The organism is Streptomyces sp. NRRL S-37 (assembly GCF_000721605.1).
Lineage (GTDB): Bacteria > Actinomycetota > Actinomycetes > Streptomycetales > Streptomycetaceae > Streptomyces.
This window is the reverse complement of the sequence record NZ_JOIZ01000007.1, coordinates 113,010-168,053: the sequence shown is the minus strand read 5'-3', so window position 1 is coordinate 168,053 and position 55,044 is coordinate 113,010. Positions and strand designations below refer to the sequence as shown.

Annotated in this window: 55 protein-coding genes, 4 tRNA genes, 1 pseudogene and 1 riboswitch (1 of these 61 cut by a window edge); of the genes and pseudogenes, 22 read left to right on the top strand and 38 right to left on the bottom strand. The window is 71.7% G+C overall.

From position 1 onward, the window contains the following. Positions 1 to 376: 376 nt before the first annotated feature. From rplL to IH50_RS0113590, 8 genes are all read right to left on the bottom strand, one after another. A complete protein-coding gene (rplL, locus tag IH50_RS0113625) occupies positions 377 to 763 on the bottom strand; it encodes a 50S ribosomal protein L7/L12 (RefSeq protein ID WP_030860898.1) in 387 nt (128 codons plus the stop codon). Positions 764 to 886: 123 nt separating this feature from the next. Then, positions 887 to 1,417, bottom strand: coding sequence for a 50S ribosomal protein L10 (gene rplJ, locus IH50_RS0113620; RefSeq protein ID WP_030860896.1), 531 nt, complete (start codon positions 1,415 to 1,417; stop codon positions 887 to 889). A gap of 513 nt (positions 1,418 to 1,930) precedes the next feature. Further along, positions 1,931 to 2,875: a hypothetical protein gene (locus IH50_RS0113615; RefSeq protein WP_030860894.1), complete on the bottom strand. Its 945-nt coding sequence runs from the start codon at positions 2,873 to 2,875 to the stop codon at positions 1,931 to 1,933. A gap of 165 nt (positions 2,876 to 3,040) precedes the next feature. Next, positions 3,041 to 3,766 (bottom strand): 50S ribosomal protein L1, encoded by a 726-nt coding sequence (rplA, locus tag IH50_RS0113610; protein ID WP_030860891.1) that lies wholly within the window; start codon positions 3,764 to 3,766, stop codon positions 3,041 to 3,043. Between the two features lie 83 nt (positions 3,767 to 3,849). Continuing rightward, positions 3,850 to 4,284 (bottom strand): 50S ribosomal protein L11, encoded by a 435-nt coding sequence (rplK, locus tag IH50_RS0113605; RefSeq protein ID WP_030860889.1) that lies wholly within the window; start codon positions 4,282 to 4,284, stop codon positions 3,850 to 3,852. 177 nt (positions 4,285 to 4,461) lie between these two features. Next, positions 4,462 to 5,298 (bottom strand): transcription termination/antitermination protein NusG, encoded by an 837-nt coding sequence (gene nusG / locus IH50_RS0113600; RefSeq protein ID WP_030860887.1) that lies wholly within the window; start codon positions 5,296 to 5,298, stop codon positions 4,462 to 4,464. Positions 5,299 to 5,378: 80 nt separating this feature from the next. After that, complete coding sequence (gene secE, locus IH50_RS0113595; RefSeq protein ID WP_030823461.1) at positions 5,379 to 5,663, bottom strand: preprotein translocase subunit SecE; 285 nt, start codon at positions 5,661 to 5,663, stop codon at positions 5,379 to 5,381. A 109-nt stretch (positions 5,664 to 5,772) separates the two neighbouring features. Then, a tRNA-Trp gene (locus IH50_RS0113590) sits at positions 5,773 to 5,845 on the bottom strand. Positions 5,846 to 6,118: 273 nt separating this feature from the next. Here IH50_RS0113590 and IH50_RS0113585 point away from each other — a divergent pair. Beyond that, positions 6,119 to 7,345 (top strand): pyridoxal phosphate-dependent aminotransferase, encoded by a 1,227-nt coding sequence (locus IH50_RS0113585; RefSeq protein WP_030860885.1) that lies wholly within the window; start codon positions 6,119 to 6,121, stop codon positions 7,343 to 7,345. Between the two features lie 224 nt (positions 7,346 to 7,569). Continuing rightward, positions 7,570 to 8,544: an adenosine deaminase gene (locus IH50_RS0113580; protein WP_234328149.1), complete on the top strand. Its 975-nt coding sequence runs from the start codon at positions 7,570 to 7,572 to the stop codon at positions 8,542 to 8,544. Between the two features lie 184 nt (positions 8,545 to 8,728). Here IH50_RS0113580 and IH50_RS0113575 read toward each other — a convergent pair whose 3' ends face one another. From IH50_RS0113575 to IH50_RS0113550, 6 genes are all read right to left on the bottom strand, one after another. Continuing rightward, entirely contained in the window at positions 8,729 to 9,784 is a 1,056-nt protein-coding gene (locus IH50_RS0113575) for a UDP-N-acetylmuramate dehydrogenase (protein ID WP_030860881.1), read from the bottom strand. Positions 9,785 to 9,843: 59 nt separating this feature from the next. Further along, entirely contained in the window at positions 9,844 to 10,272 is a 429-nt protein-coding gene (locus IH50_RS0113570) for a MaoC family dehydratase (protein ID WP_030860879.1), read from the bottom strand. An 8-nt stretch (positions 10,273 to 10,280) separates the two neighbouring features. Beyond that, on the bottom strand, positions 10,281 to 10,733 hold the full coding sequence (locus IH50_RS0113565) for a MaoC family dehydratase N-terminal domain-containing protein (RefSeq protein WP_030860878.1): 453 nt from the start codon (positions 10,731 to 10,733) through the stop codon (positions 10,281 to 10,283). 119 nt (positions 10,734 to 10,852) lie between these two features. Beyond that, a complete protein-coding gene (rpmG, locus tag IH50_RS0113560; protein WP_003948671.1) occupies positions 10,853 to 11,017 on the bottom strand; it encodes a 50S ribosomal protein L33 in 165 nt (54 codons plus the stop codon). An 89-nt stretch (positions 11,018 to 11,106) separates the two neighbouring features. Then, positions 11,107 to 11,179: transfer RNA gene (locus IH50_RS0113555), tRNA-Met, on the bottom strand. 46 nt (positions 11,180 to 11,225) lie between these two features. Beyond that, positions 11,226 to 11,298 (bottom strand) — tRNA-Thr (locus IH50_RS0113550). A 199-nt stretch (positions 11,299 to 11,497) separates the two neighbouring features. Between IH50_RS0113550 and IH50_RS0113545 the strand changes: the two genes are divergently transcribed. After that, complete coding sequence (locus IH50_RS0113545; RefSeq protein WP_030860876.1) at positions 11,498 to 12,838, top strand: amidohydrolase family protein; 1,341 nt, start codon at positions 11,498 to 11,500, stop codon at positions 12,836 to 12,838. A 63-nt stretch (positions 12,839 to 12,901) separates the two neighbouring features. After that, positions 12,902 to 13,558, top strand: a complete 657-nt coding sequence (locus IH50_RS0113540) for an NAD(P)H-binding protein (protein ID WP_030860875.1) — start codon at positions 12,902 to 12,904, stop codon at positions 13,556 to 13,558. On the opposite strand, the gene IH50_RS0113535 is transcribed toward IH50_RS0113540, so the two are convergent. Both IH50_RS0113535 and IH50_RS0113530 read right to left on the bottom strand, forming a co-directional pair. Continuing rightward, positions 13,555 to 13,767, bottom strand: coding sequence for a hypothetical protein (locus IH50_RS0113535; RefSeq protein WP_030860872.1), 213 nt, complete (start codon positions 13,765 to 13,767; stop codon positions 13,555 to 13,557). The two genes, IH50_RS0113540 and IH50_RS0113535, sit on opposite strands and share 4 nt — an antisense overlap. Before the next feature lie 109 nt (positions 13,768 to 13,876). Then, a tRNA-Tyr gene (locus IH50_RS0113530) sits at positions 13,877 to 13,958 on the bottom strand. Between the two features lie 236 nt (positions 13,959 to 14,194). Here IH50_RS0113530 and IH50_RS0113525 point away from each other — a divergent pair. Next, on the top strand, positions 14,195 to 14,683 hold the full coding sequence (locus tag IH50_RS0113525) for a YajQ family cyclic di-GMP-binding protein (RefSeq protein ID WP_030860870.1): 489 nt from the start codon (positions 14,195 to 14,197) through the stop codon (positions 14,681 to 14,683). Positions 14,684 to 14,812: 129 nt separating this feature from the next. Here IH50_RS0113525 and IH50_RS0113520 read toward each other — a convergent pair whose 3' ends face one another. Next, entirely contained in the window at positions 14,813 to 15,079 is a 267-nt protein-coding gene (locus tag IH50_RS0113520; RefSeq protein ID WP_030860868.1) for a GlsB/YeaQ/YmgE family stress response membrane protein, read from the bottom strand. Positions 15,080 to 15,172: 93 nt separating this feature from the next. Between IH50_RS0113520 and IH50_RS0113515 the strand changes: the two genes are divergently transcribed. Then, complete coding sequence (locus tag IH50_RS0113515; RefSeq protein ID WP_030860866.1) at positions 15,173 to 16,429, top strand: APC family permease; 1,257 nt, start codon at positions 15,173 to 15,175, stop codon at positions 16,427 to 16,429. 226 nt (positions 16,430 to 16,655) lie between these two features. On the opposite strand, the gene IH50_RS0113510 is transcribed toward IH50_RS0113515, so the two are convergent. From IH50_RS0113510 to IH50_RS0113450, 13 genes are all read right to left on the bottom strand, one after another. Continuing rightward, positions 16,656 to 17,228 carry an SMI1/KNR4 family protein gene (locus tag IH50_RS0113510; RefSeq protein ID WP_030860863.1) on the bottom strand — a complete coding sequence of 191 codons (573 nt, stop codon included), beginning with the start codon at positions 17,226 to 17,228 and terminating at the stop codon, positions 16,656 to 16,658. 107 nt (positions 17,229 to 17,335) lie between these two features. Continuing rightward, positions 17,336 to 17,731: a YccF domain-containing protein gene (locus IH50_RS0113505; RefSeq protein WP_030860861.1), complete on the bottom strand. Its 396-nt coding sequence runs from the start codon at positions 17,729 to 17,731 to the stop codon at positions 17,336 to 17,338. After that, positions 17,728 to 18,591 (bottom strand): zinc metalloprotease HtpX, encoded by an 864-nt coding sequence (gene htpX / locus IH50_RS0113500; protein ID WP_030860859.1) that lies wholly within the window; start codon positions 18,589 to 18,591, stop codon positions 17,728 to 17,730. The genes IH50_RS0113505 and htpX overlap by 4 nt, the downstream gene beginning before the upstream one ends. 232 nt (positions 18,592 to 18,823) lie before the next feature. Then, positions 18,824 to 20,323 carry an NADH-quinone oxidoreductase subunit N gene (locus IH50_RS0113495; protein ID WP_030860858.1) on the bottom strand — a complete coding sequence of 500 codons (1,500 nt, stop codon included), beginning with the start codon at positions 20,321 to 20,323 and terminating at the stop codon, positions 18,824 to 18,826. Then, a complete protein-coding gene (locus IH50_RS0113490) occupies positions 20,320 to 21,894 on the bottom strand; it encodes a complex I subunit 4 family protein (protein ID WP_030860855.1) in 1,575 nt (524 codons plus the stop codon). Before IH50_RS0113490 ends, IH50_RS0113495 begins: the two co-directional genes overlap by 4 nt. Before the next feature lie 6 nt (positions 21,895 to 21,900). Beyond that, on the bottom strand, positions 21,901 to 23,898 hold the full coding sequence (locus IH50_RS0113485) for an NADH-quinone oxidoreductase subunit L (RefSeq protein WP_030860853.1): 1,998 nt from the start codon (positions 23,896 to 23,898) through the stop codon (positions 21,901 to 21,903). Continuing rightward, positions 23,895 to 24,302, bottom strand: a complete 408-nt coding sequence (gene nuoK, locus IH50_RS0113480; protein ID WP_030860852.1) for an NADH-quinone oxidoreductase subunit NuoK — start codon at positions 24,300 to 24,302, stop codon at positions 23,895 to 23,897. The genes IH50_RS0113485 and nuoK overlap by 4 nt, the downstream gene beginning before the upstream one ends. Further along, positions 24,302 to 24,985: an NADH-quinone oxidoreductase subunit J gene (locus tag IH50_RS0113475; RefSeq protein ID WP_030860851.1), complete on the bottom strand. Its 684-nt coding sequence runs from the start codon at positions 24,983 to 24,985 to the stop codon at positions 24,302 to 24,304. The genes nuoK and IH50_RS0113475 overlap by 1 nt, the downstream gene beginning before the upstream one ends. Continuing rightward, complete coding sequence (locus tag IH50_RS0113470) at positions 24,982 to 25,533, bottom strand: NuoI/complex I 23 kDa subunit family protein (RefSeq protein ID WP_030860850.1); 552 nt, start codon at positions 25,531 to 25,533, stop codon at positions 24,982 to 24,984. The genes IH50_RS0113475 and IH50_RS0113470 overlap by 4 nt, the downstream gene beginning before the upstream one ends. A gap of 2 nt (positions 25,534 to 25,535) precedes the next feature. Next, complete coding sequence (locus tag IH50_RS0113465) at positions 25,536 to 26,504, bottom strand: complex I subunit 1/NuoH family protein (RefSeq protein WP_030860849.1); 969 nt, start codon at positions 26,502 to 26,504, stop codon at positions 25,536 to 25,538. Continuing rightward, a complete protein-coding gene (locus IH50_RS0113460) occupies positions 26,501 to 27,895 on the bottom strand; it encodes an NADH-quinone oxidoreductase subunit C (protein WP_030860848.1) in 1,395 nt (464 codons plus the stop codon). The genes IH50_RS0113465 and IH50_RS0113460 overlap by 4 nt, the downstream gene beginning before the upstream one ends. Then, positions 27,892 to 28,509 carry an NADH-quinone oxidoreductase subunit B gene (locus tag IH50_RS0113455; RefSeq protein WP_030860846.1) on the bottom strand — a complete coding sequence of 206 codons (618 nt, stop codon included), beginning with the start codon at positions 28,507 to 28,509 and terminating at the stop codon, positions 27,892 to 27,894. The genes IH50_RS0113460 and IH50_RS0113455 overlap by 4 nt, the downstream gene beginning before the upstream one ends. Continuing rightward, positions 28,500 to 28,892: an NADH-quinone oxidoreductase subunit A gene (locus tag IH50_RS0113450; protein WP_030860845.1), complete on the bottom strand. Its 393-nt coding sequence runs from the start codon at positions 28,890 to 28,892 to the stop codon at positions 28,500 to 28,502. The genes IH50_RS0113455 and IH50_RS0113450 overlap by 10 nt, the downstream gene beginning before the upstream one ends. A 232-nt stretch (positions 28,893 to 29,124) precedes the next feature. Between IH50_RS0113450 and IH50_RS0113445 the strand changes: the two genes are divergently transcribed. From IH50_RS0113445 to IH50_RS0113425, 5 genes are all read left to right on the top strand, one after another. Beyond that, on the top strand, positions 29,125 to 30,396 hold the full coding sequence (locus tag IH50_RS0113445; protein WP_030860843.1) for a sensor histidine kinase: 1,272 nt from the start codon (positions 29,125 to 29,127) through the stop codon (positions 30,394 to 30,396). Positions 30,397 to 30,506: 110 nt separating this feature from the next. Next, on the top strand, positions 30,507 to 31,871 hold the full coding sequence (locus IH50_RS0113440) for a sensor histidine kinase (protein WP_030860841.1): 1,365 nt from the start codon (positions 30,507 to 30,509) through the stop codon (positions 31,869 to 31,871). Positions 31,872 to 32,120: 249 nt separating this feature from the next. Beyond that, positions 32,121 to 32,780, top strand: a complete 660-nt coding sequence (locus IH50_RS0113435) for a response regulator transcription factor (RefSeq protein WP_324617139.1) — start codon at positions 32,121 to 32,123, stop codon at positions 32,778 to 32,780. Between the two features lie 133 nt (positions 32,781 to 32,913). Continuing rightward, positions 32,914 to 34,842, top strand: a complete 1,929-nt coding sequence (locus IH50_RS0113430; protein ID WP_030860837.1) for a 2-oxoacid:acceptor oxidoreductase subunit alpha — start codon at positions 32,914 to 32,916, stop codon at positions 34,840 to 34,842. After that, a complete protein-coding gene (locus tag IH50_RS0113425; RefSeq protein ID WP_030860836.1) occupies positions 34,835 to 35,893 on the top strand; it encodes a 2-oxoacid:ferredoxin oxidoreductase subunit beta in 1,059 nt (352 codons plus the stop codon). The genes IH50_RS0113430 and IH50_RS0113425 overlap by 8 nt, the downstream gene beginning before the upstream one ends. 36 nt (positions 35,894 to 35,929) lie before the next feature. Here the strand turns inward: IH50_RS0113425 and IH50_RS0113420 are convergent, their stop codons facing one another. After that, the gene (locus tag IH50_RS0113420) at positions 35,930 to 36,310 is read right to left on the bottom strand and encodes a winged helix-turn-helix transcriptional regulator (RefSeq protein WP_030860835.1); all 381 of its coding nucleotides are present in this window, start codon (positions 36,308 to 36,310) and stop codon (positions 35,930 to 35,932) included. A 99-nt stretch (positions 36,311 to 36,409) separates the two neighbouring features. Here IH50_RS0113420 and IH50_RS0113415 point away from each other — a divergent pair, with 99 nt between their 5' ends. The 3 genes and pseudogenes from IH50_RS0113415 to IH50_RS41605 form a co-directional block, all read left to right on the top strand. Beyond that, positions 36,410 to 37,264 (top strand): NAD(P)H-binding protein, encoded by an 855-nt coding sequence (locus IH50_RS0113415; protein WP_030860834.1) that lies wholly within the window; start codon positions 36,410 to 36,412, stop codon positions 37,262 to 37,264. 188 nt (positions 37,265 to 37,452) lie between these two features. Further along, positions 37,453 to 38,466 carry an EamA family transporter RarD gene (gene rarD, locus IH50_RS0113410; protein ID WP_234328148.1) on the top strand — a complete coding sequence of 338 codons (1,014 nt, stop codon included), beginning with the start codon at positions 37,453 to 37,455 and terminating at the stop codon, positions 38,464 to 38,466. A 395-nt stretch (positions 38,467 to 38,861) separates the two neighbouring features. Beyond that, positions 38,862 to 38,996: pseudogene (locus IH50_RS41605) on the top strand (VOC family protein); the annotation flags it as partial. A gap of 46 nt (positions 38,997 to 39,042) precedes the next feature. Here the strand turns inward: IH50_RS41605 and IH50_RS0113400 are convergent. Then, positions 39,043 to 40,251, bottom strand: coding sequence for a hypothetical protein (locus IH50_RS0113400; protein WP_030860832.1), 1,209 nt, complete (start codon positions 40,249 to 40,251; stop codon positions 39,043 to 39,045). 159 nt (positions 40,252 to 40,410) lie between these two features. On the opposite strand from IH50_RS0113400, the gene IH50_RS0113395 reads away from it, so the two are divergent. The 3 genes from IH50_RS0113395 (at position 40,411) to IH50_RS0113385 (ending at position 42,969) form a co-directional block, all read left to right on the top strand. Further along, the gene (locus tag IH50_RS0113395; RefSeq protein WP_037872349.1) at positions 40,411 to 40,905 is read left to right on the top strand and encodes a DUF6668 family protein; all 495 of its coding nucleotides are present in this window, start codon (positions 40,411 to 40,413) and stop codon (positions 40,903 to 40,905) included. 99 nt (positions 40,906 to 41,004) lie between these two features. After that, positions 41,005 to 42,270 (top strand): amidase family protein, encoded by a 1,266-nt coding sequence (locus IH50_RS0113390; RefSeq protein ID WP_051767291.1) that lies wholly within the window; start codon positions 41,005 to 41,007, stop codon positions 42,268 to 42,270. A gap of 114 nt (positions 42,271 to 42,384) precedes the next feature. Further along, positions 42,385 to 42,969, top strand: coding sequence for a flavodoxin family protein (locus tag IH50_RS0113385; RefSeq protein WP_030860829.1), 585 nt, complete (start codon positions 42,385 to 42,387; stop codon positions 42,967 to 42,969). 2 nt (positions 42,970 to 42,971) lie between these two features. On the opposite strand, the gene IH50_RS0113380 is transcribed toward IH50_RS0113385, so the two are convergent. From IH50_RS0113380 to IH50_RS0113360, 5 genes are all read right to left on the bottom strand, one after another. Further along, positions 42,972 to 43,562 (bottom strand): hypothetical protein, encoded by a 591-nt coding sequence (locus tag IH50_RS0113380; RefSeq protein ID WP_030860828.1) that lies wholly within the window; start codon positions 43,560 to 43,562, stop codon positions 42,972 to 42,974. A gap of 45 nt (positions 43,563 to 43,607) precedes the next feature. Continuing rightward, positions 43,608 to 44,480, bottom strand: coding sequence for an ABC transporter permease (locus tag IH50_RS0113375; RefSeq protein ID WP_030860827.1), 873 nt, complete (start codon positions 44,478 to 44,480; stop codon positions 43,608 to 43,610). Continuing rightward, entirely contained in the window at positions 44,467 to 45,429 is a 963-nt protein-coding gene (locus IH50_RS0113370; RefSeq protein ID WP_030860826.1) for an ABC transporter ATP-binding protein, read from the bottom strand. The genes IH50_RS0113375 and IH50_RS0113370 overlap by 14 nt, the downstream gene beginning before the upstream one ends. A 40-nt stretch (positions 45,430 to 45,469) precedes the next feature. Continuing rightward, a complete protein-coding gene (locus IH50_RS0113365; protein ID WP_030860825.1) occupies positions 45,470 to 46,705 on the bottom strand; it encodes a LolA family protein in 1,236 nt (411 codons plus the stop codon). A 242-nt stretch (positions 46,706 to 46,947) separates the two neighbouring features. Beyond that, entirely contained in the window at positions 46,948 to 47,958 is a 1,011-nt protein-coding gene (locus tag IH50_RS0113360) for a polyprenyl synthetase family protein (protein ID WP_030860822.1), read from the bottom strand. A 561-nt stretch (positions 47,959 to 48,519) separates the two neighbouring features. Continuing rightward, a riboswitch (cyclic di-AMP (ydaO/yuaA leader) is annotated at positions 48,520 to 48,687 on the top strand. A gap of 5 nt (positions 48,688 to 48,692) precedes the next feature. Between IH50_RS0113360 and IH50_RS0113355 the strand changes: the two genes are divergently transcribed. Beyond that, a complete protein-coding gene (locus tag IH50_RS0113355) occupies positions 48,693 to 49,175 on the top strand; it encodes a transglycosylase SLT domain-containing protein (protein WP_030860821.1) in 483 nt (160 codons plus the stop codon). Here the strand turns inward: IH50_RS0113355 and IH50_RS0113350 are convergent. Next, complete coding sequence (locus IH50_RS0113350) at positions 49,139 to 50,011, bottom strand: HAD family hydrolase (RefSeq protein ID WP_030860819.1); 873 nt, start codon at positions 50,009 to 50,011, stop codon at positions 49,139 to 49,141. The two genes, IH50_RS0113355 and IH50_RS0113350, sit on opposite strands and share 37 nt — an antisense overlap. Positions 50,012 to 50,233: 222 nt before the next feature. Here IH50_RS0113350 and IH50_RS0113345 point away from each other — a divergent pair, with 222 nt between their 5' ends. From IH50_RS0113345 to IH50_RS0113330, 4 genes are all read left to right on the top strand, one after another. Beyond that, the gene (locus IH50_RS0113345) at positions 50,234 to 51,304 is read left to right on the top strand and encodes a GNAT family N-acetyltransferase (protein ID WP_030860817.1); all 1,071 of its coding nucleotides are present in this window, start codon (positions 50,234 to 50,236) and stop codon (positions 51,302 to 51,304) included. A 32-nt stretch (positions 51,305 to 51,336) separates the two neighbouring features. After that, positions 51,337 to 52,662 carry a glycosyltransferase gene (locus IH50_RS0113340; RefSeq protein ID WP_030860814.1) on the top strand — a complete coding sequence of 442 codons (1,326 nt, stop codon included), beginning with the start codon at positions 51,337 to 51,339 and terminating at the stop codon, positions 52,660 to 52,662. Continuing rightward, entirely contained in the window at positions 52,659 to 53,456 is a 798-nt protein-coding gene (locus IH50_RS0113335; RefSeq protein WP_030860812.1) for a polysaccharide deacetylase family protein, read from the top strand. The genes IH50_RS0113340 and IH50_RS0113335 overlap by 4 nt, the downstream gene beginning before the upstream one ends. 139 nt (positions 53,457 to 53,595) lie before the next feature. Then, on the top strand, positions 53,596 to 55,044 hold the 5' portion of the coding sequence (locus IH50_RS0113330; protein ID WP_234328147.1) for a hypothetical protein. Its footprint extends 471 nt past the window's final position; 1,449 of the gene's 1,920 nt are visible here — the first part of the coding sequence; it begins with the start codon at positions 53,596 to 53,598; its stop codon lies off the right edge, out of view.

The window sequence follows — 55,044 nt, the reverse complement described above, 5'->3', positions numbered from 1 at the left end:
GGAACCGGTGGAGGCCCTCGTTCTTCTCAACTCCTGCGACAAGGCGCTGCCCTCAACGCACGTTCATACTGCCCTCTTTGCCGCCGATCCATGCCTCGGATCCGGATCCTTGTGGCGACGCGTCCTGAGAATTGCGCGCTGCGTGCGGTTCGTCAAGGCCCCCCTTGCCGGAACCGCCCGCCACCAGGCAGATCTTCGAGGTCCCCGGAGGCACAACGAAGATCACCTTACTCCCCGCCGTCACAGGTGCAAGGCAGCCGCCGCCGGACCCCTCATACGCCGAGGAGCGACCACCCGGATGGATGATCGCTCCTCAGCGCTTGAGCGTTACACGTCCCTGGGGACGCGCAGGGGACCCGTGGGGCCCCCGGAGGTGTTACTTGACCTCGACGGAGGCGCCGGCGCCCTTGAGGGACTCGGCGGCCTTCTCGGCGGCGTCCTTGGCGACCTTCTCGAGGACGGGCTTCGGGGCGCCGTCCACGAGGTCCTTGGCCTCCTTCAGACCCAGGGAGGTCAGCTCACGCACGACCTTGATGACCTGGATCTTCTTGTCGCCGGCGGCGGTGAGGATGACGTCGAACTCGTCCTTCTCCTCAGCGGCCTCGACCGGGGCGCCCGGGGCACCCGGGGCGGCGACGGCGGCGACCGCGGCGGCGGCGGTGACGTCGAACTTCTCCTCGAAGGCCTTCACGAACTCGGAGAGCTCGATGAGGGTCATCTCCTCGAACTGGGCGAGCAGGTCTTCCTGGCTGAGCTTCGCCATGATGGCGGTCCTTCCACTAAATCGGCAGGTGCCGGATGTACGGGGTGAGGCGGGCGTACGTCGGGCCCGCATCGACCCTCATCTCACGCGGTGCGTGCGACGAGGATCGGGAAGCGAGCCGAATTACTCGGCACCGCCCTGCTCGTCCTGCTTGGCACGGAGCGCGTCCACGGTGCGGACGAGCTTCGAGGGGAGCGCCTGGAAGAGCTGAGCAGTCTGCGTCTGCTTGCCCTTGAAAGCGCCCGCCAGCTTGGCGAGCAGAACCTCGCGGGACTCGAGGTCCGCAAGCTTCTTGATCTCGTCGGCGGACAGCGCCTTGCCGTCAAGGACACCGCCCTTGATGACGAGATTCGGGTTGTCCTTGGCGAAGTCACGAAGACCCTTCGCCGACTCCACCGGGTCACCGGTGACGAAGGCGACCGCCGTCGGGCCAGCGAAGAGCTGGTCGTCGAGCGTGATCCCGGCCTCGTTGGCCGCAATCTTGGTCAGCGTGTTCTTCACCACGGCGTACTGGGCGTTCTCACCGAGCGAACGACGCAGCGTCTTGAGCTGCGCCACGGTGAGACCGCGGTACTCGGTCAGCACGGCGGCGTTGGAGCTGCGGAACTTGTCCGTCAGCTCGGCAACCGCGGCAGCCTTGTCGGGCCTCGCCATAGAGCCTCGGCCTCCTTCCGGGTGATTCGGACCGCGCGGACCCGAAGGAGGACTGGGGAAAACGAAACGCCCCGGCGCAGGCGCACGGGGCGTAGCTCGACCGGTCACTCGCGTCCTCGCGGCAGCGAGCTCCGGGAACTCTTCCACTGACACCTGCGCGGGTCGTCCGCAGTTCAGCGGATCCTTCGGCCACCATGAACTCTGACGAGCACACGGCAACGACCAGCGGTCTTTGGCTTCTGTGGAAGAGTACGCGAACGGATCGCCGTCAAGCAAATCGACCGATCAGGGGCATCAGGACCCTGAGGTCTCCGGGACCCTCAGGATCCCTGGGGCCCTTGGAGCCCCAGAGGGCCCGGAGGCCCGGAGAGCCGAGGGATCGGGGCCGGGGGCCCGGAAACCCGGGGACCCGGAGCCGGGAGCCGGGAGACCCGGGGGCCGGGAAGCCCGGAAACCCGGGGACCCGGAGCCGGGAGACCAGGGGGCCCGGGGGCCCGGAGGGCCTCAGAGTCTTCAGGCGTCGAGACCGGCCTCGGAGCCCGCGCCCAGCTCCCCCAGCATCTCCATGAGGTCGAGGGTGTCCTCCGCCGCCGGCGCCTCGACCTCGGCCTTGGCGCCGTAGTCGGAGTAGTTCGCCGTCATGCTGATCGTGCCCTGGGGCATCTTCATGCCGACGACCATCTTGACCGGGTAGTTGTCCTCGTTGAGCCAGAACTCGGTGTCGTAGCCCTTCAGCCCCGACTTCTCGACGTTGGCGGTCAACTCCTCGCGCTCCTTCTCGGAGAGCAGGTCGAAGGACTCGTTGGTCTCGATCATCTCGTCGAAGCTCAGCGTGCCCTTGTAGTGCTGCGTCTGGACGCCGTCGACCTTCTCCGGTCCGACGTGCTTCAGGTTCGGCGACTCCAGCAGCAGGGCGAGCTGCTTCGCCGGGTCCTGGTTCATGTTCTCCAGGCCGTTGGTCATCTGCTTCTGGAGCTCGGCGTCGCCGGCCGCCTCGGCGATGGCGGCGAAGTCCATCTTCATCCAGCGCTTGCCGTCCATCTCGGCGGCCTGCTTCGCGCCCATGTCCACGTACATGACGTTGTCGAGCATGATCATGCGGACCTGCTCGGGGGCCTCCGGACCGCCCGCCGCGAGTGCGGGACCCTTCATGGTGACGTCCATCACGGCCGGGTCCCAGCCCTGCACACCGGAGATCTCCATGGTGCCGCCGCCGCCCACCGCGGCCGGCATCGTCATGGTCATCCGGACCTTGGAGGACTTGGCCTCCGAGGTGTTCCTGAAGGCCGCCTGGAGGACCTCCGTCATCTCGTTCTGCGTCTGGACCTCGGTCTTCGCCGAGTCGGCGGCCTTCTCCTTCGCCCCGCCCCCGTCACCGTCCTGACAGCCCGCGACGCCCACGACGACGGCCACGGCCGTCAGACAGACACCCGCGCGCTTCCATGCGGACATGCCCATGAATCCCACCCCTGGTTGTTTCGCTGTGTCACACCTGTGAAGTCAGAAAAAGGTAACCCACGCCACTGACACTGTCGTACGAAAAAACCCGTCCCCACGCCTCGGACGAGACGCGGGGACGGGTTCTACGCGGTGTGCACGGGCCGGTCAGCCGGCCCGCCCGGCTCAGACGGCGGCCGGGTCCTCCTCGACGAGGAGGTTGCGGGTGCGGTTCGGGTCGAGCGGAATGCCGGGGCCCATCGTGGTGGTGATGGCGGCCTTCTTGATGTAGCGACCCTTGGCGGCGGACGGCTTCAGACGGAGGATCTCCTCCAGCGCCGCACCGTAGTTCTCCACCAGCTTGGCGTCGTCGAACGACGTCTTGCCGATGATGAAGTGCAGGTTCGAGTGCTTGTCGACGCGGAACTCGATCTTGCCGCCCTTGATGTCGTTGACGGCCTTGGTGACGTCCGGGGTCACGGTGCCGGTCTTCGGGTTCGGCATCAGGCCACGGGGACCGAGCACGCGGCCGAGGCGGCCGACCTTGCCCATGAGGTCCGGGGTGGCGACGACGGCGTCGAAGTCCAGACGGCCCTTCGACACCTCGTCGATCAGCTCGTCGGCGCCGACGATGTCGGCGCCCGCGGCACGCGCGGCCTCGGCACGGTCACCGGTCGCGAAGACCAGGACCCGGGCGGTCTTACCGGTGCCGTGCGGGAGGTTCACGGTGCCACGGACCATCTGGTCGGCCTTGCGCGGGTCGACACCCAGACGGAAGGCGACCTCGACGGTGCCGTCGAACTTGGTCGTGGACGTCTCCTTGGCGAGACGGACGGCCTCGAGCGGGGCGTACAGCTTCTCCCGGTCGATCTTGGCGTCCGCAGCGCGGAGAGACTTGCTGCGCTTGCTCACTGAAAGCTCCTGTGCGTTGTCTAGGAGTCGTGGTCCGGGCCGAGCAGGCCCTTCCACTACTGCTTGGCTTACGGGGGTGGAGGTCAGCCCTCGACCGTGATGCCCATGGAACGGGCGGTGCCGGCGATGATCTTCGACGCGGCGTCCAGGTCGTTGGCGTTGAGGTCGGGCATCTTGGTCGTGGCGATCTCACGGACCTGGGCGGCGGTGATCTTCGCGACCTTGGTCTTGTGCGGCTCGCCGGAGCCCTTCTCCACACCCGCGGCCTTGAGGATCATCTTCGCGGCCGGCGGGGTCTTGGTGACGAAGGTGAAGGAACGGTCCTCGTAGACCGTGATCTCCACCGGGATGACCCAGCCGCGCTGCGACTCGGTCGCGGCGTTGTAGGCCTTGCAGAACTCCATGATGTTCACGCCGTGCTGACCCAGCGCGGGGCCGACCGGCGGGGCCGGGTTCGCGGCACCGGCCTGGATCTGGAGCTTGATGAGCCCCGTGACCTTCTTCTTCTTGGGAGGCATGACTCTCCGGGTCCTTTCGGTTCGGGTCCTGCCCGCGCCATGGGACAACCCGGACGCAGGCATACCGCACAACGATAACGGGTATAGATGCGCGGCTGAAAACCGAGCAGGTCAGGCGGACGCTCGCACGCCCGCCTGACCTGTTCGGAAGCTGTGTGCCAGAAGGACTGTCCTGGACTAGTTCTTCTGGATCTGGTCGAAGGAAAGCTCGACCGGCGTCTCCCGGCCGAAGATCTCCACCAGGCCCTTGACCTTCTTGGAGTCGGGGTTGATCTCGTTGATGGTCGCCTGCAGCGTGGCGAACGGGCCGTCGGTGACGGTGACCGAGTCGCCGACCTCGAAGTCCAGCACCTGGACCTCGACCTTGCGCTGCGGGGCCGGCTTGCCCTCGGCCTCGGCGGCCTCGCGGGCGGCCTTCTCCTCGGCCTCCGGGGCGAGCATCTTGACGATCTCGTCCAGCGTCAGCGGGTACGGGTCGTAGGCGTTGCCCACGAAGCCGGTGACACCGGGGGTGTTGCGGACGACGCCCCAGGACTCGTTCGTCAGGTCCATACGGACCAGGACGTAGCCCGGGAGCTTGTTCTGCTTGATCGTCTTGCGGTCGCCGTTCTTGATCTGGACGACCTCTTCCTGCGGCACCTCGGCCTGGAAGATGTAGTCCTCGACGTTCAGCGAGACGGCGCGCTGCTCCAGGTTGGTCTTCACCCGGTTCTCGTAACCCGCGTACGTGTGGATGACGTACCACTCGCCGGGCAGCGTCCGCAGTTCGTCGCGGAGCTTCTCGACCGGGTCGCGGTCGTCCTCGGGCTCTTCGGCCTCCTCGGCCGCTTCCTCGGCCTCGGTGGTCTCGTCCGCCTCGTCGCTCTCGTCCGCGGTGGTGTCGGCAGCCTCGGCCTCGTCGAAGGCCTCGGTGTCCTCGACGTCCGCGCCCTCGACGGCGGCGAGCGCGTCCTCGGCGGACTCGGCCCCTTCGCCGTAAGGCTCAACGGCGTCGTTCACGTTCGGGTCAGACACGGTGGCTGCTTCTTCCTGGATACAAGGGGTGGAACATGCGAAAAGGAGCGCCGGATACCTCGGCGCTCTTCGCTCTCGGCTCAGCCGAAGACGTACTTGGCGGCGTGGCTGAGACCATAGTCGATCAGGGTGACCAGACCGATCATCACGACGACGAAGACGATCACGGCGGTCGTGTACGACGTCAGCTGGTTGCGGGTCGGCCAGACGACCTTGCGGAGCTCCGCGATGATCTGGCGGTAGAAGAGCGCGAGACGCTTCAGCGGACCCTTCTTGGCCCGCTTGCCGCCCTTGCGGGTCTTCTTGGAGTCCGGCGCCTCGTCCTGGGCATCAGGCATGTCGATGGAGCCCACGGCGTCCGTCACTCGTCCTCACCTGATTCCGGGTCGTGGCCGTGCCGCGCCCGGTCAGAGCCCGCACGGCGGTGCATTGCTGTACGTACATGCGCACACATCCTGGCGAAGGTGTGTGTAGCAGGGCCGGAGGGACTTGAACCCCCAACCGCTGGTTTTGGAGACCAGTGCTCTACCAATTGAGCTACGACCCTTTGTGTGTCCCCCAACGTACCGCATCCGACCGGATGCTTGGTGTGCACCGGCTGAGCGCGGGCCGCTGAAGGCCAACGAGGTGAGAGTGTACGTGTTCCTGGGCCGGGCGTCGAACAGAAAGTACCCGGCAGGCACCGCTCCGGCCGAAGATCGTCCCACCCGTGGCCGGCCGGCGGCGTCGATCCGGACTGGTGTTCAGGGGTTTGCCCGGTGTTGTTCAGTACGTGAAACCCCCGTGCCGCGTGGGTTTCCGGTCTGGAACGATGGGCTCCATGAGCGCTGCAACCCCTCCCACCGAGCGCCGGGTCTCCGCCCGAGTCGGCGCGATCTCCGAGTCCGCCACCCTCGCCGTGGACGCCAAGGCCAAGGCCCTCAAGGCCGCCGGGCGACCGGTGATCGGCTTCGGCGCCGGTGAGCCCGACTTCCCGACGCCGGACTACATCGTCGAGGCCGCGATCGAGGCCTGCAAGAACCCGAAGTACCACCGGTACACGCCGGCCGGCGGTCTGCCGGAGCTGAAGGCCGCGATCGCCGCCAAGACGCTGCGCGACTCCGGCTACGAGGTCGACCCGTCGCAGATCCTGGTCACCAACGGCGGCAAGCAGGCCATCTACGAGGCCTTCGCCGCGATCCTCGACCCGGGCGACGAGGTCATCGTCCCGGCGCCGTACTGGACGACGTACCCGGAGTCGATCCGGCTGGCCGGCGGTGTCCCGGTCGAGGTGGTCGCCGACGAGACGACCGGCTACCGGGTGAGCGTGGAGCAGCTGGAGGCGGCCCGCACCGAGAAGACGAAGGTCGTCCTCTTCGTCTCCCCGTCCAACCCGACCGGCGCGGTCTACAGCGAGGCCGAGACCGAGGCGATCGGCCGCTGGGCCGTCGAGCACGGCCTGTGGGTGCTGACGGACGAGATCTACGAGCACCTGGTCTACGGCGACGCCTCGTCGGTGTCGCTGCCCGCGCTCCTGCCCGAGCTGCGCGACAAGTGCATCGTGGTCAACGGCGTGGCGAAGACCTACGCGATGACCGGCTGGCGCGTGGGCTGGGTCATCGGCCCGAAGGACGTGGTGAAGGCCGCGACCAACCTGCAGTCGCACGCCACGTCGAACGTGTCCAACGTCGCCCAGGCGGCCGCACTCGCCGCCGTCTCCGGTGACCTGGACGCCGTCGCGACGATGCGCGAGGCCTTCGACCGGCGCCGGAAGACCATCGTCCGGATGCTCGACGAGATCGACGGCGTGGTCTGCCCGGAGCCCGAGGGCGCGTTCTACGCCTACCCCTCGGTGAAGGCGCTGATCGGCAAGGAGATCCGGGGCAAGCGGCCGCAGAGCTCGGTCGAGCTGGCGGCGCTCATCCTGGAGGAGGCCGAGGTCGCGGTGGTGCCGGGTGAGGCGTTCGGCACGCCGGGCTACCTGCGGCTGTCGTACGCGCTGGGCGACGAGGACCTCGTCGAGGGCGTGAGCCGGATCCAGAAGCTGCTGGCGGAGGCACGCGACTGACGTCGTCCTTCCGCCGCAGGGGCGCCCGGGTCTCCTCCCGGGCGCCCTTGCTTTGTTTGTGCGAGCAAGACCACGAAAGGGGAAAGTGCTACCGGGACGGCGGAGACGTGCGGCAGGATCAGCGAATGCTGAGCTCTTCAGGGGGGTACCCCCCGAACCCCCCGCGTGTACGTGATCTCTCTGAACTGCCGAAAGCCCATCTGCACCTGCACTTCACCGGGTCCATGCGGCCCACCACCCTGCTGGAACTGGCCGACAAGTACGGTGTGCGCCTGCCCGAGGCGCTCACCGACGCGCTGAACAGCGGGGAATCGCCGAAACTGCGGGCCACGGACGAGCGCGGCTGGTTCCGCTTCCAGCGGCTGTACGACGCGGCGCGCTCGTGCCTGAGGGAACCCGAGGACATCCAGCGGCTGGTGCGGGAGGCGGCGGAGGAGGACGTACGGGACGGCTCCGGCTGGCTGGAGATCCAGGTCGACCCGACGTCGTACGCGCCCCGGCTGGGCGGGCTGATCCCGGCGCTGGAGATCATCCTCGACGCGGTGGACTCGGCGTCCCGCGACACCGGGCTCGGCATGCGGGTGCTGGTGGCCGCCAACCGTATGAAGCACCCCCTGGACGCCCGCACGCTGGCCCGGCTGGCCGTGCGCTACGCCGACCGGGGGATCGTCGGCTTCGGGCTCTCCAACGACGAGCGGCGCGGGATGGCCCGCGACTTCGACCGGGCGTTCGCGATCGCGCGCGAGGGCGGGCTGTTGTCGGCCCCGCACGGCGGCGAGCTGACGGGCCCCGCGTCGGTGCGGGACTGCCTGGACGACCTGGAGGCGCACCGGATCGGGCACGGCGTGCGGGCGGCCGAGGACCCGCGGCTGCTGAAGCGCCTCGCGGACCGGGGCGTCACCTGCGAGGTGTGCCCGGCGTCGAACGTCGCCCTCGGCGTGTACGACAAGCTGGAGGACGTACCGCTGCGCACGCTGTTCGAGGCGGGGGTGCCGATGGCGCTGGGCGCGGACGACCCGCTGCTGTTCGGCTCCCGGCTGGCGGCACAGTACGAGATCGCCCGCCGGCACCACGGCTTCACCGACGCGGAGCTGGCCGAGCTGGCCCGGCAGTCCGTACGGGGGTCGGCGGCGCCTCAGGACGTCAAGGAGAAGCTGCTGTCGGGTGTCGACGCCTGGCTGGCCGCCCCGGCCGCCTGAAGTGGGCCAGGGGCGGGTACGCCCGGAAGCCGATGTCCAGCTCCGTCCCCCGCCCCCGGGACAGGGGCAGCAGCGTGGTGAGCGAGGCGCTGAGCACGTCGTACCCTTGGCCGCCCCCCTTACCGAGCGGGCCGTGGCCGGGCGCGGCAACGGAATTGCGCGGCCCCGGCGCGGTCCGTGCCGCTCAGAGTTCGGCGCCGACCATGACCGGCTCGTTCACCAGGGTGATACCGAACGCGTCCCGGACGCCCGCCACGACCTCGCGGGCCAAGGCCAGCAGGTCCTCCGTGGTGGCGTCGCCGCGGTTGGTGAGCGCGAGGGTGTGTTTGGTGGAGATGCGGGCCGGACCGCTGCCGTACCCCTTGGTGAAGCCGGCCTTGTCGATCAGCCAGGCCGCGGAGGTCTTGGTCCGTCCCTCGCCGGCGGGATAGGCGGGCGGCTCGACGCCTTCCCCCAACCGCTCCCGTACGCGCGTACGGAATGCGGCGAACGTCTCGTCGTCGAGGATCGGGTTGGTGAAGAAGGAGCCGGCCGACCAGGTGTCGTGGTCCTCGGGGTCCAGCACCATGCCCTTGCCCGCGCGAAGCTTCAGCACCGTGTCGCGGGCGGTGGCCAGCGGGACCCGCTCGCCGGGCGCCACGCCGAGCACGCGGGCCGTCTCCGCGTACTTGACCGGGCCGGACAGTCCGCCGGCGTCCTCCAGTCGGAAGCGCACGCGCAGGACGACGTAGCGCTCGGGGTCGGCCTTGAAGCGGCTGTGGCGGTAGGAGAAGGCGCACTCCTCGTTGCCGAGGGTGACGGTCTCGCGGGTGCGGCGGTCGTAGGCGACGACCTCGGTGAGGGTGGAGGAGACCTCCTGGCCGTACGCCCCGACGTTCTGGATCGGGGTGGCGCCCGCCGAGCCGGGGATGCCGGCCAGGCACTCGAGGCCGGCGAGACCCGCCTCCACGGTGCGGGCGACGGCGTCGGTCCACACCTCCCCGGCGGCCAGCTCCAGGTGCGTGCCGTCCAGGGCGAAGCCCTTGGTCGCGACGACGAGGGCGGTGCCGTCGAAGCCCTTGTCGCCGATGACCAGGTTGGAGCCGCCGCCGACGACCAGCAGCGGCGTACCGCTGTCGTCGGCCTCGCGGACGGCGGCGATCACCTCGTCGTCGGTCGTCGCGGTGACCAGCCGGGTCGCGGGGCCGCCCAGCCGGAAGGTGGTCAGCGGGGCCAGGGGGGCGTCGTGGAGTTCCTGCACGGGCCCAAGACTACGAGACGGCACCGACAGGCCCCGGTCCCCGCCGTGTCCGGCCCGGCTCAGCCCAGCCGGACGACCGCCCGTGACATGCCCAGCACCTTCTGTCCGGCGCTGGTCGCGGTGAGGTCCACGCGGACCGTGTGGTCGTCGAGCTTGGCGGCGACCTTGCCGCTGACCTCGATGACGGCGCCCTGGTCGTCATTGGGGACGACGACCGGACGGGTGAAGCGGACGCCGTACTCGACGACCGCGCCCGGGTCGCCCGTCCAGTCGGTCACCACGCGGATCGCCTCGGCCATGGTGAACATGCCGTGTGCGATGACGTCGGGGAGGCCGACCTCCTTGGCGAACTTCTCGTTCCAGTGGATGGGGTTGAAGTCGCCGGAGGCGCCCGCGTACTGGACGAGGGTGGCCCGGGTCACGGGGAACGTCTGCGCGGGCAGCTCGGTGCCGACCTCGACGTCGGCGTAGGAGATCTTCGCCGTCATGGTGTTGCTCACGCCTCCTCGGCCGCGCGGGCCACCAGCTTGGTCCAGGCGGTCACGACGTGTTCGCCGTCCTGGTCGTGCACCTCGCCCCGGATGTCCAGTATGTCGTTGCCGGCCATCGACTTGACCGCCTCGATGGTCGAGGTGACCGTGAGCCGGTCACCGGCGCGCACGGGACGGACGTAGGCGAACCTCTGGTCGCCGTGCACCACCCGGCTGTAGTCGAGGCCGAGCCGCGGGTCGGCGACGACCTGTCCGGCGGCTTTGAAGGTGATCGAGAACACGAAGGTGGGCGGGGCGATCACATCGGGGTGGCCGAGCGCCTTGGCGGCCTCCACGTCCGTGTACGCCGGGTTGGTGTCCCCCACCGCCTCGGCGAACTCGCGGATCTTCTCCCGGCCCACCTCGTAGGGCTCGGTGGGCGGGTAGCTCCGCCCCACGAAGGACTGGTCGAGCGCCATGCGCGCGGCACCTCCTGTGTCTGACTGTGTCCGACCGGTCCTGACCGTGGCCGGCCGACGGGAAAACGACACGAGGCCGCCCCCCTGACTGGGGGGACGGCCTCGTGTACGAGCCTGTTTTATCGCGTTTCGCGGTGCGCGGTGTGCGCGTTGCAACGCGGGCAGTGCTTCTTCATCTCAAGACGGTCCGGGTTGTTACGCCGGTTCTTCTTGGTGATGTAGTTCCGCTCCTTGCACTCCACGCAGGCCAGCGTGATCTTCGGGCGGACGTCGGTGGCAGCCACGTGAGTGCTCCTTGACGAACGGATTGACTGTATTTACGCAATGAAGAGTAGCCGATCGAAGGACCGACCCCGCAATCGGCTACTGTCTGTAGCGGTGACCGGACTTGAACCGGTGACACAGCGATTATGAGCCGCTTGCTCTACCGACTGAGCTACACCGCTGTGATGCGATCGGACCCCGCCTTTCGGCGGGAACCTCACACACCAGAGCCCCAAAACGGAATCGAACCGTTGACCTTCTCCTTACCATGGAGACGCTCTGCCGACTGAGCTATTGGGGCGAGCGATGAAGACATTACACGGTCCGCCGCCGTTCGCCCAAATCCGTTTCGGCCCCCTCCCCCGGGGCGGACCACACCGGTACGACTATTGGGCTCCTCCCGGCGGGGAACGGGCCCCCGGCCTAGGCTCGGACTCACTCTGCGTGATCTTGCCTGCGTGACCTCGTCCTCCGCGCGCAGCCCGAGCCCCTGGAACGCGATGCCCGACAGCCGGCCGCAGCCACCGTCCCGTCCGCCCTCGTCCTCGGGTCCGGCTCCGGGGCCGGCCGCGGTCGATCCGGCCCCGCTGCTGCTGTGCGGCGCGCGTCTCGCCGACGGCCGGACCGTGGACGTACGGCTGGGCGGCGGGCGCATCGAGGCGGTCGGTACGGCCGGCAGCCTGGCGGCGGACGGCACGCGCGCGTGCGGCACGCGGATCGACCTCACCGGCTATCTGCTCCTGCCGGCCCCCGCGGAGCCTCACGCCCACGCGGACACCGCCCTGTCCGCCGACGCCCGCGGCCCCGTCCCGTACGACCCGCGGGACGTCCAGGGCCGCGCGACGGAGGCGGCACTGCTCCAGCTCGGGCACGGCGCGACGGCGCTGCGGGCGCATGTGCGCGTGGGCGACGTGGCCGGGCTCGGCGCGCTGACCGCCGTACTGCGGGCGGAGCGCTCGCTGCGCGGGCTGGCCGAACTGACGACGGTGGCGGTGCCTCGGGTACTGACCGGGGTCGCCGGGGCGGACGGGCTCGCGGCGCTGCGGGACGCGGTGAAGATGGGCGCGTCCGTGGTGGGCGGCTGCCCCGATCTCGACCCCGACCCCACGGGGTACGTGGAGGCGGTCCTGGAGGTCGCCGCCGAGCACGGCTGCCCCGTCGACCTGCACACGGACGCCGCCGACCCCGCCCATATGGCCCGGTTCGCGGCCATGGCGGGCGGGCTGCGGCCGGGGGTCGCCCTCGGCCCGTGCGGCGGTCTCGCCCGGCTGCCCGCCGAGCCGGCCGCGCGGACCGCGGACCGGCTGGCGGCGGCCGGGGTGACGGTGGTGTGCCTGCCGCAGGGCGGCTGCGGCGCCGTGGACCGCCGGGGCACGGCGCCGGTACGGCTGCTGCGGTCGGCGGGGGTACGGGTCGCCGCCGGGAGCGGTGCCCTGCGGGACGTGTCGAACCCGGTGGGCCGCGGTGACCCGCTGGAGGCGGCGTACCTGCTGGCCTCCCGCCACGGGCTGTCCGCCGAGGACGCCTACGCCGCGGTGAGCGCGTCGGCGCGGGCGGCCCTGGGGCTGCCCGAGGTGCGCGTGGAGGCGGGTTTCCCGGCCGAGCTGCTGGCGGTCCGCGGGGACGGGCTCCCGGGGGCGCTGTCGCTGGGGTACAGCCGCATCGTGGTGCACAGAGGGCGGGTGGTGGCGCGGACGAGCGCGGTGCGGGAGTACTGCGGCCCGGCGGCGTCCTCGGCGGCGGCGTCGGCTTTCTCGGACTCGTCGGACTCATCGGACTCGTCGGTTTCGTCGGCGGAGGGGGAACCGGGGCTTCCCCGGCAGGGCCGGGGCACCGCGTAGAACCGGGCGGGTCCCTGGGGCGTCGCGCGGCGGATGGGGTGGCCCCGGCGTACGGTCGGAGACATGCGCATTGTCATCGCTGGTGGTCATGGTCAGATCGCGCTGCGGCTGGAGCGGCTGCTCGTCGCACGCGGGGACGAGGCGGCGGGCATCATCCGTAAACCCGAACAGGCCGACGAGCTGCGGCGCCTGGGCGCCGAACCGGTCGTGCTCGACCTGGAGTCGGCGACGGTGGAGGAGGTCGCCGAACGGCTGGAGGGGGCGGACGCGGCGGTGTTCGCGGCGGGCGCCGGGCCGGGCAGCGGTGTGGGCCGCAAGGAGACGGTGGACAAGGCGGCGGCGGTCCTCTTCGCCGACGCGGCCGTCCGCGCGGGTGTACGGCGTTTCGTGATCGTGTCGTCCATGGGCGCGGACCCCGCCCACGAGGGCGACGAGGTCTTCGACGTGTACCTGCGCGCCAAGGGCGAGGCGGACGCGTACGTACGCGGTCTGGACGCCCTGGACTGGACGGTCCTGCGGCCGGGCCGGCTCACCGACGACGCCGGGACCGGCCTGGTCCGCCTGGAGGCCCGCACGGGTCGCGGCCCGGTCCCGCGCGACGACGTGGCCGCCGTGCTGGCGGAGCTGGTGGACACTCCCGCGACGGCCGGTCTGACCCTGGAGCTGATCAGCGGCCCCGCGCCGGTGTCGGTGGCCGTGAAGTCGGTGGCCGGCAACTAGAAGAGGGGCATCTGCCCCGGGAACTCCGGCACCACGTGACCGTCCAGCGAGGGCTGCTCGGCACCGAGCGGGGCGTGCCTGCGCGAGCCGGGGCACGAGGTCAGTTCCCCGCTCCCCCGGGCGCCGGGCGGATCGTGCCGCGCGTACCGCCCGGCGACGACGGCGATCTCACGACGGCACTCGGGGCAGGCACGGCGACGGGACGACATGGGGCCAGTGTGCCCCGGCGCCTCCTCCCGCGAACAGCACGCGCCCACGGACACGAAGAGACCCCCTCCGGACTGCGTTCCCGCAGTCCGGAGGGGGCCTTCCCCAGTGTGGCGGCGCCAGGATTCGAACCTGGGAAGGCTGAGCCGGCAGATTTACAGTCTGCTCCCTTTGGCCGCTCGGGCACACCGCCTGGGTCGCTGCCGTCGAACCGCTTTTCGGCGGTTCTCCCTGGCAACGACGTAAACAATACCCGATGGACAGGGGTGCTTCGCCACCCGATTGATCGCCACCCGGAGGCCGGGGGGTGACTAGGCTGGTCCGGATGCGGCCAGGGACCGATGCCGGGCTCGGGGAGCCGCTTCACGTACGCCGGTACGCACCCGGTGCGCAGCCCGGTACGCACCCCGATACAAGGAGCCACAGGACATGGCCGACTCCAGTTTCGACATCGTCTCGAAGGTCGAGCGGCAGGAGGTCGACAACGCCCTCAACCAGACCGCCAAGGAGATCTCGCAGCGCTACGACTTCAAGGGCGTGGGGGCCTCGATCTCGTGGTCCGGGGAGAAGATCCTCATGGAGGCGAACTCCGAGGACCGGGTGAAGGCCGTCCTCGACGTCTTCCAGTCCAAGCTGATCAAGCGGGGCATCTCCCTGAAGGCCCTGGACGCGGGTGAGCCCCAGCTCTCGGGCAAGGAATACAAGATCTTCGCGTCGATCGAGGAGGGCATCTCCCAGGAGAACGCGAAGAAGGTCGCGAAGATCATCCGCGATGAGGGCCCGAAGGGCGTGAAGGCCCAGGTGCAGGGCGACGAGCTGCGGGTCAGCTCCAAGAGCCGCGACGACCTGCAGACCGTCATCGCGCTGCTCAAGGGCAAGGACTTCGACTTCGCCCTGCAGTTCGTGAACTACCGGTAGGTCCGGTCGGCCGGGCCGGGGCCGGTGGCGTTCACGCGCCGCACGGGCACGAGGAAGGGCGGGCACCCGCGCGGTGACCGCCCTTCTCGCCTGCCGGCCGCGGTTCGGGGCGTGGTGCGCGGTGCCCGGTCAGTTCCGTGAGTGGCCGAACAGGATGCGGTAGGCGATCAGGAGGACCAGGGAGCCGCCGATCGCGGCGGCCCAGGTGGTGCCGTCGTAGAAGTCCTTGGTGATCGGGTGGTCGAGCCAACGCGCCGATACCCAGCCGCCGATGAAGGCGCCGGCGACGCCGATCAGCGTCGTGCCGATGAGGCCGCCCGGGTCACGGCCGGGCAGCAGGAACTTCGCTATGGCTCCGGCCAGCAGCCCCAGGATGATCCAGCTGATGATCGTCATGCTGTACACCTGCCCCTTTCCCGCTGTTCTCGCACCTTGGAAGACGCCGCGCGTATACATGCCGGTTGCATGTGATCAGTAGGGTGCGGCCTCATGACAGACACGTCCGGTCCCGCGCTGCGGCGCACACTCGGTGTCGGCGATGCCGTGGTCATCGGTCTGGGCTCGATGGTGGGAGCCGGGATCTTCGCCGCCCTGGCGCCCGCCGCGCACGCGGCCGGTTCCGGGCTGCTCCTCGGGCTGGCGGTCGCCGCCGTGGTCGCCTACTGCAACGCCACGTCGTCGGCGCGCCTCGCCGCCCTCTACCCGGCCTCGGGCGGCACGTACGTGTACGGGCGCGAGCGGCTCGGGGACTTCTGGGGCTACCTGGCGGGCTGGGCGTTCGTGGTCGGGAAGACGGCCTCCTGCGCGGCGATGGCCCTCACCGTGGGCGCGTACGTCTGGCCGGGGCAGGCGCACGCCGTGGCGGTGGCCGCCGTGGTGGCGCTGACCGCGGTGAACTACGGCGGTGTCCAGAAGTCCGCGTGGCTGACGCGGGCGATCGTGGGTGTGGTCCTGGCTGTCCTCGCTTCCGTGGTGGTGGTGTGCCTGACGTCGGGGGAAGCCGAAGCCGGGCGGCTGGACATCAAGGTCTCCGACGGTGCCGGCGGGGTGCTGCAGGCGGCCGGTCTGCTGTTCTTCGCCTTCGCCGGGTACGCCCGTATCGCGACCCTCGGTGAGGAGGTCCGGGACCCGGCGCGCACCATCCCCCGGGCGATCCCGCTGGCCCTGGGTATCGCGCTGGCCGTGTACGCGGCCGTCGCTGTGGCCGTCCTCTCGGTTCTGGGGCCGAAGGGGCTGGGCGACGCCACCGCGCCGCTCGCCGACGCGGTGCGGGCCGCCGGTGTTCCCGGGCTGGTGCCGGTGGTGCGGGTGGGAGCGGCGGTGGCCGCGCTGGGCTCACTGCTCGCCCTGATCCTGGGGATCTCACGGACGACACTGGCCATGGCCCGGGACCGGCATCTGCCGGGTGCCCTCGCCGCCGTGCACCCTCGCTTCCAGGTGCCGCACCGGGCGGAGCTGGCCGTGGGCGCGGTGGTCGCCGTCCTGGCCGCCACGGTGGATGTGCGGGGTGCGATCGGGTTCTCCTCCTTCGGTGTGCTGACGTACTACGCGGTGGCCAACGCGTCGGCCTGGACACTCGGTCCACGGCCGGCGGCGCGGGTGGTGCCGGCCGTGGGGCTCGCCGGGTGCCTGGTGCTGGCGTTCTCGCTGCCGTGGGTTTCGGTGGCCGGCGGTGCGGGGGTGCTGGTGGCGGGGATGGCGGCCTACGGAGTGCGGCGGGAGGCCGGGGTGGGCGGCAGCCGGTAGCCGGTGGCCGTGGCGGGTAGCGGGCAACCAGCGGCCGGGGCGAGTGGCCGGTGGCCGTGGCGGGCAACCAGCGGCCGGGGCGAGTGGCCGGTGGCCGTGGCGGGTTCCGGGTGCGAGGTGGGTCGTGTTCGCAGGTGCGGCGGGTTTCCCGGGTGTGCCTGGCCCTTTCGGGCCTTGGGGTCCGGGATGTTTTCCAGGGTGCCGCGGCGGTCTTCGCGAATCCCGGTCAGGACGTCGGCGCCGGCGTCGGCGTCCCGCGGCCCGCGGAGCCGGTCCAGGGGGTCAGGTCCGTCCCCTCGTTCTCCTCCTCGTACCAGCCCGTGCCCCGGACCCAGGAGCTGAGCCAGTCCGCGAGGCCGGGCGCGTCGAGGAACCAGGCGTGGTCGGGGTCGCCCGGGTTGGGTTCGAAGAGGAGGACGGTGGCCCGGGGCGAGCGGCAGTCCACACAGGCGTACATGCCGCAGCCCCAGTGGGATATGGGCAACACTCCCTCGGGCCAGGGCCAGTCGGGGTCCTCGCGGCCGCTCTCGCGATGGGCGAGGTACTGGGCCACGGCGGCGGGTTCACCGGAGGGCGCGCTGTCCAGCAGGGGCAGCAGTCCGTACTCGGGGCCGAATCCGCCGTCCGCTATCCGCAGATAGAGCTCGGCGAGCAGCGGGGGCAGGGTGAAGCCCAGTGTGGCCTCGGCGCGTGCCAGGGTGGCCGCTTCGATGGGCTCGGGGAGGGAAGGCCAGCCCCATGGGCGGGTGTTGCGGGCCTTGTCCGCCACCTGTGTCAGCAACTGCTCGTGCTCGGTCATGTGTTCATGATGTGGTCCGCCACTGACATCCGCTCGGGCCTGTGGACAACCTCCGGCCTGTGGACGACGCCCGGGTCATGACGCGACCGACGAGAGCGCCTCCCGTCTCACCCGCGCTGTGTGAACGACCGGTCCGTCCGCACGATCTCGCGGCCCAGCGGGAACAGTGAGACCGGGATCAGCTTGAAGTTGGCGATGCCGAGCGGGATTCCGATGATCGTCACGCACAGGGCGATGCCGGTGAGGATGTGGCCGAGCGCCAGCCACCAGCCCGCCAGGATCAGCCACACCACGTTGACGAGGAAGGACGGGGCTCCCGCGTCCCGGCGTTCGACCGTCGTGTACCCGAAGGGCCACAGGGCGTAGACACCGATGCGGAAGGCCGCGACGCCGAAGGGGATGCCGATGACGGTGACGCACAGCAGCAGGCCCGCCAGCAGGTAGCCGAGGAACAGCCAGAAGCCGCTGAGGACGAGCCATATGAGATTCAGGATGGTCTTCACTGGTGGTGACCTGCCATCTTCTCGAGCCGGGCGATGCGTTCCGCCATCGGCGGATGGGTGGAGAACATTTTCGAGAGCCCCTGGCCCGGGCGGAACGGGTTGGCGATCATCATGTGGCTGGCCGTCTCGATGCGGGGCTCGGGGGGCAGGGGGAGTTGTCTGGTGCCGTGTTCCAGTTTGCGCAGGGCGCCGGCGAGGGCGAGGGGATCGCCGGTGAGCTGGGCGCCGGAGGCGTCGGCCTCGTACTCCCGGGAGCGGCTGATGGCCAGCTGGATGAGGGATGCGGCGAGCGGGCCGAGGATCATGATCAGCAGCATGCCGAGGAGGCCGGGGCCGTCGTCGTCGTCCGAGCGGCCGATCGGGATCAGCCAGGCGAAGTTGACCAGGAACATGATCACGGAGGCGAGGGCTCCGGCGACCGAGGAGATCAGGATGTCACGGTTGTAGACGTGGCTGAGCTCGTGGCCGATGACGCCGCGCAGCTCCCGCTCGTCGAGCAGGCGCAGGATGCCTTCGGTGCAGCACACGGCCGCGTTGCGCGGGTTGCGGCCGGTGGCGAAGGCGTTGGGGGCCTCGGTCGGGGAGATGTACAGGCGCGGCATGGGCTGGCGGGCCTGGGTGGAGAGGTCGCGGACCATGCGGTACAGCCCCGGGGCCTCGAACTCGCTCACCGGGCGGGCGCGCATCGCGCGCAGGGCCAGCTTGTCGCTGTTCCAGTACGCGTACGCGTTGGTGCCCAGCGCGATCAGGACGGCGACGACGAGCCCCGTGCGGCCGAAGAAGCCGCCGATGACGATGATGAGTGCGGACAGTCCCCCGAGGAGGACCGCTGTCCTGAGCCCGTTGTGCCGGCGGTGCACGGTGCGCCCTCCAAGTCGTGCGGCAGGGGGACCCTTGCTTGCTGATCTTCCTTCTGACCTGCGCTGCCCACTGGTCTCGCGGTGTCACGTCCAGTGGACCCTCCCGTACCGGTCAACGCCAGGCGAAGGGCACTAGTTCCCTTGTGCGCGCGGTGGCGCGTGTCAACCGTCCGGGTGACGGCGGTCCGGAGCGTGCCGGGTGGCACGCGCGCGTGCCCGAAGGGGCGGTTCCTCAGAAGAGTCCGGTGCCGGTGAAGCGCAGGACCAGCTGGGGTGCGCCGGACAGGGCGACGCCAAGGACGCCGGTCAGGGCGAGGGCGGCGGTGAGGGGGACGGGGAGCCGGTGCTCGACCGGTTCGCCCTCGGGGGCGCGGAACAGCAGGGCCGTCCACTGGAGGTAGTAGACCAGCGCGATGACGACGTTGACGGCCATGACGACGGCGAGCCAGCCCAGTCCGGCGTCGACGGCCGCGGAGAACACGGTGACCTTGGCGAAGAGGCCGATGATGCCCGGCGGGAGTCCGGCGAGGCAGAGCAGGAAGAAGGCCAGGAGGAGCGCGGTGAGGGGGTTGGAGGCGTGGAGGCCGCGGTAGTCGGCGACGCGGTTGAAGCGGTGCGCGCGGCCGACGAGGGCGGCCACGGCGAACGCGCCCAGGTTCACGGCGCCGTACATGAGGGCGTAGGCGACGGTGGAGCCGATCGACTTCTCGGGGTCGCCGGAGTACGCGGCGGCGGCGATCGGCACCAGGAGGTAGCCGGCCTGGCCGACGGACGACCAGGCGAGGAGGCGTACCGCGCTGTACGCGCGCGTGGCCTGCTGTCTGAGGGCGCCCACGTTGCCGACGGTCATGGTGAGGGCGGCCAGCGCGGCGAGGGCCGGGCCCCAGACGTCGGCGTACGAGGGGAGGGCGACGACGGTGACGAGGATCAGGCCGGAGAAGCCGACCGCTTTGCCGATGACCGACAGGTAGGCGGCGATCGGCAGGGGGGCGCCCACATAGGTGTCGGGGACCCAGAAGTGGAAGGGGACGGCGGCGGTCTTGAAGGCGAAGCCGACGAGGGTGAGGACGACGCCAGCCTGGGTGAGGGTGTGGAGCTGTCCGTCGACATCCTGGACGCGTTCGGCGACCAGGGTGAGGTGGAGGGTCCCGGTGGCGGCGTAGACGAAGCTGATGCCCAGCAGGCTGACGGCGGTGGCGGTGACGGAGGACAGGAAGAACTTCAGGGCCGCTTCGGAGGACTTCCGGTCGCCGTGCCTGAGGCCGACCAGGGCGAAGGCGGGCAGGGAGGCGACCTCCAGGGCGACGACGAGGGTCGCGAGGTCGCGGGAGGCGGGCAGGAGGGCGGCGCCGGCCGCGGAGGAGAGGAACAGGAACCAGTACTCGCCCTCGGGGAGCCGTTTGCCCTCGTCCTTCAGGGCGGTGACGGACAGGAGGGCGGTCAGGAGGGCGCCACCGAGGACCAGGAACTGGATGACGAGGGTGAAACGGTCCGCGGTGTAGCTGCACACGCCTTCGTCGCCGACCAGGCAGAAGGTGCCGCGGTCGGCGTCGAGGAGGGGCAGCAGCATGAGGGTGGCGGCGGCGAGTCCGGCCACCGAGAGCCAGCCGAGGAGCGGTTTCCGCCTCTCGTCGGCGAACAGGTCGGCGACGAGGACGACGAGTCCGACGACCGCCGTGATGGTGGGCGGCGCGATGGCCAGCCAGTCGACGGACTGGACGAGGGAGCTCATCGGGTGCCTCCTGCGAGGAGCTGCTGCACGGCCGGGTCGGTCAGGCCGAGGAGGGCCCCCGGCCAGAGGCCGGCGACGACGGTGAGGACGACGAGTGGGGTCCAGGCCGCGAACTCGTAGGAGCGCACGTCGGTGAGTTCCGGGGCGTCCTGGGGCGCGGCGCCCATGCAGACCCTGCGGACCACGACCAGCAGGTACGCGGCCGTCAGCAGGGTGCCGAAGGCGCCGATGGCCATGAAGGTGAGGAAGGCGGGGCGGCTGAGGCCTTCGGCGGGGTCGAAGGCGCCGAAGAGGGCGAGCATCTCGCCCCAGAATCCGGCGAGGCCGGGCAGGCCGAGGGAGGCGACGGCGGCGAAGGCGAGCAGGCCGCCGAGGCGCGGGGCCTTGCCGTAGAGGGCGGCGCCGGTCTCCTGCGCGAGGGTGTCGAGGTCGGTGCTGCCGGTGCGGTCCTTGAGGGCGCCGACCAGGAAGAAGAGCAGGCCGGTGATGAGGCCGTGGGCGATGTTGGCGAACAGGGCGCCGTTGACGCCGGTCGGGGTCATGGTCGCGATGCCGAGGAGGACGAAGCCCATGTGGCCGACGGAGGAGTAGGCGATGAGGCGTTTGAGGTCGCCCTTCGCGCCCCGTTTGGCGAGGGCCAGGCAGGCGAGGGATCCGTAGATGACGCCGACGACGGCGAACGCGGCGAGGTACGGCGCGAAGGTGCGGAAGCCGTCCGGCGCGGCGGGCAGCAGGATCCGCACGAACCCGTACGTGCCCATCTTCAGCAGGACACCGGCCAGCAGGACCGAGCCGACGGTCGGCGCGGCGGTGTGGGCGTCGGGCAGCCAGCTGTGCAGCGGCCACATCGGGGTCTTCACCGCGAGCCCGATCCCGATCGCCAGTACGGCGATGACCTGCACGGATGTGGTCAGGGACCGGCCGTTGTCAGTGGCGAGTGCCACCATGTCGAAGGTGCCCGCCTTGATTCCGATCAGGAGCAGGCCGAGCAGCATGACCACGGAGCCGAGCAGCGTGTAGAGGATGAACCTCCAGGCGGCCTCGGCCCGGCCCTCGCCGCCCCAGCGGGCGATGAGGAAGTACATCGGGATGAGGACCGTCTCGAAGGCGAGGAAGAAGAGGATCAGGTCGAGGACGGCGAAGGTCGCGAGGGTGCCGGACTCGAGGACGAGCAGCAGGGCGACGAAGGCCTTCGGGGACGGGCCCGTGGGCGGCTTGAAGTACGCGTGGAGCGCGCAGAGGAAGGTCAGCAGCGCGGTCAGGACCAGAAGGGGGAGGGAGATGCCGTCGGTGCCGAGGTGGATGCGCACGTCCAGTGCGGGAATCCAGCTGATGTCGGTCGTGGCCTGCATCCTCGACGGATGGTCGTGGTCGAAGCCGAGCGCGAGGACGATCGCCGCGATGAGGATCGCGCCGGTGACGGTCACGCCGTGACGGAGCACCGCCTGGTCGGGTGACTTCCCCTTCAGTCCGGGCGGGGCCGGCAGAAGGGCGGCGGCGGCGCCGAGGAGCGGGCCGGCGACGAGGAACGCCAGAAGGAACTGCATCACGGACTCGTTGATATCGATCACGCCTGCTCACGCTCCCGTGGCGACGAGGACGGCGGCGACCGCGAGGACGACGGTGCCGGCGAGCAACGCGCTCACATAGGTCTGCAGATTGCCCGTCTGGGCCCGTCGCACGGCGGCGCCGAGCCAGCGGGGCAGCGTGCCCGCGCCGCGTACGTAGGTCTCGACGACCTCGCGGTCGAGGAACCGGACGAGGCTCGCGCCGGCCCGGACCGGGCGGACGAAGAGGGTCGTGTACACGGCGTCCAGGTGGAAGCCGGCGGCCGCGTGGCGGTGCAGCGGGCCGAGCAGCAGCCGTCCGGGGTCCGACGGGTCGGGCGCGTACGCGATGTCTCCGTAGGCCGGTTCGTGGGTGGCGATGGCCTCCGCCTCGACCCGTCCGGCGTCGCCCTCGGGGTGGGCGGCCACGGCGCCGAGGGGGACGCGGGCGGCGGCGTGCGCGGTGGTGTGCCGCCAGGTGGCGTAGGTGATGATGCCGCCGCCCAGCGCCACGCCCGTGCCGAGCACGGAGGTGGTGAGCGTCGGGGCCAGGTCGTGGCCGTCGAACCAGTCGGGCAGTACGCGGAAGGCGAACCCGCCGAGCGCGAGGGACGGTACGGCGAGCACCCACAGCACCGTGGTCATCGTCAGCGGCTGCCTGCCGTGGTCGGGCGCCTCGGTTCCGTACCCGCGGAAGGCCAGCAGCCACAGCCGCATCGCGTACGCGGCGGTGAGCAGGGCGGTGACGAGGCCGGCGAGGAGGACGATCCAGCCCGCCGCGGCGGGGGCGTGCTCGGTGTGACCGGTGACGACGTGTTCGGCGGCTCCGAGGACGGCCTCCTTGGAGAAGAAGCCGCTGAACGGCGGGATCGCGGCGAGGGCGAGGAGCGCCACGGTCATCGTCCAGTAGGCGTCGGGGACCCGGTCACGCAGGTGGCCCATGCGGGACATGGCGGCCAGTGAGTTGGTGCCGGCGGCGTGGATGATCACGCCGGCCGCGAGGAACAGCAGCGCCTTGAAGGCGCCGTGGGACAGGAGGTGGAAGACGGCGGCGCCGCGGTCGGCGACGGCGAGGGCGCCGGTCATGTAGCCGAGCTGGCCGATGGTCGAGTAGGCGAGGACGCGTTTGATGTCGTCCTGGGCGAGCGCGGCGAGCGCCGAGCCGGCCATGGTCACGGCGGCCATGACGGCGAGGACGGTCATCGCGGCCTGTGAGGCCTCGAAGAGCGGGAGGAGACGGGCGATGAAGTAGACGCCGGCGGCGACCATGGTCGCGGCGTGGATCAGCGCGGAGACGGGGGTCGGGCCCGCCATCGCGTCGGGGAGCCAGGTGTGCAGCGGGAACTGCGCCGACTTGCCGGCCACGCCCGCCAGGAGCAGCAGGGCGATCAGCGTGGGGTGTTCGATGCCGCCGTCCGCGACGGCGCCGAGGACGCGGGTGATGCGGAAGGACCCGGCTTCGGTGGCGACGGCGAACAGGCCGATGAGGAAGGGGATGTCGCCGAGCTTGGTGACCAGGAAGGCCTTGAGGGAGGCGGCGCGTGCCTCGGGGGTCTCCCAGTAGTGGCCGACGAGGAAGTAGGAGCAGATGCCCATGACTTCCCAGCCGACCAGCAGGACCATCAGGTCGCCGGAGTAGACGACCAGGAGCATCGCGGAGGTGAACAGGGAGACGAGAGCGGCGTAGGAGGGGTAGCGCGGGTCGTCGCGCAGGTAGCCCGTGGAGTAGATCTGCACGCAGCCGGCGACGACGGTGACCAGGACGGCGGTCAGTGCGGCGAAGCCGTCGATGTGCAGGGCGAGTTCGATCGGGACCGAGCCGGTGGGGGTGAGTTCGGTCGCGGCGTCGACGGCCTGGCCTCCGCCCTGTCGCCAGGCGACCGTGGCGGCCAGGGCGAGGGAGGCGAGCGTCGGCAGGACGGCGAGCGGGCGGACGAAGCCGGGGGCGGTGCGGCCCAGGAGCAGCCCGGCGAGCGCGCCGAGGAACGGAAGGAGGGGGACGAGGACGGCGAGGGTGGTCGTGGTCACGCGGTGGCCTCAGCCTTCTCGCCGGCCGCCCGGGGTGCGGGGGCTTCGCGGCCGGTGGTGTCGCTGTCGGGGCCGTCGGGCTCGTGGCCCTCGGCGGTGTCGCGGAGTTTGTCGATGTCCGAGGTGCCGCGGTTGCGGTACACGGCGAGGACGATCGCCAGGCCGATGCCGATCTCGGCGGCGGCGATGGCGATGGTGAACAGGGTGAGGGCCTGGCCGGAGTGCAGGGTGTCCTCGGCGGTCCGGCTGAGCCAGACGTCGAAGGCGACCAGGTTCAGGTTGACGGCGTTGAGCATCAGCTCGACCGACATCAGGACGAGGATCGCGTTGCGGCGGGCGAGGACGCCGTACAGGCCGGTGCAGAACAGGAGGGCGGACAGGACGGCGGGATAGGCGAGGTGCATCAGCGGGTCCCTTCCGTGTCACGCCGGGTGTCCGTCGCCCGCCCGGACGCGCTCGGGCCGGACGCACTCGGACCGGTGGCCGTCGCCCGCCCGGCCGCGGCGTCGGCCTTCGCCTTGCGGGACAGGACGATCGCGCCGACGAGGGCGGCGAGGAGGAGGACGGAGAGGGCCTCGAAGGGAAGGACCCAGTGCTGGAAGAGGCTCGCGCCGGTGACGTCCGTGGAGCCGGCGGGGGCGCCGTCCAGGTCGATCCACGTGGTCCGGAAGGCGTCCGCGACCACCCACACCAGGGCGGCCGCGGCGGCGACGGCCACGGCGAGGGCGACCCAGCGGTTTCCGGAGTCGGCGTCCGGTGAGCGGCCGATGGGGGCCCTGGTGAGCATCAGCCCGAACAGGAGGAGGACGACGACGGAGCCGACGTAGATGAGGACCTGCACCCAGGCGATGAACTCGGCGGTGAGCAGGAGGTATTCGACGGCGAGGCCCCCGAGGGCCACCACCAGCCACAGGGCGGCGTGCACCAGCTGCCGGGTGGTGACGGTGACGACGGCGGCCCCGAAGGTGACCAGGCCGACGAGGAGGAAGGCGATCTCCACGCCGGTCGGGGAGAGGAAGCCGTGCGCCTCGGCGGCGGTGGTCGTCGTGGCGTGCGCGGCCGTTCCTGCGGCTGCGGCGAGGGTCACGACTCCTCCTCCTGCGGTTCGGCCTGGGCGGCGGCGAGCTTGTCGGCGGCCTTGCGGGCGGCGGCGAGTTCCTTCGGTTCCTCGGCTCCGGGGTCGAGGGCGGGCGGGGCCGGGACGGTCCACATCCACTCACGGAGCTTGTCCCGCTCGTGGGTGAGGTCGCGGATGTCGGTCTCGGCGTACTCGAACTCCGGGGACCAGAACAGGGCGTCGAAGGGGCAGACCTCGATGCAGATACCGCAGTACATGCACAGGGAGAAGTCGATGGCGAAGCGGTCGAGGACGTTGCGGCTGCGTTCGCGGCCGCCGGGCGTCGCCGCCGGGACCGTCTCCTTGTGGGAGTCGATGTAGATACACCAGTCCGGGCACTCGCGGGCGCACAGCATGCAGACCGTGCAGTTCTCCTCGAACAGGCCGATCACACCGCGGGTGCGGGGCGGGAGGTCGGGCTGGGTGTCCGGGTACGGGGCGGTGACGGACTTCCTCGTCATCGTCCGCAGGGTGACGGCCAGGCCCTTGGCCAGGCCGGAGCCGGGGAGGGGAGCCATGGTTACCGGATCACCACCTTCACGATGCCGGTGAGGGCGATCTGGGCGAGGGAGAGGGGGACGAGGAGGGTCCAGGAGAGCTTCTGAAGCTGGTCCTCACGCAGTCGGGGATAGGTGACGCGGAGCCAGATGACGACGAAGGCGAGGACCGCGGTCTTCAGCAGGGTCCAGACCCAGCCGAGTCCGTCGGCACCCCAGGGGCCGTGCCAGCCGCCCAGGAACAGGACGGTGGTCAGGCCGCACAGGACGACGATCCCGGCGTACTCGGCGAGGAGGAACAGGGCGAAGCGCAGGCCGGTGTACTCGGTGTACGCGCCGAAGATGATCTCCGAGTCGGCGACCGGCATGTCGAAGGGCGGGCGCTGGAGTTCGGCGAGGCCGGCGACGAAGAAGACGAGCGCGCCGGTGATCTGCCAGGGCAGCCACCACCACTCGAACGCGTCGAGGATGCCGGTGAGGGAGACGGTGCCGGCCGCCATCGCCACCGAGGCGGCGGTGAGCAGCATCGGGAGTTCGTACGCGAGGAGCTGGGCGGCGGTGCGCAGGCCGCCGAGGAGGGAGAACTTGTTGGCGGAGGCCCAGCCGGCCATGAGTGAGCCGAGGACGCCGACGCCCATGACGGCGAGGACGAAGAACACGCCCGCGTCGATCACCTGCCCGACCGCGCCCTCGCCCGGGCCGATCGGGACGGCGAGCAGGACGAGGAGGTACGGCAGGAGGGCGACGGCGGGGGCGAGCTGGAAGATACGCCGGTCCGCGCCGGCCGGGACCACGTCCTCCTTCTGCGCGAACTTCACGCCGTCGGCGATGAGCTGGGCCCAGCCGTGGAAGCCGCCGGCGTACATCGGGCCGAGGCGGCCCTGCATGTGGGCCATCACCTTGTGCTCGGTCTGTCCCACGATCAGGGGGAAGGTGAGGAAGACGACGAACACGACCAGGAGTCGCAGGGCGACGTCGGGCACGTCGTTCACCGCGGGCCTCCTGAGGGGTCTTCGGGGGTGGGGGTCTCGGGGTCGTCCTCGGTCTCCGCGCGGGGCTCGGAGTCACCTTCGGTCTCCGCGCGGGGCTCGGGGGCCGCGTCGGCATCGGCGTCGGGCCCGGTACCGGCTTCGGGCTCCGAGCCGGTGTCCGGAGCCGCGTTCCCCCGGGGCTCGCGGGCCGGACCGGCGTCGGGTTCCGTCTCCGGCTCGGGTTCCGCCTCCGGCTCGGGTTGGGCGAAGGCAGGCTGGGCGTGGTGCCAGGGGGCGTCCGGGCTGCGGGGAGCGGCAGGAGGCCTTCGGTCCCGGCGGTCCTCGGTGGACGCGGGGGCGGCGGACGCGTCGCCCGTTGTCGTGGGCTCGTCGGACGGTTCCGGGGCCTTCGAGGCGGCGCGCTGACTCGCGGACCCCTCGGACGCGGTGCGCGCCCGGCGGGGGCCGCCGGCCGCGGGAGAGCCGGAACGCTGCGACGCCGACCCTTCGCTCGCGCTCCGCGCACGTCGTGCGGGGGCGGCGGTCGGAACGGCCGGCCCGGGCTGCGCCTCCGCGGCCTGGCTCACGGAACCCTCCGCCGCCGTGCGGGTGCGGCGGGGCTGGGCGGAAGACCCGGCGGCCGACTGGCTCGCCGAACCCTCCGCGGCCGTACGGGTGCGGCGCGGCCGGGTCGTGGGCTGGGCGGGTGCCTCCGGGGCTGCCGGCTGGCTCGCGGAGCCCTCCGCCGCCGTACGGGTGCGGAGGGGGCGGTCTCCTGCCGCTCGTGCCGCGCCTGCCGCCGTTCTGCCCGTGCCTCGGGCCGGGCGGGCCGGGGCCGGGGGGAGCTGGCCCTTGAGGGGGCCCCATTCGTTGGGGTCGGGGACGCCGGGGGGAAGCATCTGGCGGCGCTTGGGGCCACCGTGCTCCGACTCCCCGGGTTCCTTGGCGCCGGGCCATGCCTTGGCGACCCGGGCCGCGAGGACGAAGTCCTTGCGCAGCGGGTGGCCCTCGAAACCGTCCGGCAGGAGCAGGTGGTCCAGGCCCGGGTGGCCCGTGAAGTCGACGCCGAACATCTCGTGCGTCTCGCGTTCGTGCCATGCGGCACCCGCGTAGACGTCCACGGCGGAGGGCAGTGTGGGGGCCTCGTGCGGCACCGTGGTGCGCAGCAGCAGGCGCCGTACCGGGGCCAGGGCGGCGACGTGTGCCATGACACGGAACCCGGTGCCGGGTTCGTCGACCGCGCTCAGCCAGTCGAAGAAGGTGCAGCCGACCCGGTCGCGCGCGGTTTCCAGCGCGGTGATCCAGGAGGCGGGCGGTACGTCGACGGTCAGGACGCCGTACGACTCCTCCGCCGTGGCCTCCGTGCCGAACAGTTCCTCGGCGCCGGCGGGGAGCCAGCCGGCCGCGGTCATCGGCCCTCCCCCTCACCGGACGGCGCCGGCGGCCGGACCAGCCCGCTCCGCAGCGCCGCCGCCGAGGGCCGCCCCGCGCCGGAGGCGGACCCGTACCGCTCCCCCAGCGACTCCCGTGCGATCTTCTCCTGGAGTTTCAGGATCCCCTGGAGCAGCGCCTCGGGCCGGGGCGGGCAGCCGGGGACGTAGACGTCGACCGGAATGATCTGGTCCACGCCCTTGGTGACGGAGTAGGAGTCCCAGTACGGGCCGCCGCAGTTGCTGCACGCGCCGAAGGAGATGACGTACTTGGGCTCGGGCATCTGCTCGTACAGGCGCTTCACCGCGGGCGCCATCTTGTCCGTGACCGTGCCGGAGACGACCATCAGGTCGGCCTGGCGCGGCCCCGGCGCGAAGGGGATGACGCCGAGGCGGATGAAGTCGTGGCGGGCCATCGACGCGGCGATGAACTCGATCGCACAGCAGGCGAGGCCGAAGTTGAAGACCCACAGCGAGTAGCGGCGGCCCCAGTTGAGGACCACCTTCATCGGCTCGGGTGCCAGCCGGGCGAGCGCGCCGAGCCGCTTCGGTTCCGGAAGCAGGACGGGCTCGGGGGCGGCAGGGTTCACGTCCATGTCAGGACGCCCTTCTTGTATGCGTACAGCAGTCCCACGGCGAGAAAGCCGAGGAAGATGAACATCTCCACGAGGGTGGTCGCGCCGTAGCCGTCGGCGGCGAAGACGGTCGCCCAGGGGAAGAGGAAGATCGAGTCGACGGCGAAGATCACATAGAGGAAGGCGTAGACGTAGTAGCGGACCTGGGTGTGGGCCCAGCCCTCGCCGACGGGGTCGACGCCGCACTCGTACGTCAGCAGCTTCTCCGGCGTCGGCACCACCGGCCGCAGCAGGCGTCCCGCCCCGAAGGCGACGGCGACGAACAGCAGGCCGACGACGGCGAGCAGTCCGACGACCGAGTAGGACTGGAAGTAGTCCGCCGCGACGACGGTCGTTTCCCGCACGTCCGCCCCTCACTCCCTTGATCGGCGCCCTGGCCCATGCCTGTGCCGTGCCCGTGATCCGTGCCGGTGAACGTCACGGTCCGACGATCTGTACGCACGGGAGTCTAGGCCCTGATAAATGCACCGTAAGCAGCCCGTCACCGCTCGGCATGCGGGGGGTGGGGTTTTCCTCAGTGTGTTCTGGCGGTCCACCTCATGGCGCGGACCCCCGGCTCCGGGCACGCTTGTGCCCATGACCGAACCATTCCCGAATCCGGGCACGTCCGTGACGGCGCCCCCGGAGCCGGCCGGGCGCGGCGACCGCCCGCCACCGGCCCGTTTCGCGTACGACACGCACACCTGGAAGGAGATCGCCCACCTCCTGGCGAACCTGCCGGTGTCGCTGGTCGGCTTCGTCTACACGGTGACCATGGTGTTCACCGGTGTCGGGCTGACCGTCACGGTGATCGGGTTCCCGCTGCTCGCGCTCGGGCTGATGGGCTCCCGGCTGCTGGGCAGGATGGAGCGGGCGCGGGCCAGGAAGCTGCTCGGGGTGCGGGTGGAGGAGCCGAGCCGGCTGCCGGTGCGCGGTCCCGACGGGGTCTGGCCGCGGCTGTGGATGGCGGTCAAGGACCCGGTGGGCTGGCGCACCGTTCTGTACGAGCTCATACGGCTGCCGTGGGGCGTCCTCACCTTCACCGTCACGCTGACCGGTCTGTTCGTGCTGTGGCCGGTGCTGCCGTTCGTCGTGCGGGGCCTGGCCAATGCCGACCGGGCGATGGTGCGCGGTCTGCTGTCGCCCTCCGACGAGCTGGAGCGGCGCATCGCCGAGCTGGAGTCGGACCGCGGGGTCGTGGTGGACACGGCGGCGGCGGACCTGCGGCGCATCGAGCGCGATCTGCACGACGGGGCGCAGGCCCGGCTGGTCAATCTGGCGATGGGGCTGGGCCTGGCCAAGGAGAAGCTGCTGGAGGATCCCGACGCCGCGGCGTCGATGGTCGACGAGGCGCACGGCGAGGTGAAGCTGGCGTTGCAGGAGCTGAGGGATCTCGCCCGGGGCATCCATCCCGCGGTCCTGACCGACCGGGGTCTGGACGCCGCGCTGTCCTCGGTCGCCTCGCGCTGCACGGTGCCGGTGAGGGTGACGGTGGATCTGGACGAGCGGCCGGCCGCCGCCATCGAGGGCATCGCCTACTTCACCGTCTCGGAGCTGCTGCAGAACGTCAGCAAGCACAGCCGGGCCCGGTCCGCCACGGTGGACGTGTGGCGGTCGGAGGGCCGGCTGCTCATACAGGTGGGGGACGACGGGCGCGGGGGCGCGAGCCTGGACGGCGGGACGGGCATGCGGGGTCTCGCCGACCGGCTGGGCGCGGTGGACGGTCTGTTCGTCGTGGAGTCGCCGGAGGGCGGTCCGACGACGGTGACGGCCGAGCTGCCGTGGCGGGACCGTTCCGGCGCCCTGGCCGAGGGCCCGGGCAGGACCAGGAGGGCGTCCATGGAGGCGTCCGTCCGCGGCCGGAGGTAGGGAAAACCCCCCGTCCAAGACTGCGACGGACTCCATGGTCCGCCGACCTGCGGCGAAGCAGTCTGGAGGTACGACAGCACAGTCGCCGGACGAGGAGAAGGACGACGCCGATGAGCACGGAGTACGGACAGGGCTACGGGCTCCCCACGGAGTCCGGGTACCCCGGACACGCCGAGGGCCGGCGGTACCGGCTGCCGGCCGCGCTGCGCGCGCCGGTCGAGGGACGTACCTGGCGCGAGCTGGGATATGTGCTGCTGAGCCTGCCGATCAGCGTTCTGCTGTTCACCTACGCGATCACGATGGTGTCGCTGGGGGCGGGCCTGCTGGTGACGTTCCTCGGTGTCCCGGTGCTGGCGGCGGCGCTCGCCGGCTGCCGCGGGTTCGGGGCGGTGGAGCGGGCTCGGGCGCGGGGGCTGCTGGGTCTGGAGGTGGCCGAGCCGGAGCCGCTGCGGATGAAGCGGCAGGGGTTCATGGCGTGGATCGGGGCCGTGCTCAAGAGCGGCGTCTCCTGGCGGGCCCTGCTGTACGCGGTGCTGCAACTGCCGTGGGCGGTGTTCTCCTTCGTCGTCACCGTGACGCTCTGGTCGGTGGGGTGGACTCTGGTGACGTATCCGCTCTGGTTCTGGGTCCTGCCGGCGTACGGCGCTCAGCCCGGCATACAGCTGTACGGCGACGAGCACCACCAGATCTATCTGGACAACCCCTTCGAGATCACGGTGACCGCGGGAGTGGGCCTGCTGTTCACCCTCGCCACGCCGTGGATCGTGCGGGCGCTGACGACCGTGGACCGGGTGATGGTGCACGGGCTGCTCGGGCCGTCGCGGCTGGCCACGCGGGTGGTGGAGCTGGAGTCGGACCGCGGGGTCGTGGTGGACACGGCGGCGGCGGACCTGCGGCGCATCGAACGGGACCTGCACGACGGGGCGCAGGCCCGGCTGGTGGCTCTGGCCATGGATCTGGGGCTGGCGAAGGAGAAGCTGCGGGAGGATCCGCAGGTCGCGGCACGGATGGTGGACGAGGCGCACGGTGAGGTGAAGACGGCGCTGCAGGAGTTGCGGGACCTGGCCCGCGGCATCCACCCCGCGGTCCTGACCGACCGGGGGCTGGACGCCGCGCTGTCCTCGGTCGCCTCGCGGTGCACGGTGCCGGTGCGGGTGGAGGTGGACCTGACGGAGCGGCCCGCGCCGGCCATCGAGGGCATCGCCTACTTCACCGTCTCGGAGCTGCTGCAGAACATCAGCAAGCACTCGCGGGCGACCTGGGCGGCCGTGGAGGTGTGGCGGACGGAGAACCGGCTGATGCTCCAGGTCGTGGACAACGGCGTGGGCGGCGCCGACGTGTCCGAGGGTTCCGGACTGGCCGGGCTGGCGGAGCGGCTGGACGCGGTGGACGGGATCCTGGTGGTGGACTCCCCCGCGGGCGGCCCGACGCGGGTGACCGCCGAACTGCCGTGGCGGGCGGAGCGGGCACGATGAGAACGGGCTGAGACCGGGCTGAGACCGGCGGGCCGGCTCCGCAGGCGGAACTGGCGGGACCGGCGGAACCGGCGGGTGGGCGCGAGCCGCAGGCTCGTACCCACCCGCCTCGACGGCACCCCCGATCACGCGATCGCGTTGCCCTGCCCCATCCCCCATCGGATGCTGGAATGCTGGACCTGACGACCGGGCCGCCACGAGGGCGGGCCCGGATCAGGGGCATGGGGGCCGAGGAACGTGGAGGACAGGGTGCGGGTGGTCATCGCCGAGGATTCGGTGTTGCTGCGGGAGGGCCTGACCCGGCTGCTGACCGACCGTGGGCACGAGGTCGTGGCCGGTGTCGGTGACGGTGACGCGTTGATCAAGACCATCGCCGAGCTGGACGGGGAGAACCAGCTTCCGGACGTCGTGGTGGCCGATGTGCGGATGCCGCCGACGCACACGGACGAGGGGGTGCGGGCCGCGGTGCAGCTGCGCAAGACGCATCCGGGCATCGGCGTGCTGGTGCTGTCGCAGTACGTGGAGGAGCGCTACGCCACGGAGCTGCTCGCCGGTTCCAGCCGTGGCGTCGGTTATCTGCTCAAGGACCGGGTGGCCGAGGTCCGTGAGTTCGTGGACGCGGTGGTGCGCGTCGCCCAGGGCGGTACGGCGCTGGATCCCGAGGTGGTCGCGCAGCTGCTGGGGCGCAGCCGCAAGCAGGACGTGCTCGCGGGGCTCACCCCGCGGGAGCGGGAGGTCCTGGGGCTGATGGCGGAGGGCAGGACGAACTCGGCGATCGCCAGGCAGCTGGTGGTCAGCGACGGTGCCGTGGAGAAGCACGTCAGCAACATCTTCCTGAAGCTGGGGCTGTCCCCGAGCGACGGCGATCACCGGCGGGTGCTGGCCGTTCTCACCTATCTCAACTCCTGAGCGAGGACGTCTCGAAGTCGTGTCCAACATGCGAATGACCCAGGGAAGGCGACCCTTACGGACGTAGGGTTTATGCGGGGAGGGCCTGTGGGAAGGCCGTCCCGGACAGCCGCCCTCGAGGAGGTCCAGTTCAGTGACCAGCCAGGTCAGCAGCACAGCGGAGCAGGCCGACGGAGCAGTCGTAGAGGAACAGCGCGCGGCGGCGGGTGCGAAGGACGTCCGCCGGCTCGACCGAGTGATCATCAGGTTCGCGGGGGACTCGGGTGACGGTATGCAGCTCACCGGTGACCGTTTCACCTCGGAGACCGCGTCCTTCGGCAACGACCTCTCCACTCTGCCGAACTTCCCGGCCGAGATCCGCGCGCCCGCCGGCACCCTGCCCGGCGTCTCGTCCTTCCAGCTCCACTTCGCCGACCACGACATCCTCACCCCCGGCGACGCGCCGAACGTGCTGGTGGCGATGAACCCGGCCGCGCTGAAGGCCAACATCGCCGACCTGCCGCGCGGCGCGGAGATCATCGTCAACACGGACGAGTTCACCAAGCGGGCGATGCAGAAGGTCGGCTACGACAGCAGCCCGCTGGAAGACGGCTCGCTGGACGGCTACAGCCTGCACCCGGTGCCGCTGACCACGCTGACCGTGGAGGCGCTCAAGGAGTTCGACCTCACCCGCAAGGAGGCCGAGCGCAGCAAGAACATGTTCGCCCTCGGGCTGCTGAGCTGGATGTACCACCGGCCCACCGAGGGCACGGAGAAGTTCCTGCGGTCGAAGTTCGCCAGGAAGCCCGACATCGCCGCCGCCAACATCGCCGCCTACCGGGCCGGCTGGAACTTCGGCGAGACGACGGAGGACTTCGCGGTCTCCTACGAGGTGGCCCCGGCGGCGAAGGCGTTTCCGCCCGGCGTCTACCGCAACATCTCCGGGAACCTGGCCCTGTCCTACGGACTGATCGCCGCGTCCCGCCAGGCGGACCTGCCGCTCTACCTCGGCTCCTACCCGATCACCCCCGCCTCGGACATCCTGCACGAGCTGAGCCGGCACAAGAACTTCGGTGTGCGCACCTTCCAGGCCGAGGACGAGATCGCCGGCATCGGCGCGGCGCTGGGGGCGGCCTTCGGCGGCTCGCTGGCGGTCACCACCACCTCCGGTCCCGGTGTGGCCCTGAAGTCCGAGACCATCGGCCTGGCGGTATCACTGGAGCTGCCGTTGCTGATCGTGGACATCCAGCGCGGCGGCCCGTCCACCGGCCTGCCGACCAAGACCGAGCAGGCGGACCTGCTCCAGGCGATGTACGGCCGCAACGGCGAGGCGCCGGTCCCGGTGGTCGCACCCCGCACCCCGGCCGACTGCTTCGACGCCGCCCTGGAGGCGGCCCGGATCGCCCTGACCTACCGCACGCCGGTGTTCCTCCTCTCCGACGGCTACCTCGCCAACGGCAGCGAGCCCTGGCGGATCCCGGACCTTCAGGAGCTGCCGGAGCTGACCGTGCGGTTCGCGCAGGGACCGAACCACACGCTGGACGACGGCACCGAGGTGTTCTGGCCGTACAAGCGGGACCCGCGGACCCTGGCCCGCCCCTGGGCCATCCCCGGCACGCCGGGTCTTGAGCACCGCATCGGCGGCATCGAGAAGCAGGACGGCACGGGCAACATCTCCTACGACCCGGCCAACCACGACTTCATGGTCCGCACCCGGCAGGCGAAGATCGACGGCATCGACGTCCCCGACGTCGAGGTCGACGACCCGGACGGGGCGAAGACCCTGGTACTGGGCTGGGGGTCGACCTACGGGCCGATCACGGCCGCCGTGCGCCGTATCCGCAAGGAGGGCGGCCGGATCGCACAGGCCCATCTGCGCCACCTCAACCCGTTCCCGCACAACCTCGGTGACGTGCTCGCCCGTTACGAGCGCGTCGTGATCCCCGAGATGAACCTGGGACAGCTCGCCACCCTCGTCCGGGCGAAGTACCTGGTCGACGCGGAATCGTACAACCAGGTCAACGGCATGCCGTTCAAGGCGGAGCAGCTCGCCACGGCGCTGAAGGAGGCCATCGATGACTGACACCAACGCCCTTCTCCAGCTCGTGCCCAAGGCCGAGGGCCGGCAGTCCATGAAGGACTTCAAGTCCGACCAGGAAGTGCGCTGGTGCCCCGGCTGCGGCGACTACGCCGTCCTCGCCGCCGTGCAGGGCTTCATGCCCCAGCTCGGTCTGGCGAAGGAGAACATCGTCTTCGTCTCCGGCATCGGCTGCTCCTCCCGCTTCCCGTACTACATGAACACCTACGGGATGCACTCCATCCACGGCCGCGCCCCCGCCATCGCCACCGGCCTGGCCACCTCGCGGCGTGACCTGTCCGTGTGGGTCGTCACCGGTGACGGCGACGCCCTCTCCATCGGCGGCAACCACCTCATCCACGCCCTGCGCCGCAACGTCAACCTCAAGATCTTGCTGTTCAACAACCGGATCTACGGTCTGACCAAGGGCCAGTACTCCCCCACCTCCGAGATCGGCAAGATCACCAAGTCGACGCCGATGGGTTCGCTGGACGCGCCCTTCAACCCGGTGTCGCTGGCGATCGGCGCGGAGGCGTCCTTCGTGGCCCGCACCGTCGACTCCGACCGCAAACACCTCACCGAGGTGCTGCGCCAGGCGGCCGACCACCCCGGCACGGCGCTGGTGGAGATCTACCAGAACTGCAACATCTTCAACGACGGCGCCTTCGAGGTCCTCAAGGACCGGCAGCGGGCCGAGGAGGCCGTGATCCGCCTGGAGCACGGGCAGCCCATCCGCTTCGGCACCGACAGTTCCAAGGGCGTCGTACGCGACCGGGCCACCGGCGACCTGAAGATCGTCACCGTGACGGCGGACAACGAGGCCGACGTCCTCGTCCACGACGCCCACGCCGCGTCCCCGACCACCGCGTTCGCGCTGTCCCGGCTCGCCGACCCCGACACCCTGCACAACACCCCGATCGGCGTCTTCCGCTCCGTCGACCGGCCCGTCTACGACACCCTCATGGCCGACCAGCTCGACACCGCCGTCGAACAGCACGGCAAGGGCGACCTCGCCACCCTGCTCACCGGCGGCGACACCTGGACCGTCGTGGGCTGACGCCTGCCGAAGGCCGGGACGAGGCCCGGGCGCTCTCTACGGCGCCCGGGTCTCGTCGTACGCCTGCCGGGCGGCGAGGACATCCGCCATGCGCTTCTCGGTCCACAGCGCCAGGTCGCGCACCTGCTCGGCCGCCTCGCGGCCCAGGCCGGTGAGGGAGTAGTCGACGCGGGGCGGGATGACCGGTCTGGCGTCGCGGTGCACCAGGCCGTCGCGCTCCAGGGTCTGGAGGGTCTGGGTGAGCATCTTCTCGCTGACCCTGCCGATCGCCCGGCGCAGTTCGCTGAAGCGGTACGAGCGCTCCAGGAGCTGGATCAGCACGAGTACGCCCCAGCGGCTGGTCACATGCTCCAGGACCAGCCGGTGCGGGCACATCTCCTCGCCGTCGGTCCACCGGACACCATCACTTACCGCCATGCCAGTACCTTACTTCAAAGTGGGTACTTTCCCATAGTTAGCGCAGCTCCTAAGGTGAGTGGCATACCCGCACACGCACCCCCACAGGAGTTCCGCACCATGAGCATCGTCATCACCGGCGCCACCGGACACCTCGGCCGTCACGTCGTGGACCAGCTGCTGGAGAAGGTCCCGGCCGAGCAGGTCACCGCCGTCGTCCGCAGCGCGGAGAAGGCGTCGGACCTCGCCGGGCGCGGCGTCCGGATCGCGGTCGCCGACTACAACGCCCCCGAGACCTTCGACGGCCTGTTCACGGCCGACGACAAGGTACTGCTGATCTCGGGCAACGAGTTCGACAAGGGCCGGGTGGGCCAGCACCGGGTCGTCATCGACGCCGCGAAGGCCGCCGGTGTCGCCCTGCTCGCCTACACCAGCGCGCCCGGCTCCCTGACCGCCGCGCTCGCCGACGACCACCGCGGCACCGAGGAGGCGCTGCTGGGCTCGGGCGTGCCGTACGTGCTGCTGCGCAACGGCTGGTACCACGAGAACTACACCGAGAACCTCGCCCCGGTGCTCGCGCACAACGCCGTCGTGGCCGCCGCCGGCGCGGGCCGGGTCTCCTCCGCCTCGCGGGCCGACTACGCGGCCGCCGCCGTCGCCGTGCTCACCGGCGAGGGGCACGAGAACACGACGTACGAGCTGGGCGGTGACGAGGCGTGGAGTTTCGCCGAGTACGCGGCCGAGCTGAGCCGGCAGACCGGCAAGGAGATCGCCTATAACCCGGTCACGCCCGAGGCGCTCACCGGCATCCTGGCCGGCGCCGGGGTGCCCGAGCCGATGGCCGCGGTCCTCGCGGGCGTGGACGTCTCGATCGAGAAGGGCGAGCTGGTCGTCGACAGCGGCGACCTGTCCCGGCTGGCCGGCCGCCCGACCACCCCGCTCGCCGAGGCCGTCGCCGCCGCGCTCAAGGGCTGACCCGGAGGGCCGCTGCCCCCCGGACCCGGAGACCGCCGCCCCCGCCACCCCCGTGCGTCATGACCGTATGCCGGTACGGACATGACACGCGGGGGTGTCCGGCGTTACCGTCGTCCGGCGAGCACCGCGCGCGCGTGCGCGGGCGTCGCGGGAGATCAGGACACGCGTCGGACATGAAGGAGGGGCCCGTGACCGGGAAGCCGGCCGCAGAGCGGCGCACAGGACTGCTGAACGGTTTCGCGGCGTACGGGATGTGGGGGCTCGTCCCGCTGTTCTGGCCCCTGCTCAAGCCCGCCGGGGCGGTGGAGATCCTGGCCCACCGGATGGTCTGGTCGCTGTTCTTCGTGGCCGCCGCCCTGCTCCTCATACGCCGCTGGGCCTGGCTCGGCGAGCTGCTGCGACAGCCGCGCAAGCTGGCGCTGGTCACGGTCGCCGCGGCGGTCATCACCGTGAACTGGGGCGTCTACATCTGGTCCGTGAACTCCGGGCACGTCGTCGAGGCGTCCCTCGGCTACTTCATCAACCCGCTGGTCACCATCGCGATGGGCGTGCTGCTGCTGAAGGAGCGCCTGCGGCCCGCGCAGTGGGCGGCGGTCGGGGTGGGCGCCGCGGCGGTGCTCGTCCTCACCGTCGGTTACGGCCGGCCGCCGTGGATCTCGCTCTGTCTCGCCTTCTCCTTCGCCACGTACGGACTGGTGAAGAAGAAGGTCAACCTCGGCGGCGTCGAGTCGCTGGCCGCCGAGACCGCGGTCCAGTTCCTGCCCGCCCTCGGCTACCTGCTGTGGCTGAGCGCCCGGGGCGATTCCACGTTCACCACGGAAGGGGCCGGGCACGCCGCGCTGCTCGCCGCGACCGGGATCGTCACCGCACTCCCCCTGGTCTGCTTCGGCGCCGCCGCGATCCGCGTGCCGCTGTCCACACTGGGCCTGCTGCAGTACCTGGCGCCGGTCTTCCAGTTCCTGCTCGGGGTCCTCTACTTCAAGGAGGCCATGCCGCCCGAGCGCTGGGCCGGTTTCGCCCTGGTGTGGCTGGCGCTCGTCCTCCTCACCTGGGACGCGCTGCGCACCGCCCGCCGGGCCGCCCGCGCGCTCGCCGGGAAGGACAGCGCGCCCCGGAGCAGTGTGCTAGCCGACACGACGGGCGTGGCGGCCGACACCGCAAGCATGCCCTCCGAGGCGAATCCGCTGGAGGCCAGGCCGTAGCGCCGGGCGTTGTCAGAGCGAGGCGCTAGAACTGGTCGCATGATGCAGACACCGACACCGGCCACCGTTCCTTTGGACTGAGCAGAAGTGAGTTCCCTCAGCCGCACGCCCCGAACGGTCTTGGACGCACTGGTCCCCGGCGTACTCAACCCCGGGGCGGCGACACGCATCCTGTACGTGGTCCGGTCTCGGGAGGCCAGTTCCCTGCGCGACCTGGCCAGATGGTTACGGCCAGAGGCGACGGGGAGGCCCCGAACCATCACTCCGGTGGAGCGGGGGCCCCGCACGCTGGCGCCGTAACCGGCGTCCCAGATCGCACGATCAGCGTAGCCCGAACGGCCCAGGACGCCGCAAGCCCGCCAGCCGACCATTACACGATCGAGTTAAACCACCCCGTGCACTGGAAAGTCGTCATCGACGCGGCCGATCCGCACGCGCAGGCCGACTTCTGGGCCGCCGCCCTCCGGTCCGTAGTGGAGGACAACAGCGCGCTCATCGAGAAACTGCTGGGCGCGGCGGGCGCCTTACCCTGATTTACCCCCATGCGCCCTAATTCGCCCCTGGGGCGGAGGCTCCTCAGGACTGCCGGGCGCGGGCGCGTTCGGTCAGCCGGCCCATGCGGGCGCGGGCGGACTCCAGTTCCTCGATCTCGTCGGCGGCGGGCCCGCCCTCGGCGGTGAGCTCGGTCCACAGGGCGATCAGCTCGTGCCCGAGATCCAGTCCGAGCAGCGGGTCGCGCACCGCGCGCCATGCGGTCGCCGCGCTGCGGACGTTGCCGTAGGCGGCCTCCGCGTCCCCCGCGCGGCGGCAGATCACGGCCAGGTCGAGGGAGATCCGGAAGGCGCGCAGCGGCTCACCGGCCAGGTAGGCGATGTACGCGGCGAGTTCGCGCAGCCGCAGCACCTCCGGGTGCTCCGGTCCCAGGGTGCCCGAGGCCTCCGCGACGGTCTCCTCGGCCAGCCGGGCCGCCGTGTCGATCCGGCCCGTCCGGACGGCGTCGTTGACCCGGGCCATGGGTTCGGCGAGCAGGCTCTCCCCGGCGGAGGGTTCGTCACCGAGCACCGCCTCCGCCACGGCGTCGAAGCCGCGGGGCGGGGTGGGCTTGGGATCGGGATCCAGTACGGGTACGGGCTCGGGCTCGGGGGACGGTGCGGTCCCGTGCGCCCGGGGCCGGCCGGCCCCGGGGTCGGGGTGCGGCCTCGCGCCCATGGACGGGGGCGGGCCGAACTCGCCCGTCGGGGGCGCGACCGTGCCGGGCGGCGTGACCTCCGCCGCCCCGGGTACGGCCCGCAGCTCGAACGTCGGGACGGCGTCCCGGGGAGCCTCCGGCTCGGGCACGGGGCGCAGCTTGAAGGTGGGGATGGCGTCCCGTACGGGATCCGGTCCGGGCGTCCCCTCCGGCGCCGGTCCGGGTGCGGGGCGCGGCAGGTGCGTCGGCCGGTCCGTACCGGGCTCCCGCGCCGGTGCCGTCAGGACCGGCTGTGCCGTGAAGTGGCTGGAGCCGTCCGGGTCGACGCGGAGCGGGACGACGCAGCCGATGCGCTCGTCGTGCACGGTGGCGAGGACGGCGTGACCGGAGGCGAGGGCGATGCGGTGGAGGCGGTTCAGTACCGCCTGCTGGATCTCCTCGCCGGGCCCGGCGATCACCGTCACCCCGCCGACCGACGCCCCGCGCGTGTCCGCCCCGCCGACGGGGACATGGACGTCGATCGGCGCTGCCGCAAGGTTCGCCGCATGTGCGGCCTGCTGCTGTTCCCGCTTCTTCTCGCGGCTGAGTCGAGACATCGTTCCCTCATTCGGGTCGTACACCTGCCGTCGAGTCTGTCCGCTCGCCCGCGTTTCTCACGTCACCGCGTTGTCACAGGCTCGTCCCAACGGCCGCCCGCGCGGGTTTCCCGTCCGTCCGGCAGCATGAAGGCCGAGGCGGCGAGCAGGAGAGAGGGCATGGGGCAGGGACCGGAGATCTGGATCCGAGGGCCGGTGGCGGTACCGGAGGCGGCCCCGCCGGAGCCCGCCCCCGCGCGGGCGGCGGCGCGGCGCTTCTCCTGGGTCGGGCTGCACGGCGGCGCGGGCGTCTCCACGCTCGCCGCGGTCTACGGCGGTCATGACAGCGGACGCGCCTGGCCCGGCCCCGACGGCCCGCCGTCGGTGCTGCTCGTCGCCCGGACCCACGCCGCCGGTCTGGACGCCGTGCTCCCGGTGGTGGACACGGTCCGGCGCGGTGAGGCGCCGCACGGGCTCGCCCTGGACGCCGTGGTCCTGGTGGCGGACGCGCCGGGGCGGCTGCCGCGTCCCCTCGCCCACCGGATCCGGCTCGTCGAGTCGGTGATCGACGTGTACCGCGTGCCCTGGGTGAACGAGTGGCGCCTGGGCGACCTGACCGGCCGGCCGCCCCGTGAGACGGAGCCGCTGGCCCGCCTGGTGGGCGCGACGCGCTGAAACGAAAGGCCGCGCGGCCTCCGGGCCCGGCCGCCATCACGTCCTCGCCGCCCCGTCGGGCACCTACCGTGGGGGCAGGGACCGTTCGAGGGGGTGGGTGTGCCGGACAGCCAGGAGTACGGGCCTCGTGCGGCCGCCTCGGCCGAGGCGATCGCGTCCGCCGTGCGCGGACGGCGACGGCGGGCCGTGGACGTGGTCGCGGAGGCGCTGGAGCGGATCGGGCGGGCCGATCCGGAGCTGTGCGCGTTCCTGGAGGTGTGGGACGAGGAGGCGCTGCGGCGGGCGGACGGGGTGGACGCACGGGTCGCCGCAGGGGAGCGGCTGCCGCTGGCCGGGGTGCCGGTCGCGGTCAAGGGGCGGCACGGGCTGCGTGCGGCACAGCCGCTGCTCGCGGCCGGTGGTGTCGCCGTGGGCGCCACGTCGGTGCCCGGTCCGGGAACGCCCTGGCAGACCTGGGGGCTCGGGGCGCACGGCCGTACCGTCAATCCGTGGCGGGCGGACCGCACACCGGGCGGTTCCTCGGCCGGGGCGGCGGTGGCGGTGGCGGCCGGGCTGGTGCCGCTGGCGACGGGCAGCGACGGCGCGGGCTCGGTGCGGATCCCGGCGGCGTGGTGCGGGACCGTCGGGCTGAAGGTCACGAACGGCCGTCTCCCCTCGGCCGACCGTACGGGCCTCGCGGCGCCCGGGGTCCTCACCCGCACGGCCTCGGACGCGGCGGCCTGGTGGCGGGTGATGTCGGGGCGGCCCGTCGCACCCGGGGCCCCTGCGGCCTCCCCCATCACGGCCGGGACCCCTACGGCCTCCCCCATCACGGCCGGGACCCCTACGGCCTCCCCCATCACGGCCGGGGCCCCTGCGGCCTTCCCCGTCGACGCCTGCTGGTCCCCCGACCTCGGCTTCGCCGGCCCCGACCCGGAACCCGTCGCCCTGGCCCGTGCGGCGGCCGGCCGGCTGGTCGACGCCGGGGTCGTACGGCTCGTACGCCCCTCGCCGCCGGTACGGCTCCTCGACCCCGCCCCGGCCTGGCTCGCCCTGCGCACCCCCGGTGCCGACCCCGCCGGCGCCCACCGGATCCGGGCGGAGAACGACCGGCGCCTGAACGCCCTGTTCGCCCGTGCCGGCCTGCTGCTCACCCCCACGGCGCCCACCGCACCGCACGGTCACGACGGCCCCGGCGAGGTCTACTCGACCGCCCTCACCTGGGCGTTCAACGTCAGCGGGCACCCCGCGCTGAGCCTCCCGGCCGGGTTCGGCGCCGACGGCTGCCCGGCGGGGCTCCAGCTGGTGGCACCGCACGGGCGGGAGGATCTGCTGCTCGCGGTGGCGACGGAGGCGGAACGGCGCGGGGGCACCACCACCGGCTGAGCGGCCCGTGGGGCCGCGCCGCCCCTGTGGCATGCCACCCCTTTGACATATAGATGCACGCGCATATGATGCAAGTGCCTGTAATTGACACACGCCGAGTATCTGGGGATGGTCATGACGCGTCGTTTCCTCTTCGTCCTGGGCAGCGCCCGCCCCGACGGCAACACCGAACTGCTGGCCCGCCGGGCCGCCGAACAACTGCCCCCGGACGTGGAGCAGCAGTGGATCGACCTCTCCGCCCGTCCCCTGCCCGACTTCGAGGACCTGCGCCACGACAGCGACCACGTCCGCCCCACCGAGGGCCCGGTGGCCCACCTCCTGGACGCCACCCTCGCCGCGACCGACATCGTGATCGCCTCACCGCTGTACTGGTACTCGGTCTCCGCCCAGACCAAGCGCTACCTGGACCACTGGTCGGGCTGGCTGCGCACCCCCGGCCTGGACTTCAAGGCGACCCTGGCGGGGCGCACCCTGTGGGGCGTCACCGCGCTCGCGCACGAGGAGCCGGAGGTCGCCGACCCGCTGGTCGGCACGCTGAACAACTCGGCCGCGTACATGGGGATGCGGTTCGGCGGGGTGCTGCTCGGCAACGGGAGCAAGCCGGGGGACGTACTGAAGGACACGGAGGCCCTGACGCGGGCCAAGACGTTCTTCGCGCGGGAGGCACCGCTCGCCCGCTTCCCGTACGAGACGGACTGACGTCACCAGCCGAGCTGGGCTTCTCCCAGCACCTCGCTGCCGATGTGGGCGGCGAGCTTACGGGCGCGGGGCAGGTCCCCGAACTTGGTCACATGGACGAAGACGGTGTGCTCCTCCGTCCAGTCGCCGTACTGGGCCTCATCACCGTGGAACAAGACCTGGACCCCGTCGTACTTCGGGTACCCGTCCGAGTCCGCGTCCGGGTCGTCCGGCCAGCATCCGTGCCATTCGAGGGAGACCATGCCCTCGCCCAGCGCGGCCAGGATCCCGTCCTCGACCCGCTCACGATCGACGTCCTCGGAGAAGGACAGTGGCAGGTGTCGCTCCAGCTCCGCATCCTCCAGTGCCGTCACGTCGAGGTCGAACCAGACGTGATCCCCCGTTGCCGGACGGGTCCGGGTGGCGGCGTGGTCGAAGGGCAGTCCCGGAGCGCGCGCGGCGATCCGCCGCACATCGCGGACCGTCGGCAGTACAGCGAACAGCCACACCGTGTCCTCGACATGTTCCAGCAGCGCGCACAGCCTCCTGGCCTGCCGGTACGCCTCGGCCGCGTCGGTGGTCCGCAGGACGGGGTACGCCTGTGAGTTGCCCATGGACGGCACGGTCACACGCCCCGGCCGGCCTCCGCCACCGCATTTCTACGCGCTGATGTCCTTCGCCGTGAACCGCGCCCATGCCGCCGAGCCGAACACGGCCGCGTAGAGGGCTTGGAGGCCGAGGTTCTTCGTCAGGTCGTCCCAGTAGACCGGTTCGCGCATCAGGTCGGCGAAGGACAGCCAGTAGTGGGAGAAGAGGTAGGGATGCAGGGCGTGCAACTGCGGGATCTGGTCGACGATCTGGACCGTGATCAGCAGCCCGACGGTGGTCGCCATCGCCGCGATGCCACTGTTGGTCAGCGTCGAGACGAACAGGCCGAGCGCCGCCACCCCGATCAGTGACACGGCGACGACCAGGGCGATCAGCAGCGCTCTGGCCAGCCCCTCGGAGAAGCTGATCCGGGTGCCCGAGATGGTCGTGAGCTCGCCCAGCGGGAACAGCAGCGCACCGGTGATCAGCGCCGACACGGCGACCACGAGGGTGGCGGCCAGACAGAACGTCATGACCGTCGCGTACTTGGTGAGCAGCAGGCGGGTACGGCCGGCCGGCGCGACCAGCAGATAGCGCAGGGTGCCGGCGTTCGCCTCACCCGCGACGGCGTCGCCCGCGACGACCCCGATCGCCATGGGCAGGAAGAACGGCAGCGTGGCGGCGAGCGCGGTGAAGACCAGGAACAGGCCGTTGTTGGTGATCTGCGAGATGAACGCCGGCCCTCCCCCGCCGCCCCCGCCACCGGCCGACGAGCCGTCACCGGTCTCGATCCGTACGGCGATGCCGACCAGGACCGGCACCGCGGCCAGCACCCCGAGCAGGGCGAGGGTGCGCCAGCGCCGGAAGGTGGTGAGCAGCTCGCTGCGGAACAGGCCCAGCGTCCACAGCGGGCTCACCTCGCGCACCGCTTCAGCCCGCGACATCGAAGCCCTCCCCGGTCAGCGCCACGAACGCGTCCTCCAGCGAGGCCCGTTCCACCCCGAAGCCGCGCACCCGGACGCCCGCCGTCACCAGTGCCGCGTTCACCTCGGCGAGGTCGCGTCCGGGCACCTCGCCGGTCACCCGCTCCCCGTCCACGGCGACATCGGCGACCCCCTGCTCCTTGAGCACCCGGGCGGCGTCCGCCGGGTCGGGGGTGGTCACCGCCAGCCGGCCCCGGGCGCCCGCGGCCAGGTCGGCGACCGGGCCCTGGGTGATCAGCCGGCCCCGCGCCATCACGGCGGCGTGGGTGCACACCTGCTCGATCTCGTCGAGGAGGTGGGAGGAGAGGAAGACGGTGGTGCCGTCCGAGGCCAGTTCGCGCACCAGCGTGCGGATCTCCCGCATGCCCTGCGGGTCGAGGCCGTTGGTGGGCTCGTCCAGGACGAGCAGCCGGCGCGGCTGGAGCAGCGCGGCCGCGAGGCCGAGGCGCTGCCTCATGCCGAGGGAGTACGCCTTCGCCTTCTTCCCGGCGGCTGCCGTGAGGCCCACCCGGTCCAGGGCGGCGGCGACGCGGGCGCGCCGGGTGCGCGGGTCGGCGGTCGGGTCGGCCGCGTCGTAGCGCAGCAGGTTGTCGCGGCCGGAGAGGAAGCCGTACAGGGCCGGGCCCTCGATGAGGGCGCCGACGTGGGGCAGCACGGCGCGCGCGGAGCGCGGCATGGGGCGCCCCAGGACGTGCGCCGTGCCGGAGGTCGGCCCGATCAGGCCCATCAGCATGCGGATGGTGGTGGTCTTGCCGGAGCCGTTGGGGCCGAGGAAGCCGAAGACGCTGCCCGCCGGGACGGTCAGGTGCAGACCGTCGACGGCGAGCTGTCCGCCGCGGTAGCGCTTGGTGAGCGCGCGGGTGGTGATGACTCCCTCACCCACATGCTCGCCGGCGGACGCCTCACCCATCGGCTCCCTCGATCCCTGTCACGTCGTCAGGCTCCGGGTCTTACTTCCCCGCGTCGGCGGCCTTCACGAGCGCGTCCTTGGTGACCATGCCCACGTAGACCTTGCCGTCCTCGGTGATCAGGGCGTTCACCAGGCGGGTGCTGAACACCGTGCCGGTGCCGAAGTCGCCCTTGACCTGGTCGCCGAGGGAACCGATGAAGCCGTCGAGGTCACCGCCGGTCTCCCCGCCGGTGGGCAGGACGCCCTGGTCGCCGGTGCCGAAGACGGCGACGGAGTTCCAGCCCTCACCGAGCGTCTTCAGCCCGTCGAGGCCCTTGGCCAGGTCCTCCTCGGACTTCGGGGCGTTCTCCGGCTTCCCGGAGTGCTTCCCTGAGTGCTCCCGGCCCTGGTCGAGTTCGCCGTCCTCGGTCACCTTGGCGCCCTTGGGCGGGGTGAAGTCGAACGTCGAGGCGGCCGGCTTGCCGAAGCTCACCTGGGTGAAGCCGACGTCCACGACGGCCGCGCCGCCGCTGGACGGGGTGAGCGTGAACTTCAGCGGCATACCGGTCTCGTGGTCGACGGCGATGCTGATCGCGCCGACCGTGGAGCCGGACTGCCGGGGCTTGACGACCAGCTTGTACGCGTCCCGGCCGGCCACCTGGGCGGTGCCGTCGACGGTCACGGACGTGGTGTCGTCGACCGACTTCAGCGCCTCCTCGGCGAAGTCCTTCGGGGTGGCCGGGGTCTGCCGCTCCCGGTCCTCGCCGGAGGCGTCGACGGTGCCGTGGTAGACCTCGTTGGAGCCGCTGTCGTAGCCCCAGACGTCCTTGCCGTTGTGGATCAGGCTGTACTCGGCGGCGTTCTCCAGGAGCGACACCTTCTGCCGGTCCGGGCCGTCGGCCGCGATCCGCAGGGTGTGCGTGCCGGAGGCCAGTTCGGCGAGCTTGGCGGACGGGTCGGCCGAGGAGCCGCCGTCCCCGCCCTGCCCCGTGGCGCCGGACATGAGGCCGCTCTCCAGGCCGCCGAGGTCCGGCAGACCGAGATCCGTGGTGATCTTCACGGTGCCGGACAGCCGCTCGACGTCCGATTTCGCGATCTTCTCTATGAGCTGCGCGGCGGTGATCTCCGGCAGGTCGGGGTCGCCGGAGCTGGCGATCGCGGGGACGAGCCCGATGGTCGCGGCCGCCACTCCCATCACCGTGACCGGGACGACGTACCGCGCGGCCCTGCGCCGCCCCGCGCGCGGCTCGTCGGCCTCCCGCGCGGTCGTCATGTCGTCGGATTCGTACGGTGCCATGTGTGCCCTACCTCCGTGGTCGGCGGCGGCTTTTCGTCTCGTGACCTCGCACCAGTTTCACCCTGAGCCGCCATTCTCACCCGAATCGGTGAGGAGTGGTGTTGTCCGTCGTGGTCCATCTGACCAAATCCGGCAGGGGGATTCGTCAGCCCCCGGACGCAACTCCGCGTACTGCTGGGGTATGACACGGAGGGCGGTTCCCTCCCCCTCCCCGTAGGGGTCGGGGGAGAGTTCGGGCCGGCTCAGCCCGCGCGGTGCACCACCGCGTCGCACAGCTCCACGAGTGCCGTCCTCGCCTCGCACTCCCGCAGCGGGGCGAGTGCCGTGCGCGCCTCCTCGGCGTAGCGCACGGTGTCCCGGCGGGCCTGCTCCAGCGCGGGGTGGGCGCGCAGCAGCCGCAGCGCCTCGGCGTGCCGGGCGTCGTCGGTGAGGTCGGAGTCGAGCAGCTCGCACAGGGCGATGTCGTCGGCGAGACCCAGCCGGGCCGCCCGTTCGCGCAGCCGCAGCACGGGCAGGGTGGCGATGCCCTCGCGCAGGTCGGTGCCGGGGGTCTTGCCGGACTCGTGGGAGTCGGAGGCGATGTCCAGGACGTCGTCGGCGAGCTGGAAGGCGACGCCGAGCCGCTCGCCGTACTGGGTCAGCACGTCCACGACCGTCTCGTCGGCGCCCGACATCATCGCGCCGAACCGGCAGGCGACGGCGACCAGCGAGCCGGTCTTGCCGCCGAGCACGTCGAGGTAGTGGTCGACCGGGTCGCGTCCGTCCTGCGGTCCCGCGGTCTCCAGGATCTGCCCGGTGACCAGCCGCTCGAACGCCTCGGCCTGCACCCGTACGGCCTCCGGGCCGAGGTCGGCCAGGATGTGCGAGGCCCGTGCGAAGAGGAAGTCGCCGGTGAGGACCGCGACGGAGTTGCCCCAGCGGGCGTTCGCGCTGGCGACGCCGCGCCGCACATCGGCCTCGTCCATCACGTCGTCGTGGTACAGCGTGGCCAGATGGGTGAGCTCCACCACCACGGCCGAGGGCACGACACCGGGCGCGTAGGGGTCGCCGAACTGGGCGGCGAGCATCACGAGCAGCGGGCGGAACCGCTTGCCGCCGGCCCGCACCAGGTGCTGGGCGGCTCCCGTGATGAAGGGGACCTCACTCTTGGTGGCCTCGAGCAGCCCTTCCTCGACAGCCGTCATCCCGGCCTGGACATCGGCTTCCAGAGCCTGGTCCCGCACGCTCAGCCCGAACGGCCCGACGACGGTCACGAGGGGTCTCCTGTCTGCTGGTGTCCACTGGCGGTTACACGGAATGTCGATAGGTCGCTGCCATCACTCAAGTCAGCGTATCCGGTCACGTTTCGATCACCGCCAGCGCCCGGGGTTACGGGCAGGACGGTACGGGACCGGGAGCAGAGTGCTTTTGATCGGTTGATAACAACGGACATTTTCCGTTTTCCCGGACGTACCGATCCACTCCTCGGCCCGGCTTCCGGGCCCCGCCTCACCACGTGGACCATCCTGCCCGCCCCGACGTCCGATTTGCCGCAAATACCGAGCTAATTCCCCTTGGCGAAAAATGCGCTCACGGGTGTTCCCCAGTGAAGTGAGTCACGCGCGACCCGGTACCCCCGCCACCCGCCGCCACTCCCCTTCCCCCTTCCCCCGCCGCCGAGTTGACCCTTGGCTACAGCAAAGGATCAAGCACCCCAAAAGCCCCATCACAAGATCAAACGGCACCTTCTGTGATGCCCGCACTTGTTCCCGACATGTGCTCTCGCATACGTTCCGGGCCTGCCGGGTGGACGCCTAATCCTGCCGCCGCCCGCATCACATCCGACGACGAACTCACGACGGCAGGAGTGGGGGACCCAGGTAAGTCGCCGCACCGGACATCGCGCCGGGACGGCTAGGGGTGAAGCCATGCCCGCAGGGGCACGGCCGGGCACTCTCCCGCCCGAACCCGACAGCTCACCTCGCAGGCGTAGGAGAGGAACCCAGACATGCCTGCTTTCGGTCAGCACCGCCGCCGCCTCGCCCGCTCCCTCGCCGTCGCCGGCACCGGCGTCGCCGTGGTCGCCCTGCCGCTGATCGGCGCCACCGGCGCCTCCGCGGCCACCACCGAGCCGACGACGACGACCGCTGCCGCCCCCGCGACGGCGTACCCGGACAACCTCGACGGCTGGATCCGCGAGTCGCTGGACATCATGGCGCAGAACGGCATCCCGGGCAGCTACGACGCCATCCACCGCAACATCATGCGCGAGTCCTCCGGCAACCCGTACGCCATCAACAACTGGGACTCCAACGCCGCCAAGGGCACCCCGTCGAAGGGCCTGCTGCAGATCATCGACCCGACCTTCGAGGCCTACCACGTGCCCGGCACCGCCTTCGACCCGTACGACCCGGTCGCGAACATCACGGCGTCCTGCAACTACGCGGCCGACCGCTACGGCTCCATCGACAACGTCTTCGGCGCGTACTGAGCCACCCGCTGACGGGCGAGCGTCACCGCCCCGCCGAACAGTCGCTCGAGGACGACGGCCACGCCGTCGTCCTCGTTCGACGTGGTGACCTCGTCCGCCACCGCCTTCAGTTCGGGATGCGCGCCGGCCATGGCGACGCCGTGGGCCGCCCAGCCGAACATGGGGATGTCGTTCGGCATGTCGCCGAAGGCGATCGTGCGCGCCGGGCTCAGCCCCAGGTGCTCCGCGGCCAGCGCCAGCCCCGTGGCCTTGGTCACCCCGCACGGCTGGAGCTCCACGGTGCCCGGCCCCGACATGGTGACCGTGGCCAGTGACCCGACCACCGACCGGGCCGCCGCCGCCAGCGCGTCGTCGGACAGGTCCGGGTGGCGCAGCAGCACCTTGCTGATCGGCCGGTCCCACAGCTCGGCCCGCCGCCCGACCCGTACCGCGGGCAGGGTCGGGTGCGGCATCAGATAGCCGGGCTCGATCAGCGTCAGCCCGTCCACCCCGTCCTGGTCGACCGCGGCGTACACCTCCCCCACCTCGGCCTCGATCTTGCCGAGCGCCGTCTCCGCCAGTTCCCGGTCCAGTGTCACGGACCACAGCAGCCGGTGCGCGCCGGCGTCGTACACCTGCGCGCCCTGTCCGCACACCGCGAGCCCCGTGCAGCCGAGGTCGTCCAGGAGCGACCGCACTCTGGGGGCCGGCCGCCCCGTCACCACCAGGTGCCGCGCGCCGGCCCGCTCCGCCCGCGCGAGCGCGGCGAGGGACCGGTCGGAGACGGTGTCGTCGCCGCGCAGCAGCGTCCCGTCCAGGTCGGTGGCGATGAGTGAATACGCGGTGGGTGCGGCCATGATCAGAGAATACGGACAACCCGACGGCCCGATTCACCGTGCCCGTTTGCATGCGCTTTCGGTACGGTTCCCCTTCTCTCGGCGCCGGGTAAGGACCGGTTCAGGTCTCTTTCCCCGTTTGGCAAGAACATGGTCCGCTATCTACCGTCCGCCCGGTCCGGGGCGGTACCTTCCAAGGGTCCAGGGGGGACTTGATCGGGGGGTCAGGTGAGCAGTGGACGCATGCGTGTGCTGAGGCCCGGGGAGCTCGGCGAGGGGGAGCGGGAGCGCTGGCGGGAACTGCGCGCCGCGACGGACGCACCGCGCAACCCGTTCATGGAACCGGAGTTCACCGTCGCCGTGTCCCGGGTGCGCCCGCGGGCCCGGGTCGCGGTGCTGTACGAGGGCGCGCAGCCGGTGGGTTTCCTGCCGTACGAGCGGGGCGCACTGGGGCAGGGCCGGGCGATCGGGCTCGGGGTGTCGGACTGCCAGGGCGCGGTCCTGCGTCCCGGTATCGCCCTGGAGACGGACGAACTGCTGCGGGGCTGCTCGGTGTCGAGCTTCGCCTTCGACAACCTGGAAGCGGGCCAGGGGCTGTTCGTGCCGTACGCGGCCGAGGAGCACGCCACCTACGTCATCGACGTGGAGAAGGGCTACGAGACGTACGAGTCGGTACTGCGCGCCCAGTCGCCGAAGTTCCTGAAGACCACGCTGGCCAAGGAGCGCAGGCTGGGCCGCCAGGCCGGAGCCGTGCGGTTCGTCTTCGACGAGCGCGACCCGGCCGCGCTGCGCACGCTGATGGAGTGGAAGTCGGCGCAGTACCGCAGGACCGGGCGGCGCGACCGGTTCGCGCGGGAGTGGATCGCCCGGCTCGTGGGCCGGCTCGCCGAGACCCGCGCCGCCCAGTGCACGGGCACCCTGTCGGTCCTGTACGCCGGTGACCGCCCCGTCGCCGCGCACTTCGGGCTGCGCTCGGCGTCCGTCCTGGCCTGCTGGTTCCCGGCGTACGACCCGGAGTTCGCGAAGTACTCGCCGGGTCTGGTGCTGCATCTGCGGATGGCCGAGGCGGCGGCGGCCGAGGGCATCGGCCTGCTCGACCTGGGGCGCGGTCCGGCCGAGTACAAGGACTCGCTGAAGACCGGCGAACTCGCCGTCTACGAGGGGGCGGTGACCCGCCCGGGCGTGGGCGCCGCGCTGTACCGGCTGGGCCGCGAGCCCGCGCGCCGCGTGCACGGCTTCGTCCGCGCCCGTCCGCGCCTGGCGGCGCTGGCGGCACGGACCCTGAAGGGCGCGGCACGGCTGCGCCGGCCGTGAGTCGTGAGTCGTGAGGAGGAGGGGGAGGACAGGTGTCCCGGAGAGCGCGTACGCAGGAGGAGATACGGCGGTTCCTGGCCATCGGCGCGGTGCAGGTCGCCGAGATCGACCTGGACGGCGACGAGGCCGCGCCGAGACCCGGCCCGGGCAGCCCGCCGGTCACCCACGGTGAGGTGTTCCTGCTGGTCAGACGGGCGGGCCGCCCGGTGGGGACGCTGCTGACCCGGGTACCGGAGGGCACGGACCCGCGGACGGTGCTGACGGAGGCCGCCGCCGCGGTGGCGGGAGGGGCCGTAAAGGCGACGGACGGCGGGAAGGCGACGGACGGCGGGAAGGCGACGGACGGCGGGAAGGCGACAGGCGGCGGGGAGCCGCCGTACGCCTCGGTCGTCGTGGCCACCCGGGAGCGGGCCGGACAGCTCGCCCGGGCGCTGGACTCGCTGCTCGCGCAGGAGCACCCGCGGTTCGAGATCGTCGTCGTCGACAACGCGCCCGTGACCGGCGAGACCCGCGAGCTGGTGGAACGCAAGTACGGCGAGCGGGTGCGGTACGTGTGCGAGCCGGTGCCCGGACTCGCCGTCGCGCACAACAGGGGGCTGGCGGCGGTACGGGGCGAGGTGATCGCGTTCACCGACGACGACGTGGTCGCCGATCCCCGCTGGCTCACCGAACTGACCGCCCCGTTCGCCGCCGACCCGCGGCTCGGCTGCGCCACCGGCCTGATCCTGCCCTCCCGGCTGCGCACCCCGGCCCAGGTCCTGCTGGAGAGCCACGGCGGCTTCGCGAAGGGCTTCACACCGACGACGTACGACCCCGGCGACCCGCCCCGCGACGAGCCGCTGTTCCCCTTCACCGCGGGCCGCTTCGGCTCGGGGGCGAACATGGCCTTCCGTACGGAGGTGCTGCGGTCCGTCGGCGGCTTCGACCCGGCCACCGGCGCCGGAACGCCCGCACGGGGCGGCGACGACCTGTACGGGTTCGTCCGCGTCCTCGCCCAGGGACACCGGCTGCACTACACGCCGTACGCGCTGGTGTGGCACCACCACCGGGAGACCTGGGCCGACCTGGAGACCCAGGCGTACGGCTACGGCGCCGGCCTCACCGCCTACCTCACCGCGCTCCTGGTCAACCGGCCCGCGCTGCTGCCCGCGTTCCTCGCCCGGCTGCCGCGCGGCCTCGCGCACGCCCGCGCGCTGACCGAGGCGCGCGACACGGACGGCGGTGGTGCGCCGGGGGCGCACGACACCCGCACCCACCCCTGGCCACGCCGGCTGTCGCGGCTGCAGCGCAGGGGAATGCTGTACGGGCCGCTCGGATACCTGCGGGCGCGACGGGCACCGGGGAGGGGGAGAGGATGACCGCGGCCGTACCCGTCTTCCTCTACCACGCCGTGATGGACGACCCGCCGGACTGGATCGCCGAGTTCACCGTCACGCCCAAGGAGTTCGCGGCCCACCTCGACGCCGTCGTGGACAGCGGCCGCACACCCGTCACCATCAGCACCCTCGCCGAGCACCTCGCCGGGCGGGCCCCCCTGCCGCCCCGGCCGGTGCTCCTCACCTTCGACGACGGCTTCGCCGACCTGCCGGGACCCACCGCCGACGCCCTGGCCGGGCGCGCGCTGCCCGCGACCGCGTACCTCACCACCGGCGCCATCACCCCGGGCGGCCACAGCCTGCTGCCGCCCGCCCCGATGATGACCCTGGACCGGGCGGTGGAGCTGGAACGTTCCGGCATGGAGATCGGCAGCCACACGGTCACCCACGCCCAGCTCGACACCCTGACCACCCGGCAACTGCGCGCCGAACTGCTGGACTCCAAGGCCGCGCTGGAGGACACCCTCGGCCACCCCGTCCCCCACCTCGCCTATCCGCACGGCTACAACAGCCCCCGGGTGCGCGCCATGACCGCCCGCGCCGGCTACCGGACGGCGACCGCCGTGCGGCACGCGCTCAGCTCGGAGCGGGACGAGCGCTACCGCATCGCCCGGCTGATCGTCCGGCGCGGCCACACCGTTGCCGACGTCGAGGCCTGGCTGGCGGGCGACGGCGCGCGGATCGCCCCGTACCGGGACGGCCCGAAGACCATCGGCTGGCGGTGGTACCGCCGGGCCCGCACCGTCCTGCACGGCCGGCCCGTGTTCGCCGGCTGAGGGGGACGGACGGCCGTGACCACGGGACGGGCCGCGCGGAAGGCACCGGGCCGCTTCCGCCGCACAGACGAGTCCGACGTTTTTGGTGTGAAAAGCAGCGGTAATTCCTATACTCGTCGCGGGGGAGGGGAGTCTCGGCGTGCAACAACATGTGCCCGCACCGACCACTGAGAGCAGCGCGCTGCCCAGCCCCGAGCCGGCCACCGGCCCGACGGAGCCGGGAGGGAACTCCGGCGGCGGCCGCAGGCCCTGGCCGGTCCCGAGCGGCCCGCCCGACGCCGGGCTGCTGACGCTGCTGCTCGCCGCCGGACTGTGGTTCTACGCGCTGCCCCGCATCGGCTTCCGGGAGATGGGCGACTACGGCCTGCTGGACCGCCTCCCGGTCACCTACCACCTGTCGCTGCTGGTCCTCACCGCCGGCTTCGTCCTCAGCCTGCGGCGCGCGGGCACCGCGCCCTGGTGGCCGGCCGCGCACTGCGCCGCGCTGCTGTTCGCGCTCAAGGCGCCACCGGCGATGCTGTACGACGCCGTGCGCTACCCGTGGGCCTCCAAGCACGACGCCGTCGTCGACACGCTGCTCGCCAACGGCGAACTGCGGCCCGGCGCGGCCCTGTCGGGCAACATGTCCGCGTACGACCAGTGGCCGGGCTTCTTCACGCTCGACGCCGGGCTGGTGCGCGCCTTCGGCGTGGAGAGCGCCGCCGCGTACGCCAACTGGGCGCCGATCGTCCTCGGCCTGCTGACGATGCCGGTGCTCGTCCTGATCTACCGCACCTTCTGCCAGGACTGGCGGCTGGTGTGGACCGCCGTGTGGATCTTCCAGCTCGCCAACTGGGTGGGCCAGGACTACTTCGCCCCGCAAGGGCTCGCGTACCTGCTGCACCTGGCGGTCATCGCGGTGGTGCTGCGGCACTTCGTGCGCCCCGGCTCCGCCGGGCGGCTGCGCGACCGCACCTTCCTCGACCCGGCCGCCGCCCCCGTGCCGCCGCCCACGGGAAACCGGCAGCGCGCGGTCTGCGTGGTGATCCTCGCCCCGCTGATCGCCGCGGTCAACGCCACGCACCAGCTCACCCCGGTGATGCTCTGCGTCTGCCTGTTCGCGCTCAGTCTCACCCGCCGCTACCGCAACTACGGGCTGCTGGCCGTCGCCGCGCTGCTGATGCTCGCCTGGAACCTGACCATGGGGCGGCCGCTGTTCGTCGAGACGCTGTCCACCCTCAAGGAGTCGATCGGCGAACTGACACAGAACTCCCGTGCGGGGTACGCGGGTGAGCTGACCGGGCCCGGACCCGAACTCGCCGGGACCGCCAACGTGCTGATGGTGCTCGCGGTCGCCGCGCTCGCCGGGGCCGCCCTCGTGCTGCGGCGCCGGCTGGTCCGCAGCGCGCTGCCGCTGCTGCTGGTCTCCGCCGCCCCGGTCCCGCTCTTCGCCGTCAACGACTACGGCGGCGAGATGCTGTTCCGCGTCTATCTGTTCGGCCTGCCGGGCGCGGCGTTCTTCGCCGCCGCCGCCCTCGTGCCCGCCGCCGCGACCATCCGCCGCGGCCGGGCGCGGGCGCTGCGGCGCACAGCCGCGGCCGTCGCCCTG

Excerpts from the sequence above, each read along its gene's own strand:
- IH50_RS0113515 (WP_030860866.1), top strand. The coding sequence starts at position 15,173 with ATGACAGACACGTCCGGTCCCGCGCTGCGGCGCACACTCGGTGTCGGC.
- IH50_RS0113525 (WP_030860870.1), top strand. The coding sequence starts at position 14,195 with ATGGCCGACTCCAGTTTCGACATCGTCTCGAAGGTCGAGCGGCAGGAG.
- IH50_RS0113455 (WP_030860846.1), bottom strand. The coding sequence starts at position 28,509 with ATGGACGTGAACCCTGCCGCCCCCGAGCCCGTCCTGCTTCCGGAACCG.
- IH50_RS0113420 (WP_030860835.1), bottom strand. The coding sequence starts at position 36,310 with ATGGCGGTAAGTGATGGTGTCCGGTGGACCGACGGCGAGGAGATGTGC.
- IH50_RS0113370 (WP_030860826.1), bottom strand. The coding sequence starts at position 45,429 with ATGGGTGAGGCGTCCGCCGGCGAGCATGTGGGTGAGGGAGTCATCACC.
- IH50_RS0113520 (WP_030860868.1), bottom strand. The coding sequence starts at position 15,079 with ATGACGATCATCAGCTGGATCATCCTGGGGCTGCTGGCCGGAGCCATA.
- rplK (WP_030860889.1), bottom strand. The coding sequence starts at position 4,284 with ATGCCTCCCAAGAAGAAGAAGGTCACGGGGCTCATCAAGCTCCAGATC.
- IH50_RS0113585 (WP_030860885.1), top strand. The coding sequence starts at position 6,119 with ATGAGCGCTGCAACCCCTCCCACCGAGCGCCGGGTCTCCGCCCGAGTC.
- IH50_RS0113615 (WP_030860894.1), bottom strand. The coding sequence starts at position 2,875 with ATGGGCATGTCCGCATGGAAGCGCGCGGGTGTCTGTCTGACGGCCGTG.
- IH50_RS0113565 (WP_030860878.1), bottom strand. The coding sequence starts at position 10,733 with ATGGCGCTCGACCAGTCCTTCGTGGGGCGGAGCTACCCGCCCACCGAG.
- IH50_RS0113365 (WP_030860825.1), bottom strand. The coding sequence starts at position 46,705 with ATGGCACCGTACGAATCCGACGACATGACGACCGCGCGGGAGGCCGAC.
- IH50_RS0113580 (WP_234328149.1), top strand. The coding sequence starts at position 7,570 with ATGCGGCCCACCACCCTGCTGGAACTGGCCGACAAGTACGGTGTGCGC.
- IH50_RS0113375 (WP_030860827.1), bottom strand. The coding sequence starts at position 44,480 with ATGTCGCGGGCTGAAGCGGTGCGCGAGGTGAGCCCGCTGTGGACGCTG.
- IH50_RS0113540 (WP_030860875.1), top strand. The coding sequence starts at position 12,902 with ATGCGCATTGTCATCGCTGGTGGTCATGGTCAGATCGCGCTGCGGCTG.
- IH50_RS0113570 (WP_030860879.1), bottom strand. The coding sequence starts at position 10,272 with ATGACGGCGAAGATCTCCTACGCCGACGTCGAGGTCGGCACCGAGCTG.
- IH50_RS0113495 (WP_030860858.1), bottom strand. The coding sequence starts at position 20,323 with ATGAGCTCCCTCGTCCAGTCCGTCGACTGGCTGGCCATCGCGCCGCCC.
- IH50_RS0113445 (WP_030860843.1), top strand. The coding sequence starts at position 29,125 with ATGACCGAACCATTCCCGAATCCGGGCACGTCCGTGACGGCGCCCCCG.
- IH50_RS0113385 (WP_030860829.1), top strand. The coding sequence starts at position 42,385 with ATGACGCGTCGTTTCCTCTTCGTCCTGGGCAGCGCCCGCCCCGACGGC.
- IH50_RS0113425 (WP_030860836.1), top strand. The coding sequence starts at position 34,835 with ATGACTGACACCAACGCCCTTCTCCAGCTCGTGCCCAAGGCCGAGGGC.
- IH50_RS0113510 (WP_030860863.1), bottom strand. The coding sequence starts at position 17,228 with ATGACCGAGCACGAGCAGTTGCTGACACAGGTGGCGGACAAGGCCCGC.
- IH50_RS0113545 (WP_030860876.1), top strand. The coding sequence starts at position 11,498 with ATGCCCGACAGCCGGCCGCAGCCACCGTCCCGTCCGCCCTCGTCCTCG.
- IH50_RS0113380 (WP_030860828.1), bottom strand. The coding sequence starts at position 43,562 with ATGGGCAACTCACAGGCGTACCCCGTCCTGCGGACCACCGACGCGGCC.
- IH50_RS0113350 (WP_030860819.1), bottom strand. The coding sequence starts at position 50,011 with ATGGCCGCACCCACCGCGTATTCACTCATCGCCACCGACCTGGACGGG.
- IH50_RS0113335 (WP_030860812.1), top strand. The coding sequence starts at position 52,659 with ATGACCGCGGCCGTACCCGTCTTCCTCTACCACGCCGTGATGGACGAC.
- IH50_RS0113395 (WP_037872349.1), top strand. The coding sequence starts at position 40,411 with ATGGGGCAGGGACCGGAGATCTGGATCCGAGGGCCGGTGGCGGTACCG.
- IH50_RS0113400 (WP_030860832.1), bottom strand. The coding sequence starts at position 40,251 with ATGTCTCGACTCAGCCGCGAGAAGAAGCGGGAACAGCAGCAGGCCGCA.
- IH50_RS0113355 (WP_030860821.1), top strand. The coding sequence starts at position 48,693 with ATGCCTGCTTTCGGTCAGCACCGCCGCCGCCTCGCCCGCTCCCTCGCC.
- IH50_RS0113415 (WP_030860834.1), top strand. The coding sequence starts at position 36,410 with ATGAGCATCGTCATCACCGGCGCCACCGGACACCTCGGCCGTCACGTC.
- rplL (WP_030860898.1), bottom strand. The coding sequence starts at position 763 with ATGGCGAAGCTCAGCCAGGAAGACCTGCTCGCCCAGTTCGAGGAGATG.
- rplJ (WP_030860896.1), bottom strand. The coding sequence starts at position 1,417 with ATGGCGAGGCCCGACAAGGCTGCCGCGGTTGCCGAGCTGACGGACAAG.
- IH50_RS0113460 (WP_030860848.1), bottom strand. The coding sequence starts at position 27,895 with ATGACCGCGGCCGGCTGGCTCCCCGCCGGCGCCGAGGAACTGTTCGGC.
- IH50_RS0113345 (WP_030860817.1), top strand. The coding sequence starts at position 50,234 with ATGCGTGTGCTGAGGCCCGGGGAGCTCGGCGAGGGGGAGCGGGAGCGC.
- nuoK (WP_030860852.1), bottom strand. The coding sequence starts at position 24,302 with ATGCACCTCGCCTATCCCGCCGTCCTGTCCGCCCTCCTGTTCTGCACC.
- IH50_RS0113535 (WP_030860872.1), bottom strand. The coding sequence starts at position 13,767 with ATGTCGTCCCGTCGCCGTGCCTGCCCCGAGTGCCGTCGTGAGATCGCC.
- IH50_RS0113470 (WP_030860850.1), bottom strand. The coding sequence starts at position 25,533 with ATGGCTCCCCTCCCCGGCTCCGGCCTGGCCAAGGGCCTGGCCGTCACC.
- IH50_RS0113440 (WP_030860841.1), top strand. The coding sequence starts at position 30,507 with ATGAGCACGGAGTACGGACAGGGCTACGGGCTCCCCACGGAGTCCGGG.